The 55,997-nt window shown below is 63.5% G+C and carries 51 protein-coding genes, 2 tRNA genes, 5 pseudogenes and 1 riboswitch (2 of these 59 running past the window's edge); of the genes and pseudogenes, 27 read left to right on the forward strand and 31 right to left on the reverse strand.

What is annotated here, in order from left to right; genetic code table 11:
• The 4 genes in view from ACTTAI_RS14230 to prpB are tightly spaced (at most 22 nt apart) and all read left to right on the forward strand, a layout consistent with a single transcriptional unit that may run on beyond the window.
• A protein-coding gene (locus tag ACTTAI_RS14230; protein ID WP_444452191.1) for an acyl-CoA thioesterase crosses the window boundary here: on the forward strand, positions 1-110 show its end. 274 nt of this gene lie to the left of the window's left edge; 110 of the gene's 384 nt are visible here — the last part of the coding sequence; the start codon falls outside the window, past its left edge; its stop codon occupies positions 108-110.
• A gap of 22 nt (positions 111-132) precedes the next feature.
• Positions 133-1,644, forward strand: coding sequence for an MmgE/PrpD family protein (locus ACTTAI_RS14235; protein WP_444452192.1), 1,512 nt, complete (start codon positions 133-135; stop codon positions 1,642-1,644).
• 10 nt (positions 1,645-1,654) lie between these two features.
• Positions 1,655-2,830: a bifunctional 2-methylcitrate synthase/citrate synthase gene (gene prpC / locus ACTTAI_RS14240; protein ID WP_444452193.1), complete on the forward strand. Its 1,176-nt coding sequence runs from the start codon at positions 1,655-1,657 to the stop codon at positions 2,828-2,830.
• 3 nt (positions 2,831-2,833) lie between these two features.
• A complete protein-coding gene (gene prpB / locus ACTTAI_RS14245; protein WP_444452194.1) occupies positions 2,834-3,745 on the forward strand; it encodes a methylisocitrate lyase in 912 nt (303 codons plus the stop codon).
• Between the two features lie 10 nt (positions 3,746-3,755).
• Here the strand turns inward: prpB and ACTTAI_RS14250 are convergent, their stop codons facing one another.
• From ACTTAI_RS14250 to ACTTAI_RS14270, 5 genes are all read right to left on the reverse strand, one after another.
• A complete protein-coding gene (locus ACTTAI_RS14250) occupies positions 3,756-4,805 on the reverse strand; it encodes a 2Fe-2S iron-sulfur cluster-binding protein (protein ID WP_444452195.1) in 1,050 nt (349 codons plus the stop codon).
• Positions 4,806-4,808: 3 nt separating this feature from the next.
• Positions 4,809-6,044, reverse strand: a complete 1,236-nt coding sequence (locus ACTTAI_RS14255) for an aromatic ring-hydroxylating oxygenase subunit alpha (protein WP_444452196.1) — start codon at positions 6,042-6,044, stop codon at positions 4,809-4,811.
• 56 nt (positions 6,045-6,100) lie between these two features.
• Positions 6,101-6,297, reverse strand: a riboswitch (cobalamin riboswitch).
• 59 nt (positions 6,298-6,356) lie between these two features.
• Positions 6,357-7,817: a vitamin B12 dependent-methionine synthase activation domain-containing protein gene (locus ACTTAI_RS14260; protein ID WP_444455776.1), complete on the reverse strand. Its 1,461-nt coding sequence runs from the start codon at positions 7,815-7,817 to the stop codon at positions 6,357-6,359.
• A complete protein-coding gene (locus ACTTAI_RS14265) occupies positions 7,789-8,538 on the reverse strand; it encodes a phage terminase large subunit family protein (protein WP_444452197.1) in 750 nt (249 codons plus the stop codon). Before ACTTAI_RS14265 ends, ACTTAI_RS14260 begins: the two co-directional genes overlap by 29 nt.
• The gene (locus ACTTAI_RS14270) at positions 8,492-9,004 is read right to left on the reverse strand and encodes a hypothetical protein (protein WP_444452198.1); all 513 of its coding nucleotides are present in this window, start codon (positions 9,002-9,004) and stop codon (positions 8,492-8,494) included. Before ACTTAI_RS14270 ends, ACTTAI_RS14265 begins: the two co-directional genes overlap by 47 nt.
• Positions 9,005-9,338: 334 nt before the next feature.
• Between ACTTAI_RS14270 and ACTTAI_RS14275 the strand changes: the two genes are divergently transcribed.
• The 3 genes and pseudogenes from ACTTAI_RS14275 to ACTTAI_RS14285 all read left to right on the forward strand — a co-directional run bounded on the left by ACTTAI_RS14275 (position 9,339) and on the right by ACTTAI_RS14285 (position 11,306).
• Positions 9,339-9,635, forward strand: coding sequence for a hypothetical protein (locus ACTTAI_RS14275; RefSeq protein WP_444452199.1), 297 nt, complete (start codon positions 9,339-9,341; stop codon positions 9,633-9,635).
• A gap of 88 nt (positions 9,636-9,723) precedes the next feature.
• Positions 9,724-10,924: pseudogene (locus ACTTAI_RS14280) on the forward strand (IS3 family transposase).
• Between the two features lie 67 nt (positions 10,925-10,991).
• Positions 10,992-11,306: a hypothetical protein gene (locus ACTTAI_RS14285; RefSeq protein WP_444452200.1), complete on the forward strand. Its 315-nt coding sequence runs from the start codon at positions 10,992-10,994 to the stop codon at positions 11,304-11,306.
• On the opposite strand, the gene ACTTAI_RS14290 is transcribed toward ACTTAI_RS14285, so the two are convergent.
• From ACTTAI_RS14290 to ACTTAI_RS14315, 6 genes are all read right to left on the reverse strand, one after another.
• A tRNA-Met gene (locus ACTTAI_RS14290) sits at positions 11,269-11,345 on the reverse strand. The two genes, ACTTAI_RS14285 and ACTTAI_RS14290, sit on opposite strands and share 38 nt — an antisense overlap.
• 64 nt (positions 11,346-11,409) lie before the next feature.
• Positions 11,410-12,456: a tRNA 2-selenouridine(34) synthase MnmH gene (gene mnmH / locus ACTTAI_RS14295; RefSeq protein ID WP_444452201.1), complete on the reverse strand. Its 1,047-nt coding sequence runs from the start codon at positions 12,454-12,456 to the stop codon at positions 11,410-11,412.
• Positions 12,456-13,067, reverse strand: coding sequence for a L,D-transpeptidase (locus ACTTAI_RS14300; RefSeq protein WP_444452202.1), 612 nt, complete (start codon positions 13,065-13,067; stop codon positions 12,456-12,458). The genes mnmH and ACTTAI_RS14300 overlap by 1 nt, the downstream gene beginning before the upstream one ends.
• A gap of 126 nt (positions 13,068-13,193) precedes the next feature.
• Positions 13,194-13,694 carry an acyl-CoA thioesterase gene (locus ACTTAI_RS14305; RefSeq protein ID WP_444455778.1) on the reverse strand — a complete coding sequence of 167 codons (501 nt, stop codon included), beginning with the start codon at positions 13,692-13,694 and terminating at the stop codon, positions 13,194-13,196.
• 168 nt (positions 13,695-13,862) lie between these two features.
• Entirely contained in the window at positions 13,863-14,510 is a 648-nt protein-coding gene (locus tag ACTTAI_RS14310; protein WP_444452203.1) for a GntR family transcriptional regulator, read from the reverse strand.
• Positions 14,511-14,540: 30 nt separating this feature from the next.
• A complete protein-coding gene (locus ACTTAI_RS14315) occupies positions 14,541-15,239 on the reverse strand; it encodes a M48 family metallopeptidase (RefSeq protein WP_444452204.1) in 699 nt (232 codons plus the stop codon).
• A gap of 116 nt (positions 15,240-15,355) precedes the next feature.
• Here ACTTAI_RS14315 and ACTTAI_RS14320 point away from each other — a divergent pair, with 116 nt between their 5' ends.
• Both ACTTAI_RS14320 and ACTTAI_RS14325 read left to right on the forward strand, forming a co-directional pair.
• Positions 15,356-15,685: an FYDLN acid domain-containing protein gene (locus tag ACTTAI_RS14320; RefSeq protein WP_444452205.1), complete on the forward strand. Its 330-nt coding sequence runs from the start codon at positions 15,356-15,358 to the stop codon at positions 15,683-15,685.
• 197 nt (positions 15,686-15,882) lie between these two features.
• Positions 15,883-15,958: transfer RNA gene (locus ACTTAI_RS14325), tRNA-Ala, on the forward strand.
• 124 nt (positions 15,959-16,082) lie between these two features.
• On the opposite strand, the gene ACTTAI_RS14330 is transcribed toward ACTTAI_RS14325, so the two are convergent.
• The 4 genes and pseudogenes from ACTTAI_RS14330 to ACTTAI_RS14345 form a co-directional block, all read right to left on the reverse strand.
• Complete coding sequence (locus ACTTAI_RS14330) at positions 16,083-16,577, reverse strand: hypothetical protein (protein WP_444452206.1); 495 nt, start codon at positions 16,575-16,577, stop codon at positions 16,083-16,085.
• 562 nt (positions 16,578-17,139) lie between these two features.
• Positions 17,140-18,396, reverse strand: a pseudogene (locus ACTTAI_RS14335) (phosphatase PAP2 family protein); the annotation flags it as partial.
• A complete protein-coding gene (locus ACTTAI_RS14340; protein WP_444452207.1) occupies positions 18,377-18,676 on the reverse strand; it encodes a lipid-A-disaccharide synthase N-terminal domain-containing protein in 300 nt (99 codons plus the stop codon). The gene ACTTAI_RS14340 and the pseudogene ACTTAI_RS14335, both read right to left, overlap by 20 nt.
• Positions 18,673-19,464 carry a glycosyltransferase family 2 protein gene (locus ACTTAI_RS14345; protein ID WP_444452208.1) on the reverse strand — a complete coding sequence of 264 codons (792 nt, stop codon included), beginning with the start codon at positions 19,462-19,464 and terminating at the stop codon, positions 18,673-18,675. Before ACTTAI_RS14345 ends, ACTTAI_RS14340 begins: the two co-directional genes overlap by 4 nt.
• Before the next feature lie 229 nt (positions 19,465-19,693).
• On the opposite strand from ACTTAI_RS14345, the gene ACTTAI_RS14350 reads away from it, so the two are divergent.
• On the forward strand, positions 19,694-20,236 hold the full coding sequence (locus ACTTAI_RS14350) for an EF-hand domain-containing protein (RefSeq protein WP_444452209.1): 543 nt from the start codon (positions 19,694-19,696) through the stop codon (positions 20,234-20,236).
• Between the two features lie 75 nt (positions 20,237-20,311).
• Here the strand turns inward: ACTTAI_RS14350 and ACTTAI_RS14355 are convergent, their stop codons facing one another.
• On the reverse strand, positions 20,312-21,232 hold the full coding sequence (locus tag ACTTAI_RS14355) for a manganese-dependent inorganic pyrophosphatase (protein WP_444452210.1): 921 nt from the start codon (positions 21,230-21,232) through the stop codon (positions 20,312-20,314).
• Positions 21,233-21,475: 243 nt separating this feature from the next.
• Between ACTTAI_RS14355 and ACTTAI_RS14360 the strand changes: the two genes are divergently transcribed.
• Together ACTTAI_RS14360 and groL are read left to right on the forward strand one after the other, a co-directional pair.
• Positions 21,476-21,763: a co-chaperone GroES gene (locus tag ACTTAI_RS14360; RefSeq protein WP_055212665.1), complete on the forward strand. Its 288-nt coding sequence runs from the start codon at positions 21,476-21,478 to the stop codon at positions 21,761-21,763.
• A 48-nt stretch (positions 21,764-21,811) separates the two neighbouring features.
• Positions 21,812-23,449, forward strand: coding sequence for a chaperonin GroEL (gene groL / locus ACTTAI_RS14365; RefSeq protein ID WP_444452211.1), 1,638 nt, complete (start codon positions 21,812-21,814; stop codon positions 23,447-23,449).
• 51 nt (positions 23,450-23,500) lie between these two features.
• Here groL and ACTTAI_RS14370 read toward each other — a convergent pair whose 3' ends face one another.
• From ACTTAI_RS14370 to ACTTAI_RS14390, 5 genes are all read right to left on the reverse strand, one after another.
• Positions 23,501-23,914, reverse strand: a complete 414-nt coding sequence (locus ACTTAI_RS14370) for a c-type cytochrome (protein ID WP_444452212.1) — start codon at positions 23,912-23,914, stop codon at positions 23,501-23,503.
• Between the two features lie 72 nt (positions 23,915-23,986).
• A complete protein-coding gene (gene polA, locus ACTTAI_RS14375; protein ID WP_444452213.1) occupies positions 23,987-26,839 on the reverse strand; it encodes a DNA polymerase I in 2,853 nt (950 codons plus the stop codon).
• 96 nt (positions 26,840-26,935) lie between these two features.
• Positions 26,936-27,118, reverse strand: a complete 183-nt coding sequence (locus tag ACTTAI_RS14380; protein WP_444452214.1) for a zinc-finger domain-containing protein — start codon at positions 27,116-27,118, stop codon at positions 26,936-26,938.
• Positions 27,119-27,352: 234 nt separating this feature from the next.
• Positions 27,353-27,733 (reverse strand): HIT domain-containing protein, encoded by a 381-nt coding sequence (locus ACTTAI_RS14385; RefSeq protein WP_444452215.1) that lies wholly within the window; start codon positions 27,731-27,733, stop codon positions 27,353-27,355.
• A gap of 11 nt (positions 27,734-27,744) precedes the next feature.
• On the reverse strand, positions 27,745-29,319 hold the full coding sequence (locus tag ACTTAI_RS14390) for a DUF5928 domain-containing protein (protein WP_444452216.1): 1,575 nt from the start codon (positions 29,317-29,319) through the stop codon (positions 27,745-27,747).
• A 147-nt stretch (positions 29,320-29,466) separates the two neighbouring features.
• On the opposite strand from ACTTAI_RS14390, the gene ACTTAI_RS14395 reads away from it, so the two are divergent.
• Complete coding sequence (locus tag ACTTAI_RS14395) at positions 29,467-30,285, forward strand: sulfotransferase family protein (protein ID WP_444452217.1); 819 nt, start codon at positions 29,467-29,469, stop codon at positions 30,283-30,285.
• Between the two features lie 82 nt (positions 30,286-30,367).
• On the opposite strand, the gene ACTTAI_RS14400 is transcribed toward ACTTAI_RS14395, so the two are convergent.
• The 3 genes from ACTTAI_RS14400 to nth are packed head-to-tail and all read right to left on the reverse strand — an operon-like array spanning position 30,368 to position 32,661.
• Positions 30,368-31,030, reverse strand: a complete 663-nt coding sequence (locus tag ACTTAI_RS14400) for a class I SAM-dependent methyltransferase (protein WP_444452218.1) — start codon at positions 31,028-31,030, stop codon at positions 30,368-30,370.
• A 3-nt stretch (positions 31,031-31,033) separates the two neighbouring features.
• The gene (locus ACTTAI_RS14405) at positions 31,034-32,020 is read right to left on the reverse strand and encodes an adenosine kinase (protein WP_444452219.1); all 987 of its coding nucleotides are present in this window, start codon (positions 32,018-32,020) and stop codon (positions 31,034-31,036) included.
• Positions 32,017-32,661, reverse strand: coding sequence for an endonuclease III (gene nth, locus ACTTAI_RS14410; RefSeq protein WP_444452220.1), 645 nt, complete (start codon positions 32,659-32,661; stop codon positions 32,017-32,019). Before nth ends, ACTTAI_RS14405 begins: the two co-directional genes overlap by 4 nt.
• Positions 32,662-32,814: 153 nt before the next feature.
• Between nth and ACTTAI_RS14415 the strand changes: the two genes are divergently transcribed.
• The 4 genes from ACTTAI_RS14415 to ACTTAI_RS14430 all read left to right on the forward strand — a co-directional run bounded on the left by ACTTAI_RS14415 (position 32,815) and on the right by ACTTAI_RS14430 (position 36,413).
• Positions 32,815-33,750, forward strand: coding sequence for a Hint domain-containing protein (locus ACTTAI_RS14415; RefSeq protein ID WP_444452221.1), 936 nt, complete (start codon positions 32,815-32,817; stop codon positions 33,748-33,750).
• Between the two features lie 87 nt (positions 33,751-33,837).
• Positions 33,838-34,734 carry a methylated-DNA--[protein]-cysteine S-methyltransferase gene (locus ACTTAI_RS14420; RefSeq protein WP_444452222.1) on the forward strand — a complete coding sequence of 299 codons (897 nt, stop codon included), beginning with the start codon at positions 33,838-33,840 and terminating at the stop codon, positions 34,732-34,734.
• A gap of 123 nt (positions 34,735-34,857) precedes the next feature.
• Complete coding sequence (locus ACTTAI_RS14425) at positions 34,858-35,532, forward strand: OmpA family protein (RefSeq protein ID WP_444452223.1); 675 nt, start codon at positions 34,858-34,860, stop codon at positions 35,530-35,532.
• 107 nt (positions 35,533-35,639) lie between these two features.
• Positions 35,640-36,413 (forward strand): FadR/GntR family transcriptional regulator, encoded by a 774-nt coding sequence (locus tag ACTTAI_RS14430; RefSeq protein WP_444452224.1) that lies wholly within the window; start codon positions 35,640-35,642, stop codon positions 36,411-36,413.
• 6 nt (positions 36,414-36,419) lie between these two features.
• Here the strand turns inward: ACTTAI_RS14430 and ACTTAI_RS14435 are convergent, their stop codons facing one another.
• Both ACTTAI_RS14435 and fnrL read right to left on the reverse strand, forming a co-directional pair.
• Positions 36,420-36,803, reverse strand: a complete 384-nt coding sequence (locus tag ACTTAI_RS14435; protein ID WP_444452225.1) for a DUF4087 domain-containing protein — start codon at positions 36,801-36,803, stop codon at positions 36,420-36,422.
• Complete coding sequence (fnrL, locus tag ACTTAI_RS14440; protein WP_444452226.1) at positions 36,796-37,542, reverse strand: transcriptional regulator FnrL; 747 nt, start codon at positions 37,540-37,542, stop codon at positions 36,796-36,798. Before fnrL ends, ACTTAI_RS14435 begins: the two co-directional genes overlap by 8 nt.
• 57 nt (positions 37,543-37,599) lie before the next feature.
• Here fnrL and hemN point away from each other — a divergent pair, with 57 nt between their 5' ends.
• From hemN to ACTTAI_RS14470, 6 genes and pseudogenes are all read left to right on the forward strand, one after another.
• Positions 37,600-38,955: an oxygen-independent coproporphyrinogen III oxidase gene (gene hemN / locus ACTTAI_RS14445; RefSeq protein WP_444452227.1), complete on the forward strand. Its 1,356-nt coding sequence runs from the start codon at positions 37,600-37,602 to the stop codon at positions 38,953-38,955.
• Positions 38,956-39,076: 121 nt separating this feature from the next.
• Positions 39,077-39,238 (forward strand): annotated as a pseudogene (locus ACTTAI_RS14450) (DNA methyltransferase); the annotation flags it as partial.
• Positions 39,239-39,328: 90 nt separating this feature from the next.
• Positions 39,329-39,580: pseudogene (locus tag ACTTAI_RS14455) on the forward strand (hypothetical protein); the annotation flags it as partial.
• 660 nt (positions 39,581-40,240) lie between these two features.
• Complete coding sequence (locus ACTTAI_RS14460; RefSeq protein ID WP_444452228.1) at positions 40,241-40,462, forward strand: helix-turn-helix domain-containing protein; 222 nt, start codon at positions 40,241-40,243, stop codon at positions 40,460-40,462.
• A gap of 248 nt (positions 40,463-40,710) precedes the next feature.
• Positions 40,711-41,903, forward strand: a protein-coding gene (locus tag ACTTAI_RS14465; protein WP_444452229.1) for an IS3 family transposase whose coding sequence is annotated in 2 segments (ribosomal slippage) — positions 40,711-40,951 and positions 40,951-41,903 — 1,194 coding nt in all. Because the reading frame shifts where the segments join, the coding sequence is not laid out codon by codon here.
• 44 nt (positions 41,904-41,947) lie between these two features.
• Positions 41,948-42,715: pseudogene (locus ACTTAI_RS14470) on the forward strand (IS3 family transposase); the annotation flags it as partial.
• 493 nt (positions 42,716-43,208) lie between these two features.
• Here ACTTAI_RS14470 and ACTTAI_RS14475 read toward each other — a convergent pair.
• A complete protein-coding gene (locus ACTTAI_RS14475) occupies positions 43,209-48,800 on the reverse strand; it encodes a DUF3320 domain-containing protein (RefSeq protein ID WP_444452230.1) in 5,592 nt (1,863 codons plus the stop codon).
• An 82-nt stretch (positions 48,801-48,882) separates the two neighbouring features.
• Here ACTTAI_RS14475 and ACTTAI_RS14480 point away from each other — a divergent pair, with 82 nt between their 5' ends.
• A complete protein-coding gene (locus ACTTAI_RS14480) occupies positions 48,883-49,023 on the forward strand; it encodes a hypothetical protein (RefSeq protein ID WP_181420949.1) in 141 nt (46 codons plus the stop codon).
• Between the two features lie 188 nt (positions 49,024-49,211).
• Here ACTTAI_RS14480 and ACTTAI_RS14485 read toward each other — a convergent pair whose 3' ends face one another.
• From ACTTAI_RS14485 to ACTTAI_RS14500, 4 genes are all read right to left on the reverse strand, one after another.
• On the reverse strand, positions 49,212-49,640 hold the full coding sequence (locus ACTTAI_RS14485; RefSeq protein WP_444452231.1) for a type II toxin-antitoxin system VapC family toxin: 429 nt from the start codon (positions 49,638-49,640) through the stop codon (positions 49,212-49,214).
• A 3-nt stretch (positions 49,641-49,643) separates the two neighbouring features.
• Positions 49,644-49,886 carry a FitA-like ribbon-helix-helix domain-containing protein gene (locus ACTTAI_RS14490; RefSeq protein WP_444452232.1) on the reverse strand — a complete coding sequence of 81 codons (243 nt, stop codon included), beginning with the start codon at positions 49,884-49,886 and terminating at the stop codon, positions 49,644-49,646.
• A gap of 60 nt (positions 49,887-49,946) precedes the next feature.
• Positions 49,947-51,065 carry a hypothetical protein gene (locus ACTTAI_RS14495; RefSeq protein WP_444452233.1) on the reverse strand — a complete coding sequence of 373 codons (1,119 nt, stop codon included), beginning with the start codon at positions 51,063-51,065 and terminating at the stop codon, positions 49,947-49,949.
• 96 nt (positions 51,066-51,161) lie between these two features.
• Positions 51,162-51,848 carry a plasmid recombination protein gene (locus ACTTAI_RS14500; RefSeq protein ID WP_444452234.1) on the reverse strand — a complete coding sequence of 229 codons (687 nt, stop codon included), beginning with the start codon at positions 51,846-51,848 and terminating at the stop codon, positions 51,162-51,164.
• 389 nt (positions 51,849-52,237) lie between these two features.
• Here ACTTAI_RS14500 and ACTTAI_RS14505 point away from each other — a divergent pair, with 389 nt between their 5' ends.
• The 3 genes from ACTTAI_RS14505 to ACTTAI_RS14515 form a co-directional block, all read left to right on the forward strand.
• Positions 52,238-53,749 carry a DUF6880 family protein gene (locus tag ACTTAI_RS14505; protein ID WP_444452235.1) on the forward strand — a complete coding sequence of 504 codons (1,512 nt, stop codon included), beginning with the start codon at positions 52,238-52,240 and terminating at the stop codon, positions 53,747-53,749.
• 373 nt (positions 53,750-54,122) lie between these two features.
• Positions 54,123-55,325 carry an SIR2 family NAD-dependent protein deacylase gene (locus ACTTAI_RS14510; protein ID WP_444452236.1) on the forward strand — a complete coding sequence of 401 codons (1,203 nt, stop codon included), beginning with the start codon at positions 54,123-54,125 and terminating at the stop codon, positions 55,323-55,325.
• Positions 55,312-55,997, forward strand: partial view of an ATP-binding protein gene (locus ACTTAI_RS14515; RefSeq protein WP_444452237.1) — the beginning only. It continues 1,219 nt past the right edge of the window; the window shows 686 of its 1,905 coding nt (coding positions 1-686); the start codon lies at positions 55,312-55,314; the stop codon falls past the right edge of the window. Before ACTTAI_RS14510 ends, ACTTAI_RS14515 begins: the two co-directional genes overlap by 14 nt.

Genomic DNA, 55,997 nt, shown 5'->3' on the forward strand with positions numbered 1-55,997 from the left:
TCGCCCAGCCGATCGGCCCGGGCGCCCCCCGCCCCGCATTGGGCGGGCAATTCGTGATGGTCGCCGTCGATGCCGACGGCCGCCCCCGCCCGCTGGTTTCTGAAAATTGACGACAAGACAAGGAAAGACCCGATGAAGACCCACGATCTGCGCAGCTATCGCTCGGCCGAGATCCTGCCGCGTTCCGAACAGCTGGCCTGGAAAATCGCCGAAGTCGCCGCCGACCCGGTGCCGGTGCTGCCCGAAGTGACCGAGATGATCATCAACCGCGTCATCGACAATGCCGCCGTGGCCGCCGCCTCGGTCGGGCGCCGCCCCGTCGCCTCGGCCCGGGCGCAGGCGCTTTGCCACCCGATGCGGCGCGGCGCGACGATCTTCGGGATGCCGCATGGCACCCGGGTCTCGCCGGAATGGGCCGCCTGGGCGAATGGCACGGCGGTGCGGGAGCTGGATTTCCACGACACCTTTCTGGCCGCCGATTACAGCCATCCGGGCGATAATATCCCGCCGATTCTTGCGGTAGCGCAGCACACTGGTCGCTCGGGCGCCGAGCTGATCCGGGCGATCGCCACGGGCTACGAAATCCAGGTCGAGCTGGTGCGCGGGATCTGCCTTCACGAACACAAGATCGACCATATCGCCCATCTCGGGCCCTCGGCGGCGGCGGGGATCGGAACGCTGCTGAACCTGCCCGCAGAGGTAATCTATCAGGCGGTGCAACAGGCGCTGCATGTGACGACCACCACCCGCCAAAGCCGCAAGGGCGAGATTTCCAGCTGGAAAGCCTTTGCCCCGGCCTTTGCGGGCAAGATGGCGATCGAGGCGGTGGACCGTGCGATGCGCGGCGAGGGTGCCCCCAGCCCCGCCTGGGAAGGCGAAGACGGCTTCATTGCCTGGATGCTGTCCGGGCCCGAAGCACGCTATACCGTGCGCCTGCCCGGTCGCGGCGAAGCGAAGCGCGCGATCCTCGACACCTACACCAAGGAATACTCGGCGGAATATCAAAGTCAGGCCCTGATTGATCTCGCCCGCCGCCTTGGCCCGCAGATCGGTGATCTGGCGCAGGTCGACAGCATCGTCATTCACACCTCGCATCACACCCATCACGTCATCGGCACCGGCGCCAATGATCCGCAGAAGATGGACCCCGATGCCAGCCGCGAGACGCTTGACCATTCGATCATGTATATCTTTGCCGTCGCGCTGGAAGATGGCGGCTGGCACCATGTCCGCAGCTATGTCCCTGAACGCGCGCACCGACCCGAGACGGGGACGCTCTGGCACAAGATCTCGACCGTCGAAGATCCGGACTGGACGCGCCGCTATCATGCCCGTGACCCGAAGGAAAAGGCCTTTGGGGGGCGCGTTGTGGTGACGCTGAAGAACGGGCGGCAGATCGTCGACGAATTGGCGCTGGCCGATGCGCACCCCGATGGCGCCCGCCCCTTTGGCAGGGCCGATTACATCCGCAAGTTCATGACGCTTTCGGAGGGCATTCTGACCGCAGCCGAGCAGACGCGCTTTCTCGATGCGGCGCAGAACCTTGCCGACATTCCGTCGGACAGCCTGGGTCTTCTGAACTTCACCGTGCGGCCCGAGGAATTGGGCGCGCCGCGTCCGCGTGGCATCTTCGATTGGGACTGAGGAGGAAACCATGTCCGGTTCGATCATGAAACCGAAGAAATCCGTTGCCCTCTCCGGCGTGGTGGCAGGCAACACCGCGCTGTGCAGCGTGGGGCAGACCGGCAACGACCTGCACTATCGCGGCTTCGACATTCTCGACATCGCCGAGGCCTGCGACTTCGAGGAGGTGGCGCATCTTCTGATCCATGGCACCCTGCCGACGCTGGCGGAACTGGCCACCTATCGCGCCAAGCTGCGGGCGCTGCGCGGGCTGCCCTTGGCCGTGCGCCAGACGCTCGAGGCGATCCCGGCCGCCGCGCATCCGATGGATGTGCTGCGCTCGGGCGTCTCGGCCTTGGGCTGCGTGCTGCCCGAGGCGGTCGATCACAACACGCCCGGCGCGCGCGACATTGCCGACCGGCTGATCGCGGTGCAGGGCTCGATGCTGCTGTACTGGTATCACTTCGCGCAGAACGGTCGCCGCATCGAGGTCGAGACCGAAGACGACAGCATCGCCGGGCATTTCCTGCATCTGCTGCATGGCCGTCCGGCGGGCGAAGAAGCCGTGCGGGCGCTGCACACCACGCTCAACCTTTATGCCGAGCACGAGTTCAACGCCTCGACCTTCACCGCGCGCACCATCGCGGGGACGGGATCGGATCTTTATTCCTGCATCGCGGGCGCCATCGGCGCGTTGCGCGGGCCGAAACACGGCGGCGCGAATGAACAGGCTTTCGAGATCCAGAAGCGTTACACCAGCCCCGACGAGGCCGAGGCCGATATCCGCGCAAGGGTGGCCGCGAAAGAGGTGATCATCGGCTTTGGCCATCCGGTCTATACGATCGCCGATCCGCGCAATGTGGTGATCAAGCAGGTGGCGCGGCGGCTGGCGCTGCATCACGGCGCACTGCGGATGTTCGATATCGCCGAGCGGATCGAACAGGTGATGGCCGAGACGAAGGCGATGTTTCCGAACCTCGACTGGTATTCGGCGGTCTCCTATCATCAGCTTGGGGTGCCGACGATGCTGTTCACACCGATCTTCGTCATTGCCCGCAGCGCGGGTTGGGGCGCGCATGTGATCGAGCAACGGCTGGACGGCAAGATCATCCGCCCCTCGGCCCATTACACCGGCCCCGAAACCCGGGCCTTCCTGCCCCTTGAAGCCCGCGGCGGCCTTTTGACCGCGCCCAACCGGACGGAGTGAGACATGCCCTATCTGATCGGTTCCGATCATCCCGAGGCCCCGGCGGGGGCGCGGTTTCGCGCCGCCCTGGCCCGGCCCGGCATCCTGCGCCTGCCCGGGGCGCATAACGGCATGGCCGCGCTGCAAGCCAAGGCCGCAGGGTTCGAGGCGCTGTATCTGTCCGGCGCGGCGATGTCGGCCTCGATGGGGCTGCCCGATCTGGGCATCCTGACGGTGGACGAAGTCGCCTTCTTCATCCGCCAGATCGCCCGCGCCTCGGGTCTGCCGCTTCTGGTCGATGGCGACACCGGCTATGGCGAGGCGCTGAACGTCATGCACATGGTCCGGGTGTTCGAAGAGGCCGGGGCGGCGGCGGTGCATCTGGAAGACCAGCTCTTGCCGAAGAAATGCGGTCATCTGAACGACAAGAAACTGGCAAGTCCGGCCGAGATGGCGGCCAAGGTGGCGGCGGCGGTGCGGGCGCGGCGGCATCTGGTGGTGATCGCCCGCACCGATGCGGCCGCCGCCGAGGGGATCGAGGGGGCGGTGGCCCGGGCGCAGCTTTATGTCGAAGCGGGCGCCGATGCGATCTTCCCCGAGGCGCTGACCTCGGTCGAGATGTTCCGCGCCTTCCGCGCCCGGCTGCCCGGGGTCAAGCTTCTGGCGAACATGACCGAATTCGGTCGCACCCCGGCCCTGACCGCGACCGAGTTCGAGGAGCTGGGCTATCAGATGGTGATCTGGCCGGTGTCGTCCTTGCGGGTGGCGAACCGCGCGCAGGAACGGCTTTTCACCGCGCTTGCCCGCGACGGCGCCACCACCGCGCTTCTGCCCGAGATGCAGACCCGGGCAGAGCTTTACGCCACGCTGGGCCTTGCGGCTTTCGAGGCGCTGGACGCCTCGATCGCGCAAAGCGTGCTGCCCACGACGGGTTGAAGGGGGGCGGTCAGATCTCGACCGCCACCTTGCCCGAGGGCCGCGAACAGCAGGCCAGGATATAGCCCGCGGCGATGTCGTCTTCGGAAATCCCGCCGTTGTGCAGCATCTGCACCTCGCCCGCGGTTTTCTTCACCTTGCAGGTGCCGCACAGGCCGAAGTTGCACCCCGAAGGGATGTTCAGCCCCGCCCGTTTCGCCGCGGCGAGCACCGTTTCGCCGGGCGCGCAGGCGGTGCTGACGCCCGAGGCGGTGAAGCTGATCTCGGCCGCCTCGGGCGCTTCCACCTCCGGCGCGGGGGCGGTTTCGGGCGGGCCGAAGCTTTCCTGATGATAGCGGGTCAGATCAAACCCCAACGCCGCAAGGCTGTCCTTCACCCCGCGCATGAAGGGTTCGGGGCCGCAGCAGAACACTTCGCGGTCCAGATAATCGGGCGCCATCAGCCCCAGCATGATCTGGTTGAGCCGCCCACGAAAGCCGTGCCAGACGCTGAAGGGCTCGACCTCCTCGACCGTGAAGCGCAGCTGCAAGCCGGGCACCCGGGCGGCGAATTGTTCCAGCCGGGGGCGGAAGATGATGTCCGAGGGCCGCCGCGCCGCATGGACAAAGACGATATCGGGCATCTCGCCGCTGTCCCAGGCCCAGGTCGTCATCGACATCATCGGCGTGATCCCCGAGCCCGCCGAGATGAAGAGATATTTCCGCGCCGGATGCTGGCGCAGGCTGAACACCCCCGCGGGCCCATGCGCCTTGAGCCGCATCCCCGGTTTCAGCTGCTCGATCAGCCAGCGCGAGCCCACCGACCCGGGTTGCGCCTTCACCGTCACCGAAAGCGACAGGGGCCGCGAGGGCGAGGAAGAGATCGTATAGGTCCGGCTGACCGGCTGACCCGGCACCGGCAGATCCAGCGTCAGGAACTGCCCGGGCAGGTAGTCGAACCACGCGCCCGAAGGCGCGCGGAAGGTGATCGTGGCGGTATCGGCGGTTTCGGGCACCACCATCGCGCATTCCAGCGGCTCGGCGTCACTCCACGGCGCGCTGGCCCAGTTGATCCGGTCCATCGGTCACTCCGCCGCCAGCGGCGGGGCCAGCCGCGCGTCCAAAGTGCCGCAATACCAGTCGACGAACTGGATCACGCCCTCTTCCTGCAGCGTCGAATAGGGGCCGGGCTCATAGGCGGGCGAGAGAATCCCGGCCTGATTTTCCTCGACCACCTGCCGGTCCTCGTCATTCGTCGCCACCCAGACCTCGGTCAGCTCGGTCAGGTCGTAATCGACCCCCTCGACAGCCTCGCCGGGGACAAGCCAGGTCGTCGTCACCTCGGTCTCGGTGGCAGAGATCGGCAGCACCCGGAAGACGATCGCATGATCGGCCAGAAAATGGTTCCAGGTGTTCGGATAGTGGAAGAAAAGCAGGCTTCCGGCATCGTTGAAGGGCATCTCGCCCAGCCGCTTGCCCTTGACCGCGGCCTTGGTGCTCATCGTGTAGCTTTCGGCGCCATTCAGCAGCGGGATCCGCGCCAGCCGCCATTGCATCTGCGGGTGATGCACGAAGCGCGAGGGCAGACCCGCCGCCTCGCAGCGCGCCCAATGCGTCAGGATGTCGGGGCTTGCCGCCTCGGGGCCTTCCATCGCGGTCATGCGCGGATTGTCGGAATAGGTCCGGCAGAGCGAGGGATGCGCGCCGCCGCAATGATAGCATTCGCGGTTGTTCTCGATGACCAGCTTCCAGTTCCCCTTCTCGACGATGGTCGAGGTGTGAGCAACGCGGGCCTGTTTCAGCCCGGCAGGCGCCAGATACCGGCCCAGCGTGCCCGCCAGATCGGCGATGGCGGGTGGCACCTCGGCCAGACAGATGAACACCATGCCGCCGATATCGACGCAATGGACCTTTTTCAGCCCATGCACGGCGGGGTTGAAATCCGCCTGCATGTCCTTGGCCCAGAGCAGTTTTCCGTCAAGGTCATAGGTCCATTGGTGATAGGGGCAGACAAGTTTCGGGCTGTTGCCCGTCGTCTTGGAGCAAAGCCGCTGGCCGCGATGGCGGCAGACGTTGTGAAAGGCGCGGATCATGCCGTCGGCGCCGCGCACGAGGATCACCGGATAGGCGCCCACCTGCAGCGTGGCGTAATCGCCGGGCTTGACCAGTTGGCAGGCGGGAATGGCAAAGAGCCATTCGCGGTAGAAGACCTGCGTCAGATCGGTCTGAAAGATCCCCGGATCGCAATAAAAGAGTTGCGGCAGGGAATGGTCCTTGCGCCGTGCGGCAAGCTGCGCACGGATGTCGGATGCGTCTGGCATCGGCACCTCACTTGCCCCTGCCTCCCCGCAAGGGCTGGTTGGATGGATGGGCCCGGGGGCCCGGCGGTCACAGGGCTGGTTTCCGGGCTTGCAATGCGTGCTTTCGCACCCGGGCGCAGCGCCTTCCCGAACCCCGGGGTCCAGTGGCCTTGCCGTCCCTCATTGCTGACCGTTGCGGGGGCAGCGCCGGTGTTGCACCGGCTTCCCAATTCTCCCGGCCTTGCGGACGGGCACCCTGAGGCCTTCAGATTGACAGATTGTCGCACAAGCCGCGCGTCAAAAACGACGCGCCGCCCGCAATTTCAGACAGGATCACGCGGCAACGGCCGGGGCAGAGGGCGAGGCCGAGCCCAGCACCGGGGCCAGCCAGCGTTGCACCTCGGACAAAGCCATGCCCTTGCGCACGGCGTAATCGGCGGCCTGATCCTGTTCGATCCGGGCCAGACCGAAATAATAGGCCTCCGGATGGCCGATATAGAGCCCCGAAACCGAGGAGCCCGGCCACATCGCCATGCTTTCGGTCAGCGTCACCCCGGTCGCGGCCTCGGCATCGAGCAGCCGGAACAGGGTCAGCTTTTCGGTATGGTCGGGCTGGGCCGGATAGCCGGGCGCGGGGCGGATGCCGCGATAGGGCTCGCTCGCGAGCTGATCGGGGGCGAAACTTTCCTCGGGCGCATAGCCCCAATAGTGCCGCCGCACCTGCTGATGCAGGGCTTCGGCCAGCGCCTCGGCAAAGCGGTCGGCCAGCGCCTTGACCATGATCGCGGAATAATGGTCATGGGCGGCTTCGAACCTTGCGGCGATTTCGGCCTCTTCGGGGCCTGCGGTGACCACGAAGCCGCCCAAGTAATCAGGCACCGTGCCCGCGGGCCCAACGAAATCGGCCAGCGCCACGTTCGGGCGGCCTTCGCGCTTGCCGGTCTGCTGGCGCAGGGTGAAGAAGGTGGCCAATTCCTCGGACCGGGTCTCGTCGCTGTAAAGCCGGATATCGTCCCCCACCGCATTCGCGGGCCAAAAGCCCACCACGGCGCGGGGGCTGAACCAGCGTTCCGCGATGATCTGCGCCAGCATCGCCTGCGCATCGGCGAAGAGCGCCCGGGCGGCTGCGCCCTTTTCGGCGTCGTCGAAAATCCGCGGATAGACCCCCTTCAATTCCCAGGCATGGAAGAAGGGCGTCCAGTCGATGAACTTCGCTACCTCGGCCAGATCCCAGTCGTCGATCACCCGGGGGCCGAAAAACTGTGGCGCGGGCACGGCATAGCCCGACCAGTCGAGCCGAAGCGCATTGGCCCGGGCAGCAGCCAGCGGCAGCCGCACTTTCGCCGCCTCATCCCGGGCATGGCGTGTCGCGATCTGGGCATAGTCTTCGCGGATGCCCGCCACATAGCCGGCCTTTTGCGTGGCGCTCAATAGCGCCCCCACCACGCCCACGGCACGGCTGGCATCCAGCACATAGACGGCTTGCCCGCGGCGATAGGCCGGGGCGATCTTCACCGCCGTATGCACTTTCGACGTGGTCGCGCCGCCGATCAGCAGCGGAATGTCGAAGCCCTCGCGCTCCATTTCCGCGGCCAGATGCACCATCTCGTCCAGACTTGGCGTGATCAACCCGGAAAGCCCGATCGCGTCGACCTTTTCGGCCCGCGCCACCTCAAGGATCTTTTGCGGCGGCACCATCACGCCCAGATCGACGATCTCGTAATTGTTGCAGGCCAGAACGACGCCGACGATGTTCTTGCCGATGTCATGCACATCGCCCTTGACCGTGGCCATCAGGATCTTGCCCGCGGTCTCGCGCCCCGTGCCGCCGCGCGCGGCTTTTTCGGCATCCATATAGGGCAACCGCCCACATCTTCAGGCCATTGACCGGATCGATTTCCGTGGTGACGATGCCTTGCGAAGGCGTCGAGACAACGGCCGTCACGAAGTCAGCGTAAGTGTCGCCCCGCGCCTCGGTCAGCCCGAGCGGATCACCCTGCCCTTTGATGTTCGCAGCCATCTCGTCGTATTCGTCCACGATGCCCAGCGCGAGAGGGTCAGATTTCAGGGATGCCGAAGACCCGGCCGAACCGAGCTTGACTTTGACCCCGGCGACGATCTTCTGCGTCTTCTTCGACTTCTTGCCGCGAGAGACTTTCGCCCGGAGCGCCTTTGCCTGATTCAGCAGCTCCATAAGTCGCGGTTCAAACTGGTCGCTCACGAAGTCTTTTGACGGGCCGACGTAAAGGATCGGCGCCGGGCGCTGGTCGAGCCGCGCCCCCATGATGTCAAGGATCGTATCCGTCTTTCCGCTTTGGGCGGCGGTAACGGCGACAGCGCGGCGATGGGTCGCCGCCTGGACCCGCCGAGCGAACGGGATCATGTAGCCGGTCAGGTTCGGGTTGCGTTTCCCAGGGACGCCAGCGGTTTTCGGATAGACGCGGTTCTCCCGCGCCCACTCGTCGGGCTCAGTCCTCGGCGTCGGCTTCAGAAGCGTCGACGCCCGTGCGAGCAAGGCCCGCGCTTTTGGCGAGAGCTTCCGCGATGCGTTTTTTCGCGCCATGCACGTCTGCATCGATCGTTCGACGCAGGTTCATGTCGCGGGTGATCCGCGCCGCAATGCCGTCCATTTCCTCGTTGACCGTCCCAGCCAGCAGATCGATCGCCAGCATCGCATCATCGATCGGGATCAGCGTGCGCTCGGTCTGCGCGATCCGCAGCTCGATCTCTCTCGCGCGCATCTCCTGCGCCTTCGACTGCGCCTCGACCTTCGTGCCCTTCCGTTCCTCGTCTTTCAGGAACCGGATGTAGCCCTGAACCGCCCCGGCGATGGTCGTGTAGCCGCGCTTCGGGATCGGGATATAGCCCGCCTTGCTCAGTTGGCGGATGCGCTCGGCGCTGATCATCAGCAGCGCACCGGCCTCGTGAAGGCTGATCTGAACAGCCGCGATCTGAGCCACTTCGACCGGCGTTTCCGGCATGTCGTCGCCCTCCGTTTGGCCCGAGGCCTTTCAAAATCAAAACCGTTTTTCCAAACGGCAAAAAACGCTCAAAAGCCGGGCCACCGAGGTGCCGCTCCTGAGGGTGGCCGGGATACGGTCCCTTGAGGGGGGGGCGCGGTGTGGCAAGAACGCAACACATGGCGAAGCATGTTGCAATGTAGCAACACATCGCGATGCCCTCATGGGGTGCTGGGTGGGGTGTAGGTCGGCGGGCGCGGTGAGGCGCCCGCCTGTGCCTGCCCGTTGCGCGACAGGGAGGAGACGATGGTCCGGGCAGGTATGGGGGTTATGCGTTCAGGAGGCGCCCGAGCTCGTGCATGGCACGCTCTGGGAGCTTGGATCTCACGAGGTCTTCGAAGACGCGCAGGCTTTCGTTCTTGACCAGTTCGTCTGGGACGGCCGGTCCTCTCTGCATTTCGATGGGCAGGCTTTTCGTGGATGTGCGCTGCCAGACATGTCCATTCGCTACGGCCTTCGTGCCTTTGAATGTCCCTGCCCAGATGAATGTTCCGGGGAATCGTTTCCAGCTTCCCCAGATCATTGCTTTGACGCCGAAGGAGAATTGCTTGGCGCGGAAGTGTTTCAGGGAGATATCATCACCGATCGCTGAAACGACGCCCTCGATCGGACTGACCTGCCCCCCGGAAGATCCCTCGCTGTGATGTAGAGTCTGCCCAACCTGAGAAGGAGCAGACGACATGAGGAAAAGCCGTTTCACCGAGGCGCAGATTATCGGGATACTCAAAGAGCAGGAGTCGGGTTTGCCGACTTCCGAGCTTTGCCGGAAGCACGGGTTGAGCCCGGCGACGTTCTACAAGCTCAAGGCCAAGTATGGCGGGATGGACCTGTCGGACGCCAAGCGGCTCAAGCAGCTCGAGGACGAGAACGCGAAGCTGAAGCGGCTGCTGGCGGATGCGATGCTGGACAACGTGGTTCTGAAGGACCTCTTGGGAAAGCCCTGACGACACCGATGGCGCGGCGGGACGCGGTGCTGCGGGCGATGAAGGATCATCCGATCTCTCAACGCCGTGCCTGCGTCCTGATCGGTGTCGATCCGAAGACGGTGCGGCGCGAGAGGCCGCCCGATAACCCGGAAATCCGTGAGGCGATGCACGAGATCGTCGAGAAGCGCCGTCGCTTCGGCTACCGGCGCGTGGGCATCCTGCTGGAGCGCAAGGGCATGATCATGAACGAGAAGAAGCTCTACCGCATCTACCGGGAAGAGGGCCTGTCGGTGCGCCGACGCCGTGGCCGCAAACGCGCGCGGGGCAGCCGCACCCCCGATGCCGGTGCCATTGCGCCCGAACCAGCGGTGGTCCTTGGACTTCCTGTCCGACACGTTCGGGGCCTGCCGGAAGTTCCGCATCCTGGCAGTCAGCGACGACTGCTGCCGCGAGAACCTTGCCCTGATTGCCGACACCAGCATCTCGGGGGGCCAGAGTGGCGCGGGAACTCGATGCGCTGGTCTGGATCTACGGCAAACCGGCTTGCATCGTTTCCGACAATGGCACCGAGTTCACCAGCAAGGCGATCTTGAAATGGGCCAGCGCCAACAAGGTGGAGTGGCACTACATCGACCCCGGCAAGCCGCAGCAGAACGGCTTCATCGAGTCATTCAACGGCAGCCTGCGAGATGAATGCCTCAACGAGGAGATCTTCGACAGCCTCGCCCAATCGTCGGGAAAACAGCGCCCCGCGCTGTTTTCTGATCCTCCTCATACCCGCCGCACCCTGGCCCTGTGGCGCTACGACTACAACCACGTCAGGCCGCATTCCTCGCTGGGCAATCAAACCCCGGCAGAAGCGCGCCGGGCGCTTGAGCAATCTGGGGGCTCCGCGCCCGGCGCGCTTGCCCAACCCGAAACCGACAACTATCAACCCCAAGGACTCTCGTTATGAACGAGGGACGAACCGGGGGCAGGTCAAGAGGAAGTCGCGGACCGGAAAGCCAGCGCCATAGTCCTCGATGTCGAACGCGTCGACCGAGGCAAAGGCCTCGCGCAACAGCCTGGTTACGCTGCACCCTGCCGCTCTCGCCATGATGTGCAGGACGCTCGAAATCCTGCGGGTCCACTTGCCGAACATCGATTCAGACGAGGACAAGGCGATGTTCGATGCTTTCCGCAGCCTGATCGACCACATCAACATCATCGAACATGACGACGGGCGCATCGAAGCCGAAGTTTTCGGCTACTTCTCTGCCTTTTGCGGGTCTGATGCTGGTGATAGTTGGGGGGGTCCGGTGGTGGCGAGGGGGGGACTCGAACCCCCGACCCCGTGATTATGAGTCACGTGCTCTAACCTGCTGAGCTACCTAGCCACTGGCGGCGTCACTAAGGGATGGCGGCGGGGGCGTCAAGGGCGAAATCGGCAAAAAATCCGGCTCAGCGCACCAACCGCTCCGCCGCGGCCATGACATCGCGGGCAATCGCCCCCAAAGCCTCGGGCGCAAGGGTCGGTGCTGCGACCTCGATCACCGGGCGTTCCTGCCGCGCGCGGTGCTTGTCGTAGCGCGGATCGTAATGGCGCTGCATCAGCTCGGCCGCGAGGGCGACGAAATCCGCCGCTTCGGCCAGCGCGTGCCAGCCATGAATCACCTCGGCCGCATGATAGGGGCGCAGTTGGTCGATCAGCCGCGTCAACCGCAGCGGATCGGCGACGATATCGGCATAAGCGCGCGCCAGATAGGCAGCGCGCTCGGGCAGCGGCGCCACGAGCCGCACCCGCGGCGCGGCGCGCAGCGCGTTCCAGACGCATTTCGGCAGCTGGATCTCGCCCACCTTCGAGCTTTCGCCCTCCAGAATCACCGGCCGCGCCGGATCAAGCTGCGCCAGCGCCACCGCGAGCTTGCCCTCGAAGCCGGTCTGCGCCGGTTGCCCCCCGGCCATGGCGCCAAAGATCGAACCGCGGTGATTGGCGAGCCCCTCGAGGTCGATCACCTGCGCGCCCTGCGCCACCGCGGCCTGCAGCACGGCGGTCTTGGCCGAGCCGGTATTGCCATCGAGCACCACCACCGGCGACCGGATCGGCTGATCGAGTGCCTCGATCACCAGCCGCCGCCAGGTCTTGTAGCCGCCTTCGACCAGATCGGTGCGCCAGCCCACCGCGCGCAGGATCGTCGCAAACGACCCCGAGCGCTGCCCGCCGCGCCAGCAATAGACGAGCGGCCGCCAGCCCCCGGTCATCTCGGACAGCGGGCCTTCCAGATGCCGGGCGACATTCTTCGCCACCAGCGCCGCGCCGATCTTGCGGGCGTCGAAGGGCGAGACCTGTTTGTAGATCGTGCCGACCCGGGCCCGTTCCTCGTTGTCGAGCGCAGGCAGGTTGATCGCGCCCGGAATATGGTCGATCGCATATTCCGCAGGCGACCGGACGTCGATGATCGTGTCGAAATCGAGTGCCGCCGCCTGCGCGACCGAGGCCAGCTGCATCAGTAGACCGTGACGGGCGTTCCGATCTCGACGGCCTTGTAAAGCTCGATCACGTGCTCGTTCTCCATCCGAAGGCAGCCGTTCGAGACCGCATGGCCGATCGACGACGGCTCGATCGTGCCGTGGATGCGGATGCCGGTGTCATGGCCGTTCTGAAAGAGATACATCGCCCGCGCGCCAAGCGGGTTGCCGGGGCCGCCCGGCATGCCGGTCTCGGCATATTTCGCGTAATGGCTGGGGCTGCGCTTGACCATTTCGGGCGTCGGCTTCCAGCTCGGCCATTCGACCTTGCGCGCCACTGTCGCCTGACCGCGGAATTGCAGCTCCGAGCGGCCGACAGCCACGCCGTAGCGCATCGCCTTGCCCGGCGCGATGATGTGGTAAAGGAAGAACTTGTCCGAGACGACGATGATCGAGCCCACCGGCAGGTCGGGCTTCACCGCAACCTCGGTCGGGTAGAATTGCGGCGCAATCGGCCAGCTCTGTTTCGGCGCCCCCACCGGCGCCGCGGGGGCAGCCGCCCGAGCCGCCGTCGGTTGGCTCTGGGCAAAGAGCGGCTCAGAAGCCACGCCCAGCGCGACAAGACTCGTCAGAAAAGTGCGGCGATGCATTGGGGTCTCCCGGTTCGGTTGCGGGCAGGCTAGCAAAGCGCCCGCAACCACTCAACGTCAAAAGGAAGTTTCGGTTCCGAAGGGCTTGCGGGACAGCAACGCCGCCCCCTTTCCCCCGCTTCCGTGTCACTCGGCCTTGCCCTGTGCGGCGGCTTCCATCTGCTCTTCATGCGCGCGCCGCAACGCCTTGCGCAGTTCGGCCGCCTTCCAGCGCAGTTTTTCGCTTTCGGTCTCGGGGACGAGCATCGGCACCGGCACGGTCTTGCCGGTCTCGTCCACCGCCACCATGGTGAAATAGCAGCTGTTGGTGTGCCGCCGCGTGCCTTCGCGGATGTTCTCGGCCTCGACCCGAATCCCGATCTCCATCGAAGACCGGCCGGTGTGGTTCACGCTGGCGCGAAACCGCACCAGCTCGCCCACATGGATCGGCTCCTTGAAGATCACCTGGTCGACCGAGATCGTCACCGCGTAGCGGCCCGAATAGCGCGAGGCGAGCGAAAACGCGACGCGATCGAGCCAGTTCAAAAGCGCGCCGCCATGCACCTTGCCGGAAAAGTTCGCCAGATCCGGCGTCATCAGCACGGTCATTTCCAGCGTCTTGCGTTCTTCGGCGGAAAGCGGGTTCATCATCGGCGGCCTCGTGAAAATCGACATCGTGGCAAGAGGCGTATTTCAGCCAGGAAAAAACTGCCACAGCTTCTTGGCACATTTGCGCGATCGGAGAATTGGCCGCAGCCTCTACTTTATCTTGCGAAAAATATCTCGGGGGGCGGCGCAGCCGGGGGGCAGAGCCCCCTACCCGGTCAGATGCCGCAGGCCTTGCGTCACATCGGTGCGCACGGCCAGCCGCAGCCCCGGCTCGTCGCCCGCCCGCAGCGCCGCCAGAATCAGCCGGTGATGCCGCGGCGGCTCGGTGCGGGGGAACTTGCCGTGCAGCTGCCGCATGGTGGGACCAAGTTGCAGCCAGACCGTTTCCAGCACGGCGAGCATCGCGGGCGCCTGGGCGCGCAGGTATAACGTGCGGTGAAACTCCAGATTGGTGCGGATATAGGCCACCGCATCGCGCCGCGCGACCGCCTCGGCATTCGCGGTGTTGATCGCCGACAGCCGGTCGATCAGGGCAAGGTGCGCCCGCGGCAGCGCCCGCGAGGCCAGTTCCGGCTCGATCAGCGCGCGCAGCGCCGCCAGTTCCTCGATCCGCTCGTGCGTCAGTTCGGGAGTCGAGACCCGGCCCGAGGAAGACAGCGTCAGCGCCCCCTCGGCCACCAGCCGGCGCAGCGCCTCGCGCACCGGGGTCATCGAGACGCCGAACTGCTTGCCAAGGCCGCGCAGGGTCAGCGCCTGTCCGGGCAGCATCTCGCCGGTCAGGATCTGCTGACGCAGGCTGCGGTAAAGCCGGTCATGCGCGGCGGTCTCGGTCGGGCGGGTTGCAGGTTGGGCCATGCCCCTTTGTGATCACGAACGGGGCCGCGGTCAATCCGTCAGTCGGATCGCCTGCAAGGTCGCGCCGTGACGTTTCAGCCAAGCGCGATGGGTGGCGTAATCGGGGCAGAGCCGCGCCACTACGGCCCAGAAGGCCGGGGAGTGGTTCATCTCGGCCAGATGCGCGACCTCGTGGGCGGCGACGTAATCGAGCACCTCGGGCGGGGCCATGATCAGCCGCCAGGAATAGGAAAGCGAGCCGTCCGGCGCACAGGACCCCCAGCGCGAGCGGGTATCGCGCAGCGTGATGCGCTTGAACGGGCGGCCGAGCGCCTTGGCATATGTCTCGGTCGCGGCCTGCAACCGGATACGCGCACAGTGGCGCAGGAAGGTCTCAAGCCTTGCACCAAGCCGATCGGCGCCCGCGGGGACCAAAAGCCGGTCGCCCTCGCGCTTCGGCGCGCGCAGCGTCGCCGCCTCGATCCGCAGCGCCTGCCCCTCGAAGGGAAGCGTGTCGCCAAAACCCGGGCGGCTTTGCGCGGGCAATTGCGCCAGCGCGCCGCGCAGCCAGTCGGATTGTGCCTCGGCAAAGGCCACGGCCTCGGCCAGACGGGCGCGGGCGGGCAGCGTCAGCGTCACCGCGCCGTCGATCCGGCTGACGCGCAGCGAAAACCGCCGCGCCCTTGCCGAGCGGCGCAGATGCACGGCCACACCGGGCAGATCGGACAGGATCAGGGGGCTTTCCGTCATATCGGGCTGTGGTCCGGCTGGAAGCGACAGGTTGCACGCGAAAAGGCTTTGACACCCCGCGGCGGTTGTGGCAGTTGGCTGCGACTCTGTGCGATAGAGCTTGCCAGGAGACTTCCATGCCGAAAGAGGAATGGGGCGTCAAGCGCCTCTGCCCGCATTGCGCGAGCCGGTTCTATGATCTGGCCAAAGACCCGATGACCTGCCCGGTCTGCTCGAACAGCTTCTCGCTCGAGAGCCTGACGGCCGCGGGCCGCAGCCGTGTGATGGTGTCGGACAAAGTGGCCCCGCGCGCGGCCGATCTCGATGTCGATGATCTGGCCGATGACGATCTGGACGAAGACGGCGGCGACGTCGATCTGGACGATGATCTGCTCGAGGATGACGAGGACGACAACGTTTCGCTGGACGACATCGCGGATGTCGCAGGCGGCGAAGACGAGGCCTGAGTCGGCCCGAAAGGGTCGGATCACTGCCGAAACGGGAACCAGGCGCGAGGGCAACTTCGCGCCTTTTCCTTTGTTTCCTCAGGATTTTCGCGGTGCCGAATTTTTTTGCCGTGCGGTGTGTTTTTTCCTCTTGCACCCGCCGCTGGGGGCCCGTAATAAGCCCCCACGCAAGACGGAAACGTCGAGCGGAACCCGGTGGGGTCATAGCTCAGATGGGAGAGCGCTTGAATGGCATTCAAGAGGTCCGGGGTTCGATTCCCCGTGGCTCCACCAAATAAACCAAAGACTTGAACGACAGTCGCCCCGCCCCGTGCGGGGCGTCGTCGTTTTCGGGCCTCTGTTTTGCAAGCCGATTCCCCCGCGACCGAAGCCGCAGGGGGAGTGCCGCGCCCGGACCTTACGGCAGGCGGTAAGCGCGCAGTTCGTGCCCGGCCAGCCAGGCCTCGCCGACCTCGGAGCCGGTCTCGGGCGCGTCGCGCGCGCTCAGGATCAGCCCGCCCGGATGCCCGGCCACCCAGCCCGTCACATCGTCCTGTGCCAGCACCTGAATCGGGGCGGTCAACCGCGCAGTGAAGCCGAATTCGCCCTGATAGGGATAGCCGACGATGGCGACCCCCGCCTCGGGCGCGCGGGAGAGTTCCGTGGCGAAGCGGGCCGAGTCGAAATGCTCGAAAAGCGCGGGGCGGAGCGCGAGGTGCAGGGTCAGCAGCGCGACCGGCGCGACGAGCGCCCAGGCGAGATGCGGCGTCCGGCGCGCGGCCAGATGAATCGCCCCAAGGCCCAGAAGCGCCACAGCCGTGGCGAGAAGCAGCGTCAGCGGCCCAAGCGCGGTCACTGCGCCGCCGTCGATCTTGGCCCGGCCCGCGGCGAGCAGCCCCGCCCAGATCAGCACCGGAACAGTGACGAGCGCGCAGGCGGCAAGCGCCCCAGCCGCGGCGCGGCGCGGGGGCCGCGGCCAGCGCCAGGGCCGCGGCGGGCAGCGCCGGAAGCAGGTAATGCACCTGCTTGCACGAGATCAGCGAGAACAGAAGAAGCGTGCTGAGCCCCCAGATCGCCAGCAGCCGCGCGCGCGGGTCAGCCCAGGTTCCGGCATGGAAAAGCCCGCCGAGCGTCGGCAGGCGCCATGCCCAGGGCCAGAGCAGCACCGGCAGCGCCGCCACGAAGAACCAGACCGGGCGGGCATGATCGAATGCATTCACCATCCGCCCCGCGCTTTGCCGCCACAGGATCTCGGCGCGGTAATCGGCGCCGCCAAGCCAGAGCGCGGGCAGAAGCCAAGCGGCGAGCAGCAGCAGCGCGACGCCGATCGAGCTCGCGATGCGGCGATACCAGCCCCCTGCCCTGACAGGCGACTCGGGCGCGGCCCAAAGCGGACGGGCCAGCGCCAGTGGCATCAGATGCACCAGAATCACCGGTCCCTTCGCCAGCACGCCAAAGGCGAGCGCCGCGCCAAGGCCCAGCACCGCAGGCCAGCGCCCGCCGCGATCGAGCTGCAAAAGCGCCAGAAGGCCCAGCAGCGTCGCCACCGTCAGCATCGTGTCGAACATCGTCAGCGTGGCGAAGATCGCAAAGACCCCGGTCGAGGCAAGGATCAGCGCCGCCCGCGCCCCAAGGCCGGGGCGTTCGGGGAAGAGCCGGTTGCCCAGCCCCCAGGTCAGCGCGACGGCCAGCACGCCAAAGGCGGGGGCGACAAGCCGCGCAGCAACCTCGCTCACCCCTGTCACCGACCAGACAAGGTTGATCAGCCAGAACAGCAGCGGCGGCTTGTGGCCGTAAATCTCGCCGTTCAGATGCGGCACGATGAAGGTGCCGTCGCGATGCATCTCCCAGGCGACGGTCAGATAGCGCGTCTCATCCACCGGCAGCACCGGGCGCAAAAGCGGCAATACGAGCGCAAGGCCGAGGGCAAGCGCAAGCGCGCTCAGACCGAGGCTGCGGGAGGATGTGGCGGGCGGTGAGGTCATGGGCGGGAACTCAAGGCTGGAGGGAAAAGCATCGGCGCGCGGGCGCAGCAGGCAGGCAAGGCCAAGGCCGAGCGCGACGATCAGAAGAGCGGCAAAGATCACGTCGGAGAGGAAATGGCGGCCGCTGCCGATCCGCTCGATCGCGGTCAGAACCAGCAGGACGAAGGACAGCCATGACAGGCCGCGCCAAAGCCGCGCGCCCGGTCGGGCGGCGAACCAGAGCGCGCCAAGCATCAGCCCGAAAGAGAGGATGACGGCGGCACCGACCTCGGCCGAGACGAAGGAGCAGGCCGAATGGCAATAATCCGACACCTGCCACGCCGGGATGAAGGGGGCATCCCCACCGAAGGCCTCGATCTGTGCCGGGCGCGGTCTGCCGAAGCCCCGCTTCATCAGCCCGTTCACCAGAACGCCAAGGCCAAGGCCGTACAGCAGAATGACAAGGCCCCAGAACCGCGCGGCCAGCACGTCGCGCCCACCCCGGCGCCAGAGGCTGAGCGGCAACAGCCCCAGCGCCGCCACGGCAAACCCGCCCGCGGCGAGTTTTTCGAGCATCAGGACACCCTGCCAGACCGGTTGTCCCGCCAGAATCATGCCGGTTGCGGGATCGTGGAAGAGCCGCGCCACTGTCAGATCGAGACCGGGCCAGAGCCGGAACAGCAGCGTGAAAACAACGATCAGCGCCAGCACGACGGCCAGCGCACGACCACAGGCGACGGGAGCAAGCTCAGTTCTGCCGGGCGGCATGGATCAGCCAGAGATTGCGGGAATAGATCACCACGCCCAGCGCTTGGCCCAGCACGAAGACCGGATCCTGACGGTAAAGCGCATAGGCCAGCAGCATCACCCCGCCCAGAAGCGAGAAATACCAGAACGCGATCGGCATCACCGAGGAACGCGCCCGCTCGGAGGCGATCCATTGCACAAGAAAGCGCGCGGTGAACATCAGCTGCGCGCAAAAGCCGAAGATCACCCAGGCGAGTTCGGTCTCGCTGGTGACGTGAAGTGCCTGCATGAGCCAGGTCATGGCTGCCTTTCCGGTATGGGGCCCGTGATCGGGCTGATTTCGGTCGCGCGGACCTTCTTGCGGCGGTGTAACAGCCATGCGACAGCCATCAGATCGACGATGCCGACCAGCCCGCGCTGCAGGTTTGAATAATGCGACTGCCCGGCGCCACGCGGCCGATGCGCGACATCGACATGGGCGATCTGCCAGCCGTCGCGGGCGAAAAGCGCGGGCAGATAGCGGTGCATGTGATCGAAATAGGGCAGCGCCAGATAAGCGTCGCGGCGGAAGCCTTTCAGCCCGCAGCCGGTGTCGCGAGTGCCGTCCCGCAGCACACGCGCCCGCAGCCCGTTCGCAAAGCGCGAGGCAAGGCGGCGGGCCAGCGTATCCTTGCGCCCGACGCGTTGCCCCGCAACCAGACCGATCAAAGCCACCCCCGGCGCGCGCAGGCCCGCGATCAGCCGCGGCAGTTCTGCGGGTGGGTTCTGCCCGTCGCCATCAAGCGTGCAGATCAGATCCGCCCGCGCGGCCAGCACGCCGGAATGGATCGCCGCCGATTGCCCGCCGGGGCGGTCATGGCGCAGCACCCGCAGCATCGGCCATTGGCCCCGCGCCGCCTCAAGCCGCGCGGCCATGCCGTCATTGGAGCCGTCATCGACGACGATGATCTCGAACGGCCCCTGCCCCGCCATCGCCGTCACGATTTCCGCGATCAGGGGCAGGATGTTCAATGCCTCGTTACGGCAGGGCACGACGATCGTCGTCTGCGGCCGCACCGCCGAACCAGGATCAGTTCCGGACTGTTGCACCTTGTCTTCCCCGCTCCAAGGAAGCCGCCACACCCTCTCAGGGGTGCGTGATCACCCTTCCGGCGTCGTCCGGACGTGACGGCGGCCCCGCTCCGGCGCGGATCTAGCACAGGCAATATTACGCGATCCTGACAGCTTCGCCGCGCCGAACAGTTTCGGCCCCCCTGGCGCGACGGAAAACCGACGCTCCTCCGTTCATATTGCAATATCGGAACGAAAGGAGCCTCCGATGACACGCGTTCTTCCTCTCACCGCGACACTGGCCCTGCTGGCAACCGGACCGGCGTTTGCGCAGACGACGCCCGAGACCGCACAGGTGGTCCCCGGACAGGAGTTCATGACGCAATGGGATCTCGACAGCGACGGCAAGGTGACGCTGGACGAGGCCCGCACGCATCGCGCCGATCTGTTTGCGATGTTCGACAGCGACGGGAACGGGCAGTTCACCCCCGACGAGTTGAAGGGCATCGACGAGTTCAAGGCGGCGCAGCTGGAAGCGGGCATGGGCCCCGGCCATCAACGCCCCGAAGGCATGCAGCCCGGAAGCGGCCCCGGGCGCACCATGGGTCAGGGCCGCGGCATGGGTGGCGGTCAGGGCGCAGGCTTTTTCGCCTCGGCCGAGGATCAGATGCGCCGGTTTGACAGCAATGGCGATGGTACGATCACCCAGGCCGAATTCGTCGCCGGAACCGATCAGTGGTTCGCAATGCGCGAGCGCACCGGCGATGGCGTCGTAACGACCGCCGATTTCGGCCCGCGCCGCAAGTTCTGAAGCCGCCTCGCCAATGAAAACGGGGGGCCCAAGCCCCCCGTCAACGCCCGGAAGATCCGGGCAATAGTGTCTTGATCAGACCTTCAGCGCCGGAATGATCTGCTTCTTGCGGCTCATGATGCCCGGCAGAACGACGGTGTCGCCGGTCACGGTGCAGGGGAACGAAGCCTCGGCGATGCGCTTGACGAAGTCGTTCGGCACCAGCAGGGTCGCTTCTTCCTTCAGGATGTCGACGACGAACAGCAGCACCTGATCGGCGCCGTCTTCTTTCGCCACGTCGACCATCGAAGCCATCAGGCTGTCCTTGCGGTCAAGGATCAGCTTCGGCGCGGTGGTTTCGAGCACCGAGACGCGCAGTTCCTTGCCGTCGACGGTGTATTCCTTGCTGTCCATGCGCAGCAGTTCGGCGTCCGAGAATTCCGACACGTCCGACTTGGCTTCGAACATCGCGGTGGCAAGCTCGCCCATGTTCACGCCCAGATCGGCGGCGAGTTTCTCGCAGACGGCCTTGTCATGCGCCGTGGTGGTCGGCGAGCGGAATTCCAGCGTGTCGGACAGGATGCACGACAACATCGCGCCCTTGATGCCGCGCGGCGCTTTCGCCACGGCGTCGCCCATCAGGTCGAACATGATCGTCGCGGTGCAGGCCAGTGGACGGATGGTGATGTCGATCGGGCCCTTGGTTTCCAGACCGCCGACCAGCTTGTGGTGGTCGATGATCGCGGTGATGTCGGCCTTGTTGATGCCCTCGGGCAGTTCGGCCGGGTTGTTGGTGTCGACGATGACGACTTTCTCGCCCGCTTCGATGCCCGAGATGATTTCCGGCTTCGGCAGATCCCAGTGTTTCAGCACGAAGGCCGCTTCGGTGTTGGGCTCGCCAAGCAGGACAGCTTTGGCGGGCTGCCCCAGCACCTCGGTCATGTACCAGGCCCAGACGATGGGCGAACCGGTCGAGTCGGTGTCAGGGGATTTGTGGCCGAAAACCTTGGTGGTCATGCGTTCCTCGGAAGGTTTGGATGGGGATTTGAGCGCCTTATAGGGCCTCGCCCCCTGCTTGTCACGCTTTGCGCAATGGATTTTGCACCCGCAGCATCACGCGCGCGTGATCGCGAGGCCCGCAAAATTTTCACATCCCGGGTGTTGACAGGCCGGGGGGGCGATGACTAACTCCCCCGTCGTTAGCACTCGCCACCTGTGAGTGCTGAAAGCATGAACCTGGAACCTTAGGGAGTGACCCAGATGGCATTCAAACCGCTGCATGACCGCGTGCTGGTCAAACGCGTTCAAAGCGAAGAAAAAACCAAGGGCGGCCTGATCATCCCCGATACGGCGAAGGAAAAACCGGCCGAGGGCGAAGTTGTCGCTGTGGGCGCGGGCGCGCGCAAGGATTCGGGCGAACTGATCGCCCCGTCGGTCGCCGTGGGCGATCGCATCCTGTTCGGCAAATGGTCCGGCACCGAAGTGACGCTCGACGGCGTCGAGATGCTGATCATGAAAGAGTCGGACATCATGGGGATCATCTCGTAATCGACGAGACGACCCTGATCCCCAACGATATTTGAAGGAGCCGAAAGAATGGCAGCCAAAGAAGTCAAATTCTCGACCGACGCCCGCGACCGGATGCTGCGCGGCGTGAACATCCTCGCCGATGCGGTCAAGGTCACGCTCGGCCCGAAAGGCCGCAACGTGGTCATCGAAAAGTCGTTCGGTGCGCCGCGCATCACCAAGGACGGTGTTTCGGTCGCCAAGGAAATCGAACTCGCCGACAAGTTCGAGAACATGGGCGCGCAGATGGTGAAGGAAGTCGCTTCCCGCACCAACGACGAAGCCGGTGACGGCACCACCACCGCGACCGTTCTGGCGCAAGCCATCGTCCGCGAAGGCATGAAAGCCGTCGCCGCGGGCATGAACCCGATGGATCTGAAGCGCGGCGTCGACATGGCCACCGCCACGGTCGTCGAAGCGATCAAGGCCGCCGCCCGCCCGGTGAAAGACAGCGACGAAGTCGCGCAAGTCGGCACCATCTCGGCCAACGGCGAAGCCCAGATCGGCCGCTTCATCGCTGACGCGATGCAGAAAGTCGGCAACGAGGGTGTGATCACCGTCGAAGAAAACAAGGGCATGGACACCGAAGTCGAAGTCGTAGAAGGGATGCAATTCGACCGCGGCTACCTGTCGCCCTACTTCGTCACCAACCCCGACAAGATGATCGCGGATCTCGAAGACGCCTACATCTTGCTGCACGAGAAAAAACTCAGCTCGCTGCAACCGATGGTGCCGCTGCTCGAAGCCGTGATCCAGTCGACCCGTCCGCTGATCATCGTCGCGGAAGACGTCGAAGGCGAAGCGCTGGCGACCCTCGTGGTCAACAAGCTGCGTGGCGGGCTGAAGATCGCTGCCGTCAAGGCTCCGGGCTTCGGTGATCGTCGCAAGGCGATGCTGCAAGACCTCGCGATCCTGACCGGCGGTCAGGTGATCTCGGACGATCTCGGCATGAAGCTGGAAAACGTCACGCTCGACATGCTCGGCCGTGCGAAGAAAGTGACGATCTCGAAAGAGAACACCACCATCGTCGACGGCCATGGCGACAAGGCGGAAATCAACGCCCGCGTGTCGCAGATCCGCACCCAGATCGAGGAAACCACCTCGGACTACGACCGCGAAAAACTGCAAGAGCGCGTGGCGAAACTGGCCGGTGGCGTTGCGGTGATCCGCGTCGGCGGCATGACCGAAGTCGAAGTGAAAGAGCGCAAGGACCGTGTCGATGACGCGCTGAACGCCACCCGTGCGGCCGTTCAGGAAGGCATCATCGTCGGCGGCGGCGTGGCTCTGGTTCAGGCAGCGAAGAAGCTGCATGACCTGACCGGCGCCAACTCGGATCAGGATGCGGGCATCTCGATCGTGCGTCGCGCGCTGGAAGCGCCGCTGCGTCAGATCGCCGAAAACGCGGGCGTCGATGGCGCCGTCGTGGCGGGCAAGGTGCGTGAATCGACCGATCCGGCCTTCGGCTTCAACGCCCAGACCGAAGAATATGGCGACATGTTCGGTTTCGGCGTCATCGACCCGGCCAAAGTCACCCGCACCGCGCTGGAAGATGCGGCCTCGATCGCGGGCCTGCTGATCACCACCGAATGCATGATCGCCGAAAAGCCCGAGCCGAAAGCGGCCCCGGCTGGTGGCATGGGCGGCATGGGCGGCATGGACATGATGTAATCTTCCCCAAGCGGGAAGATCGAAGGGCGCCCGCAAGGGCGCCCTTTTTCGCTACTGCTGCATGCCCTTGATGTATTCCATCAGCCGCACCAGCCGCACCGGCGTCGGCGTCGCGATGCCGTCGCCACTGTCGTAAAGCACCGTCGGCCCCTCGGTCAGCACTTCGAAGGGCGGCATCTGCCCGGGCACGGCGCCGACCATCTGCCCATGCTCGCGGTAACCGACGATCTTCGACATCACCCGCGCCTCGGGGAAATTGCCGTCGTTCATCATCGTCAGATCGGCCAGCGAGACCGGGTGCAGCTTGAGTTCCTTGGCGATCGGGCCCGGATCGCCCCCCGTTCCATGACAGCCCGCGCAATAGTCGGCATAGTCCTTGGCGGCCGAAGGCGCTCCGAAATCCGCGGACCCGACACAGGCCGCAAGCCCCAGAGCCATCCCGAAACCGATCAGCATTGCACGCATGGCAGTCCTCCCTTTGCCCCAGTCAAGCACGGTCCGGAAAGGCCCGCCCTGATGCAGCGCAAATGGCGGGGCTCAATGCGCCTCGGCCCAGCTTGCCCCCTGCCCCGCATCGACGACAAGCGGCACCGAAAGCGACACCGCCGGATCGGCCGCGCCTTCCATCGTTGCCCGCGCCGCGGCGATGAGCCGGTCGACGGCGCTTTCTTCGACTTCGAAGATCAATTCGTCATGCACCTGCAAGAGCATCGTCGCGGGCAGATCGGCGATGGCCGCGGGCATGCGGATCATCGCGCGGCGGATGATGTCGGCCGCCGCCCCCTGAATCGGCGCGTTGATCGCGGCGCGTTTGGCAAAGCCCGCCCCCGGCCCCTTGGCGTTGATCTCGGGGGTGTGGATCTTGCGCCCGAACAGCGTCTGCACGAAGCCGTTCGCCTTTGCAAAAGCCACAGTCTCGTCCATATAGGCGCGGATGCCGGGGAAGCGCTCGAAATAGCGGTCGATGAAGCCCTGCGCCTCCGCCCGCGGGATGCGCAGGTTCCGCGCGAGGCCAAAGCCCGAGATGCCATAGATGACGCCGAAGTTGATTGCCTTGGCGCGGCGGCGCACCATCGGGTCCATCCCCTCGACCGGCACGCCGAACATCTCGGACGCCGTCATCGCGTGAATGTCGATGCCCTTGGCGAAGGCCGCCTTCATCTCGGGCAGGTTCGCGACATGGGCGAGGATGCGCAACTCGATCTGCGAATAGTCGAGCGAGACGATCTTGTGCCCCGGTGTCGCCACGAAAGCCTCGCGGATGCGGCGGCCCTCGTCAGAGCGCACGGGGATGTTTTGCAGGTTCGGATCGGTCGAGGCAAGGCGGCCCGTGTTCGCCCCCGCGATGCTGTAAGAGGTATGCACCCGCCCGGTGTCCGGGTTCACATGGGTTTGCAGCGCATCCGTGTAGGTGGATTTCAGCTTCGCGATCTGGCGCCAATCGAGCACCTTTGACGCCAGTTCCGCCGCCTGCTTGTGGTCGTCCATCGTCGTGATGTCTTCCAGCACATCCGCCCCGGTCGCATAGGCACCGGTCTTGCCCTTTTCGCCGCCCGGCACGCCAAGCTTGTCGAACAGGATTTCTCCAAGCTGCTTGGGGCTGCCCACGTTGAAGGGCTGCCCGGCAAGGGCTTGAATTTCCTCCTCGAGCCCTGCCATGCGCTGCGCAAAGACATTCGACATCCGCGCCAGAACCGTGGGATCGACCTTCACCCCGGCCATTTCCATCTCGGCCAGAACCGGCACCAGCGGGCGTTCCAGCGTTTCGTAGACCGTCGTCACCTTGGCGCGGTGCAGAAGCGGCTTGAAGGCCGCCCAAAGCCGGAAAGTGATCTCGGCATCCTCGGCGGCATAGGCGGTGGCCTTGTCGATCGCCACCTTGTCGAAGGTCACCTGCGCCTTGCCGGTGCCGATCAGCTCCTTGATCGGAATGGGCCGGTGATGCAGATATTCCTCGGAAAGCGCGTCCATGCCGTGCCCGTGCAGACCCGAGAACATCGCGTAAGACATCAGCATCGTGTCGTCGAAGGGCGCGACGCGGATGCCGCGCCGGGCGAAGATCTTCCAGTCATATTTCATGTTCTGGCCGATCTTCAGGATCGCCGGGTCTTCCAGAACCGGCTTCAGGATCGCCAGAGCCTCGTCCATCGGCATCTGCCCCGCCGCCCGCGCGGTGGTGCCGAACAGATCATCGCCCCCCGTGATATGGCCAAGCGGCACATAACAGGCCCGCCCCGGCCCGGTGGAAAGCGAGACGCCGACCAGATCCGCCTGCATCTCGTCAAGCGACGTGGTCTCGGTATCGACGGCCAGCACCCCGGTTGCCTGCGCCGCGGCCAGAAAGTCCCGCAGCGCCGCGGGATCGGTGATGCGCTGATAGCGGGCGGTGTCGATCGGCGCGACATCCTCGGCCTGCGGCGCCAAGCGGGCTTGCGGCGCCGCCCCCTCGGCCCAGCGCGCGGCGGCATCGGACTTCGGCGCGGGGGCGCCCACCGGCACCGCGCGGCCGAATTTCTCGGCCACACGCTTCGTCAGGCTGCGAAACTCCATCGCCTCAAGGAAGGCGATCAGCGCCTCGGGTTCGGGCTCCTTCACCTCGAGCGCCTCCAGCCCGAAGTCGAGCGGCACATGATCTTCGAGTGTGACGAGCCGCTTCGAGACCCGGATCTGATCGGCGAAATTGACCAGCGTCTCGCGGCGCTTGGGTTGCTTGATCTCGCCCGCGCGGGCGAGCAGCGTTTCCAGATCGCCATAGTCCGCAATGAGTTGCGCGGCGGTCTTGATGCCAATGCCCGGCGCGCCGGGCACGTTGTCGACGGAATCGCCCGCCAGCGCCTGCACGTCGATCACCCGGTTCGGGCGCACGCCAAATTTCGCCTCGACCTCATCGGGGCCGATCACGATGTTCTTCATGGCGTCCAGCATCACCACGCCATCGCCGACGAGCTGCATCAGATCCTTGTCCGAGGAAATGATCGTGACCTTGCCCCCGGCCTCGCGCGCCTGCCGGGCGAGCGTCGCGATGATGTCATCGGCCTCAAACCCCTCGATCTCCAGACAGGCGAGGTTGAAGGCGCGGGTGGCGTCGCGGGTCAGCGGAAATTGCGGCCGCAGATCCTCGGGCGCGGGGGGGCGGTTTTCCTTGTAGGCGGGATAGATCTCGTTGCGAAAGGTCTTCGAGCTGTAGTCGAAGATCACCGCCGCATGGGTCGGCGCATCGGCGCCCTTGGCGTCTTCGATGTAGCGGAAGATCATGTTGGTGAAGCCCGCCACGGCGCCGACGGGCAGACCGTCGGATTTGCGCGTCAGCGGCGGCAGCGCGTGATAGGCGCGGAAGATGAAGGCCGAGCCGTCGATCAGATGCAGATGGCAGCCTTTGCCGAAACTCATGTGCGCCTCCCCTTTTGGTCTGTTGTGCCACAGCCCCCCGCAAACGAAAAGGCGGCCGCGGGGGCCGCCTTCGAAACGCGCGCGGGGCGCGGAGTGTCAGTGGTCTTCGACGGCGTTGGCGCGGTCGATGATGAATTTCTTGCCGCAATAGGGGCAGCAGATCTCGCCGGTCTCGCGCGGGATCGTCAGATAGACCTTGGGATGGCCCAGCGCGCCCTCGCCGCCATCGCAGGCGCCTTTCCAATGGGTGACGACCTTGATTTCGGGGGCGTTCGGCATGGCTGGCTCCTGAGCGAGGCAAATGGGTCGGGCGGAGTTATGCGAAATAACGCCGCAGCGCGCAAGCTTTCCGCGCGCTTCCCCCGGCAGGCGGCCGGGGGCTTTGCCCGCCACAACGCAAAGGCCGGGGGGCTTTGCCCCCCGGGGCCCCCAGCGTATTTGCACCAAGAAAAAGCAGATGCCGTTTTTTCTTGGCTCAAATACGCCCTGTCGCGGCTGGGGCCGGGAGAAAGATCAGTCGGTGCAGATCATCGGGCCGATGCAGCGCCCGGCCAGAATGTGCAGGTGGAAATGCGGCACTTCCTGCACGCCGTTCTCGCCCGCATTGGTAATGGCGCGGAACCCCTTGCCCCCGGAATGCGCCTCGGCGCCGATCAGCTTCACCACCGCGGCGACGGTGCGGGTGAAATCGACAATCTCGGCCTCAGACGCTTCGGCGCAGAAATGATCGTAGGTGACATAGGGCCCCTTCGGGATCACCAGCACATGATCGGGCGCTTTCGGCGCGATGTCGCGAAAGGCGAGCGTGTGCTCGGTTTCCAGAACCGTGCGGTTGGGGATCTCGCCGCGCAGGATGCGGGCGAAGATGTTCGTTGTGTCATAGACATAGGCCAAGGGCGTTCTCCTCAATCGACGAACAGATAATCGGTTGCCGCGATCTCCTGCGCAAGCCAGAGGTCGATGCCGAGGAAGGCCGCCAGCGGGGCCGCGTTCTCCTCGGGGCTTGCCGCTTGCCGGATGCGGTGAAAGACCGGGAAGCCCGCATCCCGCATCTGCTCGCTTTCATGCGCCAGATCGTTGCGGATCGTCGGCAGGAGCCGCGCCAGCACCTCGGGCGGGGTGTGCTCGCCCGCCAGACCGACGCGGCGGGCATGGCCGATCAGATAGTCGTCGGAAAAGTCGCATTCGATTTCCAGAACCCGCGTCGCACATTTGTCGGCGGCGAAATCCAGCATCAGATCGATCGCCGCCGGATCAAGGCACAGCACGAGCCGGTTGCTCTGGTAATAGTCGAACATCATTCGCAACAGCGCGCGCCGGTGCCGGTTGCGCTTGTCCAACGTGCGCTCGATCCCGCCCAGATCGGGCAGCCCCCCCGCTTCGTTGAAGATGTAGTCGAGCGTGGGCAGGTCGGTGCGGTGGCGCACCTGTTCGACCAGTCGCTTCGCCACATGCCATTTCTTGCTGACGACCAGCATCAGCGTGCGCTCGCGACCAAGCGAGGCCTCGCGCTCCCAGAACCGTGGTGCGAAGCGGCGCCCCTCGCGGCCGCGGCCCGTCAGGAAGCTGAAGAGCGAGCGCCCCTCGTTCGAGACGTTGAACGAGACCCCGCGCTGCGCCCAAAGAACGCCGAGCCGGTCTTTCAGTTCCAGCGCATCCGGGCTGATCTTGCGGGCAAAGAGGTAATCCTGCGCCAGCAGCAGGTCGTAATGGTCGTTGTAGAAGGTCACCGGCATGCCGTAATCGGTGAACATCAGGAAAGTGAGCGTGCGGCGCCGGATCTCGCGTTCCGGCACCAGATGCGGCACGATGGTCTGGAAAAAGGTCTCGTCCGGAATCCAGGTGGTGCGGAAGAAGCGCACGACATCGCGGCGCGCGGCGCAGAACTCCAGCACCGCCTCGATCGTGCGCCGCCGCAGGCACCACCATTGCGAGCCGATCATCATCTGCAGATCGTCGGGCACCTTGCGGGTCAGGCCAAGCCGCTTTTGCCACTCGAAGGAGGTGTAGAAGAGCTTGCGTTGCGTGCGCTCGTTGAACCAGTGCCGATAGCTCAGCCGCTCTTCCTTGAAGCCGGTCTTGATCCAGTCCGAGGTGAAGAAGTCGAAACATTCGATGTAATCGGCATCGCTGGCATCCAGAAAGTGATGCGCGAATTCCGCCGTCTTCACCGGCATGCAATCGCCTGACAGCATGTAGAAATGTGTCGCCTGCGGAAAGGCCTCGAGTGCGGCGCGGACCGCCTGCAGCGTCGCCTCGACAAGGCTCCATTCGCCCCAGCCGCATTTGCGCCGCTTGCGCGCGAAGGTGACCGCAGGATTGGTCGCGAGCGCCTCGCGGATCAGCGCGTAATCCGCCGTCGAAGCGCGGGCGTCGAAGTGGATCGAGACGAAATCCCCCGCCGAGGTCAGCCGCTCGGCCTGCGCGATGATCCCCTCGGGATCCTTGTGCGTCAGCAGGATGAAGGCGATTTTTGCCATACTGGAAACAAGCCACCCGCTCTTTTGCCTTATTCGCCTAGATACTGCCAAAGGACATTGAAAAAACAGAGGTTCTTTGCTTCATAGGAAGGAATTCTTGAAGAGTGGTGTGACAGGGTTGGCGCACTGCGACTGGAGGTTCACTTCATGGGTTTTCCCGGCACCTGGATGACCGAGAGCGAGAGCGTCGTCTATCGGGTCGTTCCGAAATGCGCCTGCTCGTCGATCGGGCAGATCATGTTTTATTCCGATCACGGCAAGTTCTTCGACGGCGACATTCACGACTCGACCAAGGGCCTGCACAAGTGGTCGCAAGATGAAAGCCAGAAGGCGATCGAGGCGAACGTCAAGGCGCACAAGTCCTATGCCTTCACCTGCGTTCGCAACCCCTATGCGCGGATCCTGTCGTCGTTCTTCGACAAGATCGCGGGCATTCAGCGGAACGGCAAACGCTATCGCGGCGCACTGGTGCCGCAACTGATCCAAAAATACGGCATCGATGTCGGCAGCCCGGAGAACGGCTTCGACTTCGATCAGGTGGCCTCGTTCCGCCGGTTCCTGCTGTTTGCGCGCGACACCATCCGCTGGCGCCGCCCGATGGAGCCCGACATTCACTGGTCGGCGATGTCGGGGCATATCTCGACCTTCATCGTCAACGGCGGGCGTTATGACCACATCTTCTTCACCGAGAAATTCGACGAGGGGATGCAGGTCGTTCTGAACAACATCCAGACGCCGCATCCGGTCGATCTGAAGAAAGTGCCGAAGTTCAACGAAAGCGAAGGCCACGGGCCGAAGCGGGCGCATCCGGTTTCCGCCTATTTCGACGATCTGTCGCGGCATCTCGTGTGGGAAATCTACCGCAAGGATTTCCAGCTCTTCAAATACGACTTCGACAATCCCGACAACAAGATGCCGATCGGCGAGATCGATCTCGACGAGGTGCATGTGAAGCTGGGCGATTGAGGTCCGCCGCGCAGGGGGCGCTGCCCCCGCCGAGGCGATGCCTCGGCCCCCCGGGATATTTGGGGCAAGATAAAGGGGAAGGTCAGGCGGGGCGCTTGCGCGCCTCGAAAAGCACCTGACCGCGCGGCAGCATCCGGTCGTGTTTCGTCAAGTCCCAGCCCTTGGCCGCCGTCTGAACATCCGCTTCCAGCATGTGCCGGGGCGGACGATCCGGGTGAGTCACGACGCCATCGGGCTGACGGTATGGCTGCTGCGCCTTCCCTTCGGGCGCCAGAAACACCGTGAAAAGAAACACCTCCAGCCGCAGAAACCGGGTCAGATTGGTCAGCGCCTGCGCCAGACAGTCGTTCGGCAGATGCGGAAAGACGGCAAAGGCGATGGCGTGGGTGATCGTCTCGGGGACGCCCGGAAAGGCGAAGGCGTCATCCTCGATCAGCTGCGCCGGGTCGAGCCGCGCGGGATCGGCCAGTTCGGCCGCATGGCCCGCGAGCATCAGATCACGCGAGGCATCGGTGCCCCAGTAATGCCCAGGTTCCAGATAGGCGACGGCCTTGCAGCCCAGCCGCAACGCCCCCGCCCCGATATCGAGAAGATGGTGGTGGGGCGCCAGCCCCCCCACCTCGGTCAAGGCCGCCATCTGCGCCCGCCCGGTCTCGTCCCAGCGGCCGCCGACGATGGCGCGGTGTCGCCCCTCGGCCAGCGCCTTGCCATAGAAATCCGGCGCCAGATAGGGCGAGCGGCCCATGGATCAGAGCAGCCCGGCCTGTTTGAACAGCGCCAGAATGTCGGATTCGGGTCGTGCGCCATAATGGCTGATGACTTCGGCGGCCGCGACGCAGCCCATCTTGCCCGCGATCTCGAGGCTTTGCCCGGTCGCGATGCCATAGAGGAAGCCGGCCGCGAATTGATCGCCCGCCCCGGTCGCATCGACCGGCACGACGCGGGTGACCGGCACTTCCACCCGCTCCGCGCCACGGATCACCACCACATCGGCGCCCGACCGGGTGCAGACCACCAGCCCGCATTCGGTGGCCGCCTGTTGCAGCGCGTTCTCCAGATCGGTCTGGTAGAGCGAGGCCCATTCATGCTCGTTGCCCAGCGCGAAATCCATCTCGTCCTTCACCAGACGGCGGAAGCTGTCGCGGTGCCGATCGACGCAGAACGGGTCCGACAGCGAAATGCCCGCGCGCCCGCCGCCGCGGTGGCAGCCCTGCGCCGCTTTCAGGAACCCGGCCTTGCCGTGATCCTTGTCGAAAAGATAGCCCTCAAGGAACAGGATTTCGGTGTTTTCAACGACGTCAAGCGGCACGTCCTCGGTCGAGAGTTCCGCCGAAATCCCCAGATAGGTGTTCATCGACCGCTCGCCATCGGGCGTGACGAAGATCATCGAGCGCGAGGTCGGCAGATCGGCGCTCTTCACCGGCGGGTTCGGGAAATCCGTGCCCTCGGCCTTCAGCGCGGCCTGATAGAAATGCCCGAGCGTGTCATCGGCGACGCGGCCGATATAAGCCGCCGTCAGGCCAAGATTGCCAAGCCCCGCAATGGTGTTGCCGACCGAGCCGCCGGGGGCCTCGGTGCGTTCGTGCATCGCGGCATAAAGCTTTTCGGCGCGGTCGCGCTCGATCAGCTGCATGATGCCCTTTTCGATGCCCATCGCGGCGAGGAATTCGTCGTCACATTGCGCGATCACATCGACGATGGCGTTGCCGATGCCAACGACCTGATATTTCTTCATGCGGTTTTCTCCTCGAAACGGCACAGATCGCGGATCAGGCAATCGGCGCAGCGGGGTTTGCGGGCGGTGCAGATGTAGCGCCCGTGCAGGATCAGCCAGTGATGCGCGTGGCGCTGATATTCCACCGGCACATTGTCTTCGATGGCGCGCTCGACCACGTCCACATCCTTGCCCGGACAGATGCCCGAGCGGTTGCCGACGCGGAAGATATGGGTGTCGACCGCCTGCGCCGGATGGCCCCAGCCCATGTTGAGGACCACATTCGCCGTCTTGCGCCCGACCCCGGGCAGGCTGACCAGCGCCGCGCGCGAGGACGGCACCTGACCGCCGAAGCGTTCGACCAGCAGGCGCGACAGCGCGATCACGTTCTTCGCCTTGGTGCGGTAAAGCCCGATCGACTTGATATGCTCGATCAGCCCTTCCTCGCCCAAGGCCAGCATCTTTTGCGGCGTGTCGGCGACGGGCCAAAGGCTGCGCGTGGCCTTGTTCACCCCCACATCGGTCGCCTGCGCCGAAAGCGCGACGGCGACAAGCAGGGTGAAGGCGTTCACATGTTCCAGCTCGCCCTCGGGATGCGGGTTCGCCTCCGCGAAACGGCGGAAGATCTCCTTCATCGTCGGGTAATCGAGTTGCGCAACCATGGCCCCCTTCTGCCCGCCGATCCTGCACGGGGCAAGAGGAAGCGCGCAGGATTAACCGAAATCGACAATTTACGGACAATTCGCCGCCGTTCTTAACCTTTCGTTTGCCGTGATGCGAAAGGATGGTGGGGGGCTGAACGGACAGGAGGCAACATGGACTACGGATATCCGGTTTCAGTGCTTGGCCGCAACGCCGAGCAGGGGCTCTGGTCGCTGGACCATGATTTCGATGCCGCCACGATGCTTTGGCAGATCACCCATGGCGACGCCGGGGCAGAGCTGCGCAATGCGATGGACCATGTGATCTTGCAAGGCACGATGACAGCCGATGTGCCGCTCGTGCTGCAAAAGCCCGATGGCGGAACGATCCGTCTCGACCGGATCGAGATCGACGGGGTGCTGTGCCTTTACGTGCCAACGGAACTTCTGACCCCCGGCATCGATTATGCCGAGGCAGAGCCCTTTGCCTTGCCCGCCCGCGCTGCCAGCCCCGAGGAAATCGCCGCCCTGCCCTGCCTTGGCGGCGGCACGATGATCGCCACCTCTGAAGGTCCGGCGCCGATCGACTGGCTGCGTCCGGGCGACCGCGTGCTGACGCGCGACAATGGCTATCAGCCGCTTCTCTGGGTCGGTCAGCACACGATGCCGCGCCGTGCGCCCAGTGATACCCGCCCGCTGCTGCTGGCCACCGCCTGTTTCGGTGACGCGCTGCCCGAGCGCGACGTGCTGCTGTCGCCCGGAACCGGGGTGCTGCTGGCGGGTCACGAACTCGAACTCTGGTTCGGCGAATCCGAGATGTTCGCCAAGGCCAGCCATGCCCTGCCCAAGGCAGAGGCGGGCGCGGGGCCGCAGAAGCTTTACTCGATGCTGCTCGCCACGCCCGAGGTGGTTCTGGCCGAGGGGATGTGGGTCAGCTCGGTTCATGCCGATGCCGCCTATCTGTCGCTTCTGCCCGACCGTATCCGCGGCGTGATCGCGCCGCGCGTCAAGGCGGGTCATGCCCATCCGATCCGCGCCTGGCTGGACGATTGGGAAGTGGCGATGTTCCGCCGCGAACGGCTGGCGCGCGCCCGTCGCGTTGCCGCCTGAACCGCGGCTCCGCCACGCCGAAACCGCAGCTTTCGGGTCGCCTTGCTGCCCCTCTCCGCCTAAGCTGAGGGGCAGAAAGGCGTCCCCATGTCCGAAGATACCCCGCTCGAAGATCGCTACCATTATCGCGTGATCGCCCGCGCCATCGCCGAGATCGACGCCGCGCAGGCCGAGGCTCAGGCGGCAGGCCGCCCGACACGGATCGCGCTTGAAGAGCTTGCAGCACGGCTCGGCCTCTCGGCGGCGCATTTCCAGCGCATCTTTTCCGTCTGGGTCGGGGTCTCGCCGAAGCGCTACACACAATATCTCTCCTTGGGTCTTGCCCGCGAGCTGCTGGCGCAGAAACTGCCGCTTGACCAGGTGGCCGCAGCGGCAGGGCTTTCGACCCCGTCACGGCTGCACGATCTGATCCTGCGCTGGGAGGCGATGACCCCGGGCGAGTTGGCGACGGGCGGCACCGGGCTGGTGATCCGCTGGGGCCGCTTCCCCTCGCCCTTCGGCCCGGTGCTGGGCTTTGGCACGCCGCGCGGGCTGTGCGGCCTCGCCTTCACCGAGGAGATGGGCGAGGCCACCGCCTTTACCGACATGATCGCGCGCTGGCCCGGCGCCCAGCTGATCGAGGACCCGGCCCCGCTGGCCGACTGGGTCGCCGCGGCCTTTGGCGGCACGGGCGAGGCCCGGCTCTCCGTCATCGGCGCGCCGTTCCAGATCAAGGTCTGGGAGGCGCTTCTGGCTATCCCCTCGGGCGAGGTCTGCACCTATTCCGACATTGCCAACCGCATTGGCAGCCCGCGCGCGGTGCGGGCCGTCGGCACGGCCATCGGACGCAATCCGGTCGCGGTGCTGATCCCCTGCCACCGGGTGCTGCGCGCCTCGGGCGGGCTGGGCGGCTATCACTGGGGGCTACCGCTCAAACGGGCGCTTCTGGCGCGCGAAGCCGCCCGGCGCGAGGCGGGACCGGGGGCAGCCACCGCCCTTGCCTGACAGTCTCGCCTGAAGTTGATGCGCAAAATTCCGCCAAGATTTCACAGGGCATGGAACCGGGGCGAAAATCTGGCGTAGAATAGGGGCAACGGCCAGGATGGCCGCAAGCACAAGGGCAGTTCCATGACCAAGACTTCTACCCTCCTTCTCGCCTGCACCGGCCTGTTCGCGCTGAGCGCCTGCACCGACCCCTATGATCAGGGCTACAGCGACTCCTCGAGTGCCGACCCCTATGCCAACACGAAAAGCGCCGCGATCACCGGGGCGATCATCGGCGGTGTCTTCGGGGCGACCCGAGGCGGCGACGAGAAGCTGGAAAAGGCCGCGGCCGGGGCGATCGTGGGCGGGGCGATCGGCGGGCTGATCGGCAACCAGCTCGACAAACAGGCGCAGGAGCTGCGCCGCGATCTGGATACCAATGGCGTGTCGGTCGTGCGTCAGGGTGACCGTCTGGTCGTGACGATGCCGCAAGACGTGCTGTTCGCCGTCGACAGCGCGGCCGTGCGCCCGGACCTGCAGCGCGATCTTTATACGCTCGCAGGCAGCCTGAACCGCTATCCCGACACCACCGTCGATGTCGTCGGCCACACCGATTCGGATGGCGATGCCGCCTACAACCAGCGCCTGTCGCAAGACCGCGCCCGCTCGGTGGCGAATATCCTGATCGGCGCGGGCGTGCCGGGCTATCGCGTCGTCGCCTATGGCCGCGGCGAGGAACAGCCGGTCGCCTCGAACCTGACCGCGCAGGGCAAGGCACAGAACCGCCGCGTCGAGTTCATCATCCGCCCGAACCGCTGAGACGATCGGGCAACGCACGCAAAACGGCCGGGCCTCGTGCCCGGCCTTACCATTTCCCATTGCCGGGCATTTCCATTGGTCATAGTTTCTGACCACGGGAGAGAGAAATGCCATTCCAGAAGATCGAATCCGAGAAACTCGCCTCGGCCGTGGTGCGTCAGATCGAAAGTCTGATCGTCGAGGGCGTGCTGCGCCCGGGCGAACGCCTGCCCTCTGAACGCGAATTGTCCGAACGGCTTGCGGTCTCGCGGCCGTCCCTGCGCGAGGCCGTGGCCGAGTTGCAGGAAGAGGGTCTGCTGACCACCCGCGCCGGCTCGGGGATCTTCGTCGCCGAAGTGCTCGGCTCGGCCTTTTCGCCCGCGCTGATCCGGCTCTTTGCCCGCAATGATCAGGCGGTCTTCGACTATCTCGCGTTCCGGCGCGACCTCGAAGGCATGGCCGCGGAACGGGCGGCCAAGATGGGCTCGGACACCGATCTGAAGGTGATCGACGCGATCATGGCGAAGATGGAAATCGCCCATACGAAGCGCAATCCGGCTGACGAGGCGACGCTGGATGCGCAGTTCCACATGGCGATCGTCGAGGCCAGCCACAACATCATCATGCTGCACATGATGCGGTCGATGTTCGACCTGCTGTCCGAGGGCGTGTTCTACAACCGCCAGATCATGTTCCGGAACCGCTCGACGCGGGAATCGCTGCTGGAGCAGCACCGCGCGATCAACGCGGCGATTCAGGCACGCGACGGCGGCGCGGCCCGGGCCGCGGTGGCGGTGCATATGGAATTCGTGGAAGTGGCGCTGACCGAGTCGCGCAAGGCGGAAAAGCACGAGGCGCTGGCGCGACTGCGGTTGCAGCACCAGAACGGCAAGGCGCTCTGACGGCTGTCAGTCGCGGGGGGGCGGCGGCAGGGCCGGATCGCGCAGGCATTTCGACAACGGCAGCGCCCGCAGCCTGTCGATGAACCAGACCTCGCCTTCAGCCGCATTGCCGTAATCGCCCGAGGCGCAGGCACAGCCATAGCCGTAAGAGCCGTTCGTCTCGACCCATTCGTCGCCGAACTCCGCGTCGGACCAATCCAGATTTTCCCAACCGCCCACTTCCAGCGAGCCCTGCGAGGCAAACCACCAATCGCCATCTGCATCGGTCAGGTAAAAATTGCCGGGCGTCGGATTGACGAACCAGCCGCAGCGGGTTTCCGACCGCGCCTCGGCTTGCGCCGCGCTTGCGAGCAGTCCGAAGGCCAGCGCAAGTGCCAGAGCCTTAGCCAATCAGCCCCCCGTCGCTGTCCTCGCCCGCCTCGATCAAGAGCCGGTCCATGTCGGGCACCGTGACGTGACGTTTCCCCTCCAGCTCGATCACACCATCACGCTTGAGGGCGGAAATCTGCCGACTGACCGTCTCAAGGGTGAGGCCAAGATAGTCGGCCATCGCCTCCCGCGTCAGCGGCAGATCGAAGGTCAGCTGCCCCCTCAGTTTGCGGTGACGAATCGACGCATCGCGACGTGCGACAATCGACAGAAGCGAGGCGATCTTCTCGCGCGCGGTCTTGCGACCAAGCAGAAGCATCCACTCGCGGGCCGCATCAAGCTCGTCCAAAGTCATCTGCAAAAGCCGCTGCGCAAGGTGCGGCGTGCGCTCCATCAGCTCTTCAAACGGCTTCCGGCGGAAGCAGCACATCAGGATATCAGTCGTCGCCGTGACGTTGTAAGCGGCGCGATCACGGCCAGGTCTTCCAACAAAATCAGAGGGTAAGAGAAGACCGACCATCTGCGTGCGACCATCTTCCAGGGTCTGGGTCAGGGTCGCAATCCCCGACACGACCGAGGCCACGAAGTCCATCTTGTCCCCCGACCAGATCACCGTCTGACCGGCCTCGAAGCTTCGGTAATACTTCACGGACTCGAGTTCATCGAGCTCGGAACTCTCGCATCTTGCACAGACGGCCCGGTGCCTGATCGGGCAGTCTCCGCATTGCAGCGAGACCGGATGAGCGTCGTCGTGAGACATTGCCTTGCTTGATTTGGGACAATACTTTGTTCGCGTCGTGAAGGATACAATACGCCCATGAAACATGAATCGCAACTCGCCCGGCTCGGTCTCTTCGATGCCAAGGTGCCCCGCTACACCAGCTACCCGACTGCACCCCATTTCTCCAAGGATATCGGCCCCTCGCAGTTCATCGAGTGGATCGAGGCGATTCCGGCGGGGGCGTCGATCTCGCTTTACATGCACGTGCCCTTCTGTCGGCGCCTGTGCTGGTTCTGCGCCTGCCGCACCCAGGGCACGCAGACCGATGCGCCGGTGAAAACCTATGCCGAGACGCTGATCAAGGAAGTCGAACTTCTGAAATCGCATCTCGCGCCCGGCGTGAAGCTGTCGCGTCTGCATTGGGGCGGCGGCACCGCGACGCTTCTGCCGGCCGATTCGATGCGCAAGATCTGCGACGCCGTCTTCGAGGCGGTGCCGCTGGGCGAGAAAGGCGAATTCTCGGTCGAGATCGACCCGAACGAGATTGACGACGAGCGCATGGATGCGCTGGCGCAATCGGGCATGAACCGGGCCTCGGTGGGCATTCAGGACTTCGACCCCTTCATCCAGTCGGTGATCGGGCGCGAACAGACCTTCGAAGTGACGAAGATGGTCGTCGACATGATCCGCGACCGCGGCATCAACAGCCTGAACGCCGACATCCTTTACGGCCTGCCGCATCAGACGCCGCAGAAGATGACCGAAAGCGTCGAGAAGGTGCTGTCGCTGAAACCCGACCGCGTCGCCTTCTACGGCTATGCGCACGTGCCGTGGATGTCGCGTCGTCAGTCGCTGATCCCGTCGGAAAACCTTCCCACCCCGCCCGAGCGGCTGGAACTCTTCCACCTCTCGCGCGAGCTCTTCACCAAGGCGGGCTATGACGTGATCGGCATCGACCACTTCGCGCTGCCGCATGACGGTCTGGCCACCGCGCTGAAAGCAGGCAAGCTGCGCCGCAACTTCCAGGGCTATACCGACGATCAGGCGGAAGCTCTGGTCGGTCTCGGGGCCTCGTCGATCTCGCGCTTCCCGCAAGGCTATGCGCAAAACGAAAGCCCGACCGGCACCTATACGGCGGCGATCCGCGACGGCAAGTTCTCGACCCACCGCGGCTTCGTCTTCTCGAAGGAAGACCTGATGCGCGGCCGTCTGATCGAGATGCTGATGTGCGACTTCAAGGCCGACAAGGCGGAACTGGTGAACGAATGGGGTGCCGATCCGGTGGCTCTTGAGGCCGAATTCGCCTCCTGCGTCGCGAAATTCGAAGACATGGTGACGGTGACCGAAGCGGGGCTGGAAATCCCCGAGCATGGCCGCCCGCTGACGCGGATGATCGCGCGTCACTTCGATGGCTATGACCTCTCGAAAGCCGGGCACAGCTCGGCGATCTGAGAGCACTTCCATAACAAGGGAAGGGCAGACTGGGCGCCGCAAGGCGCCCATTTCTTTGCGCCGTCCCCGGTTCAATCGGGGGAGGCGCCCACCGGATTGACGGGCAAGATCCTCCACCCCCGGCGACCTGGTGTTCGAACCCTTCTGCGGCTCCGGCACCCAGCTGATCGCCGCCGAACGCACCGGGCGGCGCTGCTGCGCTGTGGAACTGGACCCGGTCTATTGCGACGTGGCGGTGCGGCGGTGGGAGATGGCGACGGGGCGGACAGCCAGCCGCGATTGACCAGTTGGTTCGAACTTGCGAATGTTCGCCCAGAAGGAGAATGGGAAACCGGCCTACCGCCTTCGGTATGCGACCGAGGCGATCCGCAAGGGCGAGGCCGGGGCGCAAGTGGCCGAGAACCTGAACGCGGTTTCCGACACCGCCGACATGTTGGTGGCGCTCGACCGACTGCAGGCTCTGGCGCCTGCGGTCGAAAGCGTCAGCCTCGTCGTCGCCTGGTTCGGCAATGATCTGCGCGCGGGCAATTGCGCGATCAAGCCGGGCGTCGAAGTGGCGGAGAAGGCGACCAGCCCCAAGGTCTGGACGGTAAATGGGGTCTCCCGCGCTGCGGCTCATCTGGTCAAGGTGCTGCCCGCCCGTCTCGTGTTTGCATCTAATCTGCTGCCCCGGTTCAATGACAGCGCGGGGGCTGTGGCTGGTCAGATGCTTCTGCTGCAATATCCCAACTCTTACCTTGGGCGCGAAGACAAGCTTCTGCCAATGAAGCTCAAGGCAGAGATGGCGGGCATTCTGAACCGGGCGCTGGATGGGCTGGACCGCCTCAAGAAGCGTGGGACGTTTGTTCAACCAAGGTCCGCTGCCCCTCTGTTCAAGAATGTGCGGGTTAGGACCATGCCCACAAAGACCTTCGTCGAAGATCAGATGGTTGTGGACGCGAACAGCGTGCTTCCAAAGGATGAGGTCTTCATGGCTTTCGAAGCGTGGCTCGAAGGGTTCAGCACGACAGTTGCTGTCCATTACGACCACTTCTTCAGCCAACTCTATGACAACTACCCGGACGTGGTGACCACTAAGCCTCGGGTGAATGGCGAACAGGTGCCTTCGATCCGTGGCCTTGCCTGGAAGGGTCCGCTTGACTGACAGGCTGGCTGGCTGATTGGTGGTGAATGCTAGAGGCAGGGCTTAGGTCCTGCCTTTTTCTTGTTTCCTGTTGATCCTGTTGATCCTGTTGATCCGGCTGAAAACTGCGGGGCGAGGTGGCGCTGAGTGTGGCGGGTCCCGTTGGGGAAGAGCATCTACGATGAGGAGTATCGGACGCTCATCGACGCCTTGAAGGTGGCGAGGAAGGCCGCTGGCCTGACCCAACAAGACTTGGCTGACAAACTTGGTCGCCCCCAGTCCTTCGTCGCGAAGGTGGAAGGCTACGAACGGCGCCTGGACGTGGTGGAATTCTTGCACCTTTGCAGGGCGGTAGACGTGGAACCCGCGTCGTTCATCTCGTGAATGGGTGCTTGCCTGTCAGCCCTAGAATGCACACTATGGTGAAATTTGAGACGTTGAAAGTGAGTCAAGATGCCTGTTCGAACCATCTATTTCGATGAAGCTGGATACACCGGCTACAATCTTCTTGATCCCATCCAACCGGTTTTTGCCATTGCAAGTATGGATATTGAAGAGCAGCTGTGACCTGCCCCCCGGAAGATCCCTCGCTGTGATGTAGAGTCTGCTCAACCTGAGAAGGAGCAGACGACATGAGGAAAAGCCGTTTCACCGAGGCGCAGATTATCGGGATACTCAAAGAGCGGGAGGCGGGTTTGCCGACCTCGGAGCTTTGCCGGAAACACGGTTTGAGCCCGGCGACGTTCTACAAGCTCAAGGCCAAGTATGGCGGGATGGACCTGTCGGACGCCAAGCGGCTCAAGCAGCTCGAGAACGCGAAGCTGAAGCGGCTGCTGGCGGATGCGATGCTGGACAACGTGGTTCTGAAGGACCTCTTGGGAAAGCCCTGACGACGCCGGTGCAACGGCGGGATGCAGTGCTGCGGGCGATGAAGGATCATCCGATCTCTCAACGCCGTGCCTGCGTTCTGATCGGTGTCGATCCGAAGACGGTGCGGCGCGAGAGGCCGCCCGATAACCCGGAAATCCGTGAGGCGATGCACGAGATCGTCGAGAAGCGCCGTCGCTTCGGCTACCGGCGCGTGGGCATCCTGCTGGAGCGCAAGGGCATGATCATGAACGAGAAGAAGCTCTACCGCATCTACCGGGAAGAGGGCCTGTCGGTGCGCCGACGCCGTGGCCGCAAACGCGCGCGGGGCAGCCGCACCCCGATGCCGGTGCCATTGCGCCCGAACCAGCGGTGGTCCTTGGACTTCCTGTCCGACACGTTCGGGGCCTGCCGGAAGTTCCGCATCCTGGCAGTCAACGACGACTGTTGCCGCGAGAACCTTGCCCTGATTGCCGACACCAGCATCTCGGGGGCCAGAGTGGCGCGGGAACTCGATGCGCTGGTCTGGATCTACGGCAAACCGGCTTGCATCGTTTCCGACAATGGCACCGAGTTCACCAGCAAGGCCATCCTGAAGTGGGCGAACGACAACAAGGTCGAGTGGCATTACATCGATCCGGGCAAGCCGCAGCAGAACGGCTTCATCGAGTCTTTCAACGGCAGCCTGCGAGATGAATGCCTCAACGAGGAGATCTTCGACAGCCTCGCCCAATCGTCGGGAAAACAGCGCCCCGCGCTGTTTTCTGATCCTCCTCATACCCGCCGCACCCTGGCCCTGTGGCGCTACGACTACAACCACGTCAGGCCGCATTCCTCGCTGGGCAATCAAACCCCGGCAGAAGCGCGCCGGGCGCTTGAGCAATCTGAGGGCTCCGCGCCCGGCGCGCTTGCCCCATCCGAAACCGACAACTATCAACCCCAAGGACTCTCGTTATGAACGAGGGACGAACCGGGGGCAGGTCATATGTCTTGAGGTGCGCCAGCATTGCGCTGGCTTGTCGGACCTTTGGGGTCAGCGAGACCTGCTATCGCTACAGCCCGAAGCTGAAGGACGAGAACGAAGAGATCGCCGATCTGCTGGTCGGCCTGACCGATGCCCGCAAGACCTGGGGCTTCGGCCTGTGCTTCCTGCACCTGCGCAACGTGAAGGGGCAGCCGTGGAACCACAAACGCGTCTATCGTATCTATTGCGCCTTGGAACTGAACCTGCGGATTAAGCCGCGCAAGCGGCTGAAGCGGAACAAACCCGACGCGCTGGCTGTGCCGGACGCGCCGAACATGACCTGGTCGATGGACTTCATGGCTGACCGGCTCGGCGATGGCCGCCAGTTCCGGCTGCTCAACGTTCTGGATGACTTCAACCGCGAAGGGCTGGGCATCGAGGTCGACTTTTCTTTGCCAGCGGAACGGGTCATCCGGAGCCTGGATCGGATAATTGAATGGCGCGGCAAGCCGGGAACCATAAGGGTCGACAACGGCCCGGAATACATCAGTGGCAAGTTGCTGATCTGGGCAGAGAAACAGGGCATCACGATCCAGCACATCCAACCCGGTCAGCCGCAGCAGAACGCCTATATCGAGCGCTACAACCGCACCGTCAGGCATGAGTGGCTCGATCAATACATCATCGAAACCATAGAGGAAGCTCAGGATCGCGCCACGCAATGGCTATGGACATACAACAACGACCGCCCGAACATGGGCATCGGCGGCATCACACCCGCCATGAAACTGAAAATGGCCGCGTGAATTCTACGAATGCACCCCGTTAAAAATGGGGAGATTACCAGCACGCCGCCGTCGAAGGCGTGCAGGATGTTGGGCGCCTTTCCTGCCAAGCGCGCTCTTCTGCGGTTTTCGCGCGTTCCTGATCCTGCGGCGCTACTATCCCACTGATCTTTCACGCGGTTTCCGTCCGTTTGTTGACCTATTGTTGACCCGCCGGGGGGAACGCAAAAAGCCCCGCTTGATGGCAGGGCGTATATTCTTGATAACACAAGAGGATTTTGGTTGCGGGGGCAGGATCACAAACTTGTTTCGCGTTCGTCCAAGCACTCAACCTAAAACCAATTCTGAAGGCAGCGTGACTCAACTCACCGGCGCCATCGTCCCTAATTGCGAGGACCCGCGGCGACCCAACCAAAATTGTTCACAACCAAGATGAGGATGACATCTCCTATCATCCCCAGTCAAAAGGCCGTCCAGTTTCCCACGCTACACTTCCCCATGCTTGGCCGTCGTCTTATTTTCTGACTTCCTCTTGTTCACTGGGCACCGCGATCTGAAGCAGCCCTTGCTGATCAATGATCGCTCCACGGCTGATAGCCAATTCGATACCCTCGACCAAGCGCCCTCGTAAGACTTCGCTGGTCGCCTTGAAGCCCAGCGATCTTGCGATCTCAGTTACAAGCTGATCCTTGGTTGCGCCGAAGTTGGCACGAACAATGGCTTCCGCACCGGCCGCAACTTCATCAACGGGAATTGCTTCTGGTTTCCGTAACCCGATTGAACTGGCTTCCGCCCGGTCACGCAAGAAAGGCTGACGCCCAGGAACAGAAAGAAAGTCGCCACAACGAACAACAGTGCCCTTCCGCTCTGCGACATCAGCGGCCGCGTGAATTGCATCACGGATGCGACTGCCTGCGCGCTTCAGACCCCACGCTTCTCTTATGCGTGTCACTACCTCATCGAAGTGAACTGGTCCTTCTGCCTCAACCGCGGCCTCGACCAAAGCGACAAGCACCCCCCGCGGAACCTCATGAAGTTCCTCCTGATGATGGCTGGGTCGGAGCAAGACAGCTTCGACATAAGCTGGTGTCTTGGCAGCTGCAGGCGGTTGTTCATCTGGCACGCCAGATTCAACACCCATGTAGGTCCAATCCCCAACCTCCTCGGCGGTTATCCTGACCTGTGGCGCCACACGCTTCGCCGCGCGAACCTCGTCCTCGGCTTTTGCAGCCTCAATTGCCGCGACGAGACGGGTCATTTCCTGCTGCGGGCGCTGGAACCAATCGGTGCTCCAAATCCGGTGGATATGCCAACCATGGCTTTCCAGAACGGATTGCCTAAGTCTGTCTCGGTCGCGCGCCGACAGTGCGTCATGGTAAGCTGCGCCATCGCATTCGATCCCGAGGAGATATCGACCGGGGCGCTCTGTATCTGCAATCGCTAGGTCGATGAAAAAGCCCGCCAGGCCCACTTGGCGATGAACGTTGAAGCCGCGCTCCTGCAACGCATTGGCCACCTGTTCCTCGAAGACACTGTCATGCCCGCGACCGGTCGACTCTGCCAACGTTAGCTGGCCCGTTCGTGCATAGTGCAGAAAAAGGCGAAATGCGAACACGCCCTTTCGGCTTTGCGCAAAGTCAGGATCAATGTCTTCGTCAGTCATTGACGCAAAGACCTCGCACCGTTGTTTAGCCCGGCTGATCAGAACATTGAGGCGTCGCTCACCACCTTCGGTTCCCAGTGGACCGAAGCGCATGGGGACCCTTCCCCCCGGAACTGTCGGTCCATAGCCCACGGAAATGTAGATCACATCGCGTTCGTCGCCCTGCACGTTCTCCAAGTTCTTCACGAAGAACGGCTCAGAAGGATGCGCGTGGAAATACCCCTCGGTCTCGGGGTGAGCACGCCGCAGGAGTTCGAGTTCGTCGAGGATCGCCCGTCGTTGCGCCACCGAGAACGCAGCGACGCCAAGCGACAAGTCGGGATAGTCCAACGCATGCTGGATGATTGCTTTGGCGACGATCTTCGCTTCGAGGGAGTTGCAGCGCTTGCCGCCGGCGTCGAATATACCATCGGGAATATGGTGAAAGCGCAGGCCCACTCCGGCTTCGGCAGTATAGGGGCTCGGGACAACGAAAAGCTTGCTTTCGTAGAACTGTCGGTTGCTGACGGCGATGAGAGATTGGTGCTTGCTGCGGTAATGCCAACGCAGCATCCGCATCGGCAAGCCTCGCGCAGTGAACAGGCCTAGGATGCTCTCGATGTCGGCGACACGGCTGCCATCGTCTTCGTCCTCGTCAGCAGAACCAGTCATCCGCGCAAAGAAAGATGTCGGGGGAAGTTGCCTCGGATCGCCTACGACCACAACCTGACGAGCCCGCGCCACGGCCCCCAAAGCATCGACTGGCTGTATCTGACTGGCTTCATCCATCACGAGCAGATCAAAGTCGATTGCACCCGGCGTCAGGAACTGCGCGACACTGAGGGGACTCATCATGAAAACAGGCTTCAACGCCTGAAGGGCTGGCGCTGCCCGCTCCACCAATTTGCGGATTGGCATATGGCCACGCTTCTTCTGCAACTCGTTTCGCAAAATTCCGAGGGGGCCGACCGCCCCGCCGTCGCGCGGCGGAATGCGCTTGCTATGCGCCCGCACAATTTCGTCGGCGGATACGTGGATCCTCTGAAGATCGAGATCGGAAAACTCCACCACCTTTCGGGAATGCAGCGTTCCGTCAAATTTGCTGATCTCAGGATCAGTCGCGCACATGATCGAGAAAATGGCTTCGTAATATGCCATTTCAAATGCCGGAACGGCACGCTCAGGGGACAGCCGACCATCGGAAAGGCGATTCACAATGTCGGCGCAGCCCAGTGCGCGGCCACGTTCCGCGCGATCCCGGTAGGATGTCCATTGGTACAGGCCCTCGCCGGACTGGCTCCAAGTGTTGAAAAGTGAAACCGCTTTGTCGAATGCCAGACATTCCAGATTGCACCCGGCGGCCGCCTCGATGTCGAGGTCAAGCAAGGAGAGGACCTGCGTAGTGTCACGCAAAATCGATTGCCAGTGGCTATCTATCCGTTCTGCACGGTCCGCCAACTGGAGGTGATCGGCCACACTTCTCGCAAGCTCAAGAATGTCCTGGTTGGCCACCGCCCAGCCGCATGCGGCCTGAAGATCTGGCCAGGACGATTCATTGCCCCTCCACAGACTTCCGAATGCGCGCTTTGCCCAGCCATCCGCAAGCGCGACCTCCTTCTCGGCCTCCTGAACCGCGCTTATCTTGGCAAGAATATCCAGCCGTTCACCCATTGTGTCCGGGGGTGTCCTGAACAGACGGCGTGAACTTTGCTCGGCATTAACGACGGATGTCGCGTCCGCAATCAGTTCCGTCAGCCGCATTGCTTCAAGAGGACGGTCTGAAAGCTTTGCAAAGAGCTCTGCGGCTGCGCGCAGATTATCGACGCCGGCCAAGCGATTCATGTGCTTTTCGACCGCTGTGCGATCCGGCTCGCGCAACGCGATCTGCCGCATCGAACTCCCCAAATTTCCCAGCGACAGCATCCAGTCCACAACTGCGGCCAATTGCGACACGTCTGATCGCTCACCGCGCCAAAGCGGGCCGAATGCCGCACTTGCCGTTGGCTCAGACCGCGCGAGGAGTTCCTTGGCCACCTTGCCCTTTCGCAGCAGGTCAAGCTGCGCAAGGGTTTCGTCGAGAGATTGGTCTGGGTCAACCAAGCAGGATCGAACCAAGCGGTTCGCCTTGCGCCAATCACCGTTCAAGCTCTTTAGGAGCCCCGTGCCATGGGAGGCAAGAACAAAGCGGGCCGGAGCGAGATCGGTATCCCAAGCAGAATCTGCGAGCTTCCCATCCAATGCCGCTAGGACTTCGCGGTAAGCTCGCACCGCGTCAACCGCGTCCTGCAAAACGCCGGGATTGCGCTCCCAGCTTTGGTCGGCCAAGGCCGAGATGATCGCGACCGGAGCAGATGCAATCTTGTCTGCCAGTCGGCTCAGATGCTCAAGATCCGAAAAAAGCTCAGGAACGGTTTCGCCCAGAACATTGGCGATATCACAAGCGGCCTCGAACTTCGGCAGCAATTCAGAAGCCAGCGATTCAATTTGGGCGAGGTCGTCATTCGTCGTGACCGGAGAAATCTTGGTCAGGATTGGCGACAAGCCATGCAGATCTGAGTGGAAAGCATCCTCGAAAACCGTGTCTTCAAGGGAACGTTTCATTTCCGCATGGCTGGCGCAGAACTCAACAAAATGATTGACTTCTGTCAGATTGGTCAGCCATTGCGGCGCCGAGAACGCGTCGGCGGAGAGGGGCGATGACGCAAGCCTGCGGGCAAGTGCTGTCATTATTCCCGTATCGAGCCAACAGGTCGGCGGCTCTTTGCCAAGCGTAGCGGCAAGCTCGTTGATTGGCCCGGCAACGGTGCGCCATTGATCTGCCACCTGCACAAGCCTGGCCGTCAGTCGCTCGACATCCATCGGTGTAATGCTGGACAGTTTTACGCCGAACCAGAGATGGTCAGCCGGATTACCGATTTCTCTGACCCTTTCGGCAAGTTCCGAAACGATGCGGTGGCGCAGGTCAAATTCGTCTTTCGTCCAGGAGCCGGGTTCGGTCAGGACAATGTCATTTGGTTGCTCCCCGGCGTTACGCAGACGGACAAGCTGACCGATGACGAGATAAGGAGTGAGCCCAGAGGGACGATGTTTGCGATGAATTCGCGCGACATGACCATTCAGTTCATCGCGAAGCTCGGTCAATTTTGTATTCAGTGAACCGAGGTCGCCGATGCGCGGCGATCCGCTTTCCCAGGTGCGACGAAGATCTTCCAGGACAGACTTCTTGTTGGCGCGGTGACTGTGCAACTCAAGGCACGCGGCCCCTACCCCTGTGACATCGAGGCGCCGCTTCACGACCTCCAAGGCAGCCATCTTTTCCGCCACGAACAAAACCGTGCGCCCATCTGCCACAGCCGAAGCAATCAAATTTGCAATCGTCTGGCTTTTGCCCGTGCCAGGCGGGCCCTGAATGACCAGGTTACGACCGTTCCTGACCTCGTGGATGGCAAGCGTCTGAGAACTGTCGGCATCGAGGATGTGAAGCATGTCTGCCGGCGCGATCAACGGATCGATCGGTGCGTCTTCGTGCAGCAATGCCTCACCCGCAGAAAACCCATCCTCCAACAAACCTGTAAGCAAGGGTCGTGAGGTAAGCGTCGCGCCATTCGGCCATATCGAAGGATCGAGGTCGCGGTACATCATGAATTTGGCGAAGGAGAAAAGCCCCAAAATGATGACATCACGGTCGACGCCCCAGCCCTCCTTAGCGTCGATAGCCTGCTCCACGCCGTCGAAGTAAGAGGACAAATCGAAAGTCTCACCGACCTCGAATTCCGGCAGCCGGATACCATGAAGGCGATCCAGGAAGTTCTCCAGCGACAAGTTCCCGGCGAAATCTTCTGGACGAGACCTGAGTTTGAACCTCTCGCCTGCTGTCCCGCGTTCCAAGGTGACGGGGATAAGAAGCAAAGGCGCATGCCGGATGTTCTTCTTGTCCAGAGGATCTACCCACCGAAGGACGCCAAGCGTTAGGTAAAGGACGTTGACGCCCTGCTCATCTTCGAGCGTACGTGCGTCATAATACAGGTCGAGCAGGCGCTTTTGCAGACCTTCTGGCGTGAATTTTGTCTGGAGCCGCGTGTCGCTATGGCGCGCCGCAACGCCTCGCTCATCGAAATCCTGATCCTCAGGCAATGCAAGCGCTTCGATGACATCGGCGTCTTCGTCTATCGGGTCGGCTTCTGGCGGAGTGCTCCCGTCTGCATCTTTGGCCGCCTTGCGAGATGGTGACCCGGGCACAAAGGTGAAAGCTTTGCCTTCATCAACCAGCAGACGAAAGACTTCGTTGCTTTTCTCATCGACGATCTCGATTGTTTTGGTGCCTTTGCCCGACCGAGGCATGTTCAGGAGGCGATTTCGGGCTGAAAGGTCGAGAAGTTCCGTCCGCGCCTTCTCGAGCTTTTCGCTGATAGACCCTTTGCCGGAAAAAATGGATTCCTCGGCGCCAGAATGCAAATCGTCCAAAATATCCTCCTAGCGTATTCACGCGTTCGCGGTCGTCATTGGATATCGAATTGTCGTGTGAGCCGTCGCTCGCGATGAGTGCATGTCGATTCATTATTTCTCGCCCGCCCCGAACCAGTTTTCCAGCCTGAATTTCATCGCGGTGCAGATACTTTGTTCGGTCGGTAGAACCTTGTCCGGCCGCCAGTATAGCCTGAGCGCGGCATCCTCTGGCAAGCCGTGAGGATCGACGCAACGAGACGCGACAATAAAGCCCTCAGTCATGCCTGGACCCTGCGGATATCATGAAGCACTCAACCCTACCTGTCAGGGCAAATGCGGACCAGAACTTCGCTCCAGAGGCGGCGAAAACATTTATTGTCAGTGGGTTAGCGAAAGCCATATTGTAGCCAACGAGTCCACCGTCATAGTTTAGGCCTGTGAAACGACCCACGGGTTGATGATCGTCGGGCCGCAGCCCTCGAAATCCTTGGTGTTGCGGGTCGCTACGGCGGCGCCGGTGGCCGCGGCTATGGCGGCGATCTGGCAATCGGCCTCGGCGACCGGCCGGCCCGCCGCGCGGCGGGTGGCGGCGATGCGCGCATAGGCGCGGGCGGCGGGGCTGTCGAAGGGCAGCACCCGGCCCGCGAAATCCTCGGCGATCATCGCGTCAAGCGCGACCTGCAGCCGGTCACGGCGCTGGCCTTCCGGCAAGATGGCGATGCCCGTGCGCAATTCCGCCTCGGTCACCGCGGTCAGGAACAGATCAGCCGCATCGCGGGCCGCGAACCACGCGAGCACCTCGGGCGAAGGTTCCGCCCGCATCAGTTCAGAGATGACATTGGTGTCGAGCAGGATCATCGCTCAGCCGAAATCCGGCAGATCCCGCATCGGACCACGCGATGGCGGTTGCAGATCGACGCCGCCCAGTGCCGCGAAACGGGCGTGGACGGCCTGCCCAAGGTTCCGCGGCATCTCGGGCGCGGCGACGCTCAGGCGCAGGATGTCACGCACCTCTTCCTCCATCGAACGGCCATGCTCGGCCGCGCGCACCCGCAGGCGGCGCTTCACGTCATCATCAAGATTGCGGATCGTAATGCTGGCCATCGGACCCTCCGGTTACGCTGCAAAGGTAAGAGATGATTGCACTGCAATCAAGATCAAGCCTCACCTGATGCCTTTGTCAAAGCCATGCCGATCTCCGATTCCGGACAATCTTTCCGCCTGCGCCTCGCTCAATTGCGCCCGCAGCCCCGAGACAAACGCGAGATCCCCCCGCAGCCGCTCCCGCTCCACCGCCAGAAGTTTTTTCACCACCCGCGCGGCCATGGCCGCGATCTTGGTGATCAGTGGCAGACCCGGTTTCAGCCGCAAGCCCACTTGCTTACGCTCTTCAACGTCCTGAGGCGCGTTTTCACCCCAGTTCACCTTATTCTCTTGTTCAGAGAAAGCCAAAGTCCCAGCGCAAACCGCCTCAAGCCCCTCTTCGACTGCGGCAACCACGACCTTGGTCGCCTCCACCTGGCGCCGCGCCTCTGCCAATCGCTTTTCTCCTTCCTTCCGGTCGTTCACGACCGCCCGAAGCGTGTTTTTTTCCTCCGTCATCCGGTCGGTGATGGCCCCGACCTCCCTCCGGACCATTGCCAGATTTTTTTCTTCCTTCACCACAAGAGCCTGGACCGACCGCAGTTTTTCTTCCTCCAACGCCAGTTCTGATCCCACCCGTTCCCGTTTCAGCTCCCAGCCCCGTTCTTCCTCCAACGCCCGTTCTTGAACCAACCTCAGTTTTTCGCGCAACTCCCGTGCCATTTCCGTCTTCTTCACGGAATCACCCTCAGCCACCAGCGCCTCGGCCCGGGCCTTGTCTCGCGCCCTCTCCGCCTCCTCTTTCTCTTTCCGGAATCGTTCCCGGTATTCCCTCTCTTCCGCAATCTCCGACCGCACCAGCCGCAATTCCGCAGTCGTCCCCTCGACTTCCTCGGCGATTTCCGCAGCCCTGTCGCGCAGCGCCGCCACCTCTCCCCAAGTCTGCTCACATGCGTCCCGCGCCGCGTCGGCCTCGTCGCGCAGATGCGTCACCATTTCGGTCAACGCCACCTTGCCCCGCTCCAGCCGCTTCACGTCACGATCCGCCGCTTCTCTCCGGAACCTCGCCTCCTTGATCGCCCGTTTGCGCGACTTCCGGATCACCTTTCCCCCAAGATCCCGCGCCTCACTGACCGCTTCTCTCGCCCCATCTTGCGCGACAGAAAGCAGCTGTGCGGCTTCTGCCTGCGCATCCGCCAAAAGCTTCTCCCGCCATTGTGAGGGCGGAACATGCGCCCGCTTTTCCGGCGGCTGTTGTCCCGCCGCTTTCGCCGCACGGGCAGCCTCGGCCCGACGCTACCCCCGCGTGATGCCAAGCGGCGCGAAAGCTTCGCCCGCCAGATCCTGCGCCGTCTCGTACCGCGCGATCAGAGGATTGGCCGATGCCTGCAGCAAGAGCTGCCGCCCGCTGTGTTTCGAGACCTTTTCGCGCCAGACCGCCACGACGAAATGAATGTGAAACGCCTCCTCATCCGCATGCCCCGAGGCATAGCGCAGCTGCCCATTCGGAAAACTCTCCTGCAGAAAATCCATGGCCCTGGCTTTGAATTCCGCAACCTTGCCCTTGTCCCATTTCGCAATCCCGGCGCCGCCGAACCAATCCTTGTTGACCGTGATAATCCCTTCCCGGAGTGGCCGCTCGCTGCAAGAATTCCACGGATCGGAAAGGCCCAGCACTTTGACTTTTTCGGCTTCTTTTTTGCGAGATTTCGCCTCCAGTGCGCGGATTTTTTCCGCAAAATTTCCTTCCTGAGCCGCTCGGATTTCATATTTGAGCCTATCATCCCAGTCAGGCTCTCCGAACAGCACGCCATTCAAGTGTGTCACCATCGGATCAATGTGTAGCAGATCTCCGCCGCGTCGACGATCGTGCATCAGGAAGCGCGAGATATTCCGCGGATGCATCCCTTTGAAACGCAGGACAATCGGGAAACCCTTTTCCGTAACCGGAAATACATTTTCAAATTTTGGCTGGACGGACATGATTTCCTCGTGCATCTTGTGGCAAGAAAACTGTCCAACCTTCCCCCGAAAATCAGCTCACCCTTTTCAATCACAAGCTCGTGAATATTTCACGTGCTTTACTCACTAGGCATTTTGCAATCCGCTGACGCAGATTTCAAAATACCCGTTCGCTCAGGGGATACCCCCGAGACCCCTTCTCGCACTCCCGGACAGGCCGGAAGTGCTGCGACCAGCATGCTGCTGGACCCGGACTCACTTTCCCGAATCAGGTTTTCCTGTTTTCTTCGGATGTGCCTTTTTCGGATTTTGGGACGCCAATCTTTTCACTGAGACGGCCTTGTTCCCGCCCTTGCCGCCCGCCCTGGCCTCGGGCAAAGTCGCCTGACCCGTTTTTCCGGACGCTCGACATGGCCCGCAAACCGACCCTTTCCCCCGATGCCCTCGAGGCGCTTGGCGCCGCGAAGCTCGCCGCGCTCGTCTTCGATGAGGCGACCACGAACGCCGCCTTCAAGCGGCGCGTCGCGGCGGCGCTGGCCGGTCAATCCGGCCCCGAGGCCATCGCCAAGCTGATCGACCGCCGACTTGCCGGACTCGAACGCGCCCGTGCCTTTGTCGATTGGGAAAAGGCCCGGGCGTTTCGCGACGATCTCGCCGCCCTTCTGGCCAGCATTCGCAATGAGCTTGCCCCCGCCGATCCCGACCTCGGCGCCGACCGGCTGTTGCGTTTTGTGGCCACGCACAAATCCGTCTTTGAGCGGATCGACGATTCCTCGGGCAAGCTTCAGGACGTTTACGAAGACGGCATCGTCGCCCTTGGCCCGATCGCGGCCCGGCTTTCGCCCGAGGCGGCCCGCCATCTGCCCGACCGGATCATGGACCGGCTGGGCGAGCTTGAGCATGGCTACCTGCCGCGCGTCGCCGATCAGGTCATCCCGCATCTGCCCCCCGACGTGCTCTCCGCCTGGGAGGAGGATCTGGCCCGCCGTTCGGCCGACCGCCATGCCGAGGAGGCGCCGCAACGCGCAACCGGCCGGTGGTTCTATTCGATGACCGATCAGTGGCGGCAGATCCGGCAGTCGATCGCGCGAGCTCGGGGCGACCTCGACCACCTCATCGCGCTGGAAAGCGAAAAATCGGAACGCGGGCAAGACACGCTAGGCCTCGCCGAGACGTTGCGCGATGCCGGTCGGCTCGAAGAGGCGCTCGATTGGGTGCGCAAGGGCGGGCCGCACGCACAGTCCACCCTGCTCGATTTTCTCGACGACGCGGACGACAGCGACAGCCCCGCGGTGCGGCAGGCGTTGTTGGAGGCCGACATCCTGAAGCGGCTCGACCGACGGGAAGAGGCGCGCGGGATCCTTTGGGATCGGTTTCGCGACACCCTCGCGCCGCCGATCCTGCGCGCCTATCTGCGGGCACTGCCGGATTTCGAGGATGTTGCGGCCGAGGAAAAGGCGATGGCCGTGGCGCTCGACCACCCCGTGCCGCTCGTGGCGCTGCAGTTCTTCCTCGACTGGAAGCGGCCCGATCTGGCCGCCCGGGTGGTGATCGCGCATCGGGGCGCCTGGTCAGGGTCGGACTGGCACATCCTGCCCGTTATCGCCGAGACGCTGGAGGCCGAGCAACCGCTAGCGGCGACGCTGCTTTATCGGGTGCTTCTTGATGACATCCTCGCCCGTGCCCGGTCGAAAGCCTATCCGCATGGCGCGAAATACCTGCACATCCTCGACCGCCTTGGCCCGGCCAGCGATGCTGACCCAGCGCGGCAGCAGGATATGGAGGTGCATGCGACCTACCGTGCGGGGGTGAAGACGAAGCATGGCCGGAAATCCGGGTTCTGGGGTCTGGTCGAGGGGCGCGTCACCCGCGAACCGGAGCTGACCTTCATCGGCCGCCGCCCGTTGTGGCGCGAGATTTGACGGGGAAGGTCAAGCCAGGCGGGCCAATTGGAGAAAACGGCCACTCGCAAGGTGCGCAGGGTGCAGACGCTACGGTCTGGCCGTCGCGTCTCGCGCGGAAGACCTACCCGGCCCATTACTGCCGGTCGTCATCTCGGCCATGCGGCAGCGTGGCTTCCCCGAAGCGGCCGTTCGTGGCTTGGCGCAGCAAAATCTGGAGCGAACATCTCGGCGGACCACTTCAGCCAGAACTTACGCCACGCCCCGGGATAGCATCTTGCATGTCGTCCGGAGAGCCGAAAAGAACATGCTTCCTGTCTTAACAGCGTTGCTATATTTGAAGATAAAGGGCAAATGATGCTGATTAGGACGAGAACGCCTGCAAGGGGTCAAGATGCATAAACATGATCCAGCTCGTCAAATCAGCTTTATTCAGCAAGCTCTTTCGCAGAACCGAAAACCGATCGGCTTCTTCCTCGGTGCAGGCTGCCCCCTGTCGATCCGCGTCAATCAACGCGAGGAGGATGGGAGCACCGTTACCGACCCGCTGATCTGGGATGTTGCCGGATTGACGAAGGTAATCTCCAAGGCCCTGTCGAGCGGTGACCCCGAAAATCCCAAAAGCTGGGACAAGATCGTTCGGATCGTCAAAGAAGATGGCGGCGACAGCGGCAATATTGAGCTCCTGCTCAGCCGCATTCGCGTGTTCGCTAGCGTTGCCGGCAGCGGGAATGTGCGCGGTCTTACACGGGCCGAACTTACAGCGCTTGATGCTGAGGTCTGCAAGGTCATCTCGCAAGAGGTCACTCGCTCGCTGCCGACCAAGGACACCCCTTATCATAATCTCGCCATCTGGAGTCGATCGATCCGCCGCGAGCGCCCCGTTCACCTCTTTACTACCAACTATGACCTGCTGATGGAGCAGGCGCTTGAGGAGAGTTCGGCACCCTATTTCGACGGCTTCATCGGTGCGCGAAAGGCGTTCTTCGATTTGGGCGCGGTCGAGGATGAGGATCTGTTGCCTCCGCGGTGGACCCGGCTCTGGAAGATCCATGGCTCGCTCAACTGGCGGCTTGAAAATGAGACCGACGTTGTTCGAACCGATGAAAAGACCGACAAGCAGAGCTATCTAATATACCCGTCGCATCTGAAATATGACCAGAGCCGCAAGATGCCCTATCTCGCGATGCTCGATCGGCTGAAGGCCTTCCTGCTCGCGCCGTCTTCGCTGCTCTTCATCTGTGGTTATTCCTTCGCAGACGAGCATATCAACGACGTCATATGCCGTAGTCTGGATGCGAACCCGACCGCGCATGTTTTTGCCTTTATTTATGGTGACCTAGAGACAGACAGCTACAAGCTAGCGCGCCAGTGTGCGCTAGCGACCCCGAATCTGAGCCTGCTGGGCTTCGACAAAGCTATCGTCGGACGCACACCGGGTGGCTGGACAGGCGACGGTGCGGATGACCTTGTATTGCCGCCTAGCATCCTCGTGAAGGATGGCGACAAGGTCACCGTGCGGCTCGGCGACTTTGCCGCGCTCGGAGCGCTGCTGCGTGGTCTCTCCGGCGACAGGATGAGCGATGGTCCAGCCTGATCTGGCCAGCCGGGCAACAATTATCGGCACTGTCCAAGACGTCAGCGGCACGTCGGTCAGCGTCACATTGACGTCGGACCGCTTCTCGGGCCTGAGCTTCGTCCACGGCCAGGGCCATAAAATCGGCCAGATCGGTAGCTTTGTTAAAATTCCGATCGGTTATGTCGACCTCTATGGGATCGTGTCGCAGGTAGGCGCCAGTGCGGTTCCCGAGAAGGCCGCACTTTCGATGCCTAACGGGCTGCGCTGGATGACGGTCCAGCTGATCGGCGAGGGCTACAGGACAGGCCGGTTCCAGCGTGGCATCTCGCAATATCCGACCTTCGAGGACGAGGTCCATCTCGTCTCTGAAGCAGATCTCCAAGCGATCTATGGCCGGTCGGACAAGCAGAATCATCTGGTCCGGGTCGGTCACGTTGCAGGCAGCGAGTCGATTGACGCACTTGTCGACGTCAACAAACTCGTGACGCGCCACAGCGCGGTCGTTGGAACGACCGGCTCAGGCAAGTCGACGACAGTCGCGGGGCTGTTGAACGTCCTGTCGGATGAAAGACGCTTCCCGTCGGCGCGGATCGTCGTGCTTGATCTCCACGGCGAATATGGCAAGGCACTCGGCGACCGAGCGAATATCTTCAAGATCAGCCCGGATGCCCGCAACGCCAATGAGCATCG

The organism is Rhodobacter capsulatus, assembly GCF_052363175.1.
In the GTDB taxonomy this organism is placed as follows: Bacteria; Pseudomonadota; Alphaproteobacteria; order Rhodobacterales; family Rhodobacteraceae; genus Rhodobacter; species Rhodobacter capsulatus_D.

Bases quoted from the DNA above. Each gene is read 5' to 3' on its own strand.
- ACTTAI_RS14510 (WP_444452236.1), top strand. From the start codon at position 54,123: ATGCATAAACATGATCCAGCTCGTCAAATCAGCTTTATTCAGCAAGCT.
- mnmH (WP_444452201.1), bottom strand. From the start codon at position 12,456: ATGCAGCTGGCCTCGGTCGCGCAGGCGGCGGCACTCGATTTCGACACG.
- ACTTAI_RS14300 (WP_444452202.1), bottom strand. From the start codon at position 13,067: ATGCATCGCCGCACTTTTCTGACGAGTCTTGTCGCGCTGGGCGTGGCT.
- ACTTAI_RS14370 (WP_444452212.1), bottom strand. From the start codon at position 23,914: ATGCGTGCAATGCTGATCGGTTTCGGGATGGCTCTGGGGCTTGCGGCC.
- ACTTAI_RS14415 (WP_444452221.1), top strand. From the start codon at position 32,815: ATGGACTACGGATATCCGGTTTCAGTGCTTGGCCGCAACGCCGAGCAG.
- ACTTAI_RS14485 (WP_444452231.1), bottom strand. From the start codon at position 49,640: ATGATCCTGCTCGACACCAATGTCATCTCTGAACTGATGCGGGCGGAA.
- ACTTAI_RS14315 (WP_444452204.1), bottom strand. From the start codon at position 15,239: ATGACGGAAAGCCCCCTGATCCTGTCCGATCTGCCCGGTGTGGCCGTG.
- ACTTAI_RS14235 (WP_444452192.1), top strand. From the start codon at position 133: ATGAAGACCCACGATCTGCGCAGCTATCGCTCGGCCGAGATCCTGCCG.
- ACTTAI_RS14405 (WP_444452219.1), bottom strand. From the start codon at position 32,020: ATGAAGAAATATCAGGTCGTTGGCATCGGCAACGCCATCGTCGATGTG.
- ACTTAI_RS14340 (WP_444452207.1), bottom strand. From the start codon at position 18,676: ATGACCTGGCTCATGCAGGCACTTCACGTCACCAGCGAGACCGAACTC.
- ACTTAI_RS14320 (WP_444452205.1), top strand. From the start codon at position 15,356: ATGCCGAAAGAGGAATGGGGCGTCAAGCGCCTCTGCCCGCATTGCGCG.
- ACTTAI_RS14480 (WP_181420949.1), top strand. From the start codon at position 48,883: ATGTCGATTCATTATTTCTCGCCCGCCCCGAACCAGTTTTCCAGCCTG.
- ACTTAI_RS14420 (WP_444452222.1), top strand. From the start codon at position 33,838: ATGTCCGAAGATACCCCGCTCGAAGATCGCTACCATTATCGCGTGATC.
- ACTTAI_RS14310 (WP_444452203.1), bottom strand. From the start codon at position 14,510: ATGGCCCAACCTGCAACCCGCCCGACCGAGACCGCCGCGCATGACCGG.
- fnrL (WP_444452226.1), bottom strand. From the start codon at position 37,542: ATGTCTCACGACGACGCTCATCCGGTCTCGCTGCAATGCGGAGACTGC.
- polA (WP_444452213.1), bottom strand. From the start codon at position 26,839: ATGAGTTTCGGCAAAGGCTGCCATCTGCATCTGATCGACGGCTCGGCC.
- nth (WP_444452220.1), bottom strand. From the start codon at position 32,661: ATGGTTGCGCAACTCGATTACCCGACGATGAAGGAGATCTTCCGCCGT.
- ACTTAI_RS14360 (WP_055212665.1), top strand. From the start codon at position 21,476: ATGGCATTCAAACCGCTGCATGACCGCGTGCTGGTCAAACGCGTTCAA.
- ACTTAI_RS14260 (WP_444455776.1), bottom strand. From the start codon at position 7,817: ATGGCCACGGTCAAGGGCGATGTGCATGACATCGGCAAGAACATCGTC.
- prpB (WP_444452194.1), top strand. From the start codon at position 2,834: ATGCCCTATCTGATCGGTTCCGATCATCCCGAGGCCCCGGCGGGGGCG.
- hemN (WP_444452227.1), top strand. From the start codon at position 37,600: ATGAAACATGAATCGCAACTCGCCCGGCTCGGTCTCTTCGATGCCAAG.
- prpC (WP_444452193.1), top strand. From the start codon at position 1,655: ATGTCCGGTTCGATCATGAAACCGAAGAAATCCGTTGCCCTCTCCGGC.
- ACTTAI_RS14255 (WP_444452196.1), bottom strand. From the start codon at position 6,044: ATGCCAGACGCATCCGACATCCGTGCGCAGCTTGCCGCACGGCGCAAG.
- ACTTAI_RS14250 (WP_444452195.1), bottom strand. From the start codon at position 4,805: ATGGACCGGATCAACTGGGCCAGCGCGCCGTGGAGTGACGCCGAGCCG.
- ACTTAI_RS14390 (WP_444452216.1), bottom strand. From the start codon at position 29,319: ATGGCAAAAATCGCCTTCATCCTGCTGACGCACAAGGATCCCGAGGGG.
- ACTTAI_RS14350 (WP_444452209.1), top strand. From the start codon at position 19,694: ATGACACGCGTTCTTCCTCTCACCGCGACACTGGCCCTGCTGGCAACC.
- ACTTAI_RS14500 (WP_444452234.1), bottom strand. From the start codon at position 51,848: ATGTCCGTCCAGCCAAAATTTGAAAATGTATTTCCGGTTACGGAAAAG.
- ACTTAI_RS14505 (WP_444452235.1), top strand. From the start codon at position 52,238: ATGGCCCGCAAACCGACCCTTTCCCCCGATGCCCTCGAGGCGCTTGGC.
- ACTTAI_RS14270 (WP_444452198.1), bottom strand. From the start codon at position 9,004: ATGCCGGAAACGCCGGTCGAAGTGGCTCAGATCGCGGCTGTTCAGATC.
- ACTTAI_RS14430 (WP_444452224.1), top strand. From the start codon at position 35,640: ATGCCATTCCAGAAGATCGAATCCGAGAAACTCGCCTCGGCCGTGGTG.
- ACTTAI_RS14285 (WP_444452200.1), top strand. From the start codon at position 10,992: ATGTCGAACGCGTCGACCGAGGCAAAGGCCTCGCGCAACAGCCTGGTT.
- ACTTAI_RS14490 (WP_444452232.1), bottom strand. From the start codon at position 49,886: ATGGCCAGCATTACGATCCGCAATCTTGATGATGACGTGAAGCGCCGC.
- ACTTAI_RS14380 (WP_444452214.1), bottom strand. From the start codon at position 27,118: ATGCCGAACGCCCCCGAAATCAAGGTCGTCACCCATTGGAAAGGCGCC.
- ACTTAI_RS14395 (WP_444452217.1), top strand. From the start codon at position 29,467: ATGGGTTTTCCCGGCACCTGGATGACCGAGAGCGAGAGCGTCGTCTAT.
- groL (WP_444452211.1), top strand. From the start codon at position 21,812: ATGGCAGCCAAAGAAGTCAAATTCTCGACCGACGCCCGCGACCGGATG.
- ACTTAI_RS14305 (WP_444455778.1), bottom strand. From the start codon at position 13,694: ATGAACCCGCTTTCCGCCGAAGAACGCAAGACGCTGGAAATGACCGTG.
- ACTTAI_RS14400 (WP_444452218.1), bottom strand. From the start codon at position 31,030: ATGGGCCGCTCGCCCTATCTGGCGCCGGATTTCTATGGCAAGGCGCTG.
- ACTTAI_RS14355 (WP_444452210.1), bottom strand. From the start codon at position 21,232: ATGACCACCAAGGTTTTCGGCCACAAATCCCCTGACACCGACTCGACC.
- ACTTAI_RS14425 (WP_444452223.1), top strand. From the start codon at position 34,858: ATGACCAAGACTTCTACCCTCCTTCTCGCCTGCACCGGCCTGTTCGCG.